Below are 56,663 nucleotides of genomic sequence, written 5' to 3' on the forward strand. Positions count from 1 at the left end.
CATCGGCCTGTCACTGCGCTACCGCGTCCCGGTGGTCACCGCATGGTCGACGCCGGGTGCGGCGATGCTGGTCGTCGGTGCCGGTGGCGCGTCTCTGTCTGAAGCTACCGGTGCGTTCCTGCTGGCGGCGGTGCTGGGCATGCTCGTTGGCTTCTCCGGGGTGTTCGCCCGGTTGATGAAGCGCGTGCCCATGGCCTTGGCCGCGGGCATGCTGGCCGGTGTGCTGCTGCGCTTCGGCCTGGAGGTATTCGTGGCAATGAACACCCAGCGCTTACTGGCGTTGGCCATGTTCGCTACCTGGCTGCTGGGCCGCCGCCTGTTCCCTCGTTATGCGGTGATCGCCACCCTGCTGGTCGGCATCGCCATCGCCGCCAGCCAGGGTCTGCTGCATGCACAACAGGTGCACCTGCAGCTGGCCGTACCGCAATGGGTCACTCCTTCGCTGTCGTGGACGGCGATGGTCGGTATCGCCCTGCCCCTGTTCGTGGTCACCATGGCCTCGCAGAACATCCCCGGTGTGGCGGTGATGCGCGCCTCCGGCTACGACGCGCCGGTGTCGCCGGTGATCGGCTGGATCGGCGTGGTCAACACGCTGCTGGCACCCTTCGGCGCCTATGCACTGAACCTGGCGGCCATCACTGCGGCGATCTGCATGGGCCGTGATGCCCACGAGGATCCGGCACGGCGCTACACGGCGGCGATGGCGGCCGGCGCCTTCTATATCGTCATCGGCCTGTTCGGGGCCACCGTAGCGGCCCTGTTCGCTGCCTTCCCCAAGGAACTGGTGGCCTGCGTGGCCGGTATCGCCCTGTTCGGCACCATCGGCAACAGCCTGGCCAGTGCATTGGCGGTGGAGCGCGACCGCGAGGCCGCGCTGGTCACCTTCCTGGTGACCGCCTCGGGGATGACACTGGCCGGTATCGGTTCTGCGTTCTGGGGCCTGGTCGCCGGGACGCTCTGCCTGTGGGTGCTGCGGCCGCGGCAGGCCAGCTGAAGGAATCAGCCGGCCAACACGGCCCCGACGATGCCCAGGGTGACGGACACGGCGATGGCGATCACAGCACCAATCACGCTGGTATCGCCACGTGCTGCCAGCGTGCTGCGCACCGCAGCCTCGTTGTCCGTACTGAGCGACTGGGCGCGTGCGATCTCCCGCTGGCAATGCTGCAGGTACCAGCTGTTGGCAAAGACACCCACGGTAACGCTCAGGCCCAGGTTGATCACCAGCGACAGGGCATCCGGCACTTCGATGAAGGCCTCGATCGCGCTGGATGCCACCAGCACGCCGACCCAGATGGCGGCCATGCGGTACATCTTCCGGTACATCATCCAGATCACGCCAAACAGGAACCCCGGCCAGTGCCAGGTGCCCGCCGCGTTCGCGGTGCCTTGGTCCAGGCGCCAACGCTTGCGATAGATCGGGAAGTTGCCGCCGACAATGGCTGCATACAGACCCAACTGGCCGGTCAGTCCGGCGCCCAGTGGAATGACATCGGGCGTTGCCGCTGCGGTCGGTGCGCGGTATGGGTCATGGCTGGACGCTGCGGCGACGGCGGTCTCACTGGCAGGCGGTGCTGCCGGGCCGTCGGCGACGCCGTCGGCACCCGACGCTGGCGCTGCAGTCGACTGCAGCGACTGCAGCGGCTGCCAGCCAGCCATGCCCTCGCACCAGAGCAGGGTGTGGCCGGTGATGACGCCGTCCTGCTGCAGCCTCTGCAGGCCAGCCAGGTCCACTGGGCCTTCACTCTTGCCGTGGCGGGCGTAGTACCACTGTGCTTCCTGCATTGAAGATCTTCCTGTGTGGGTGTTGCGCGGTTTACAGGGATGCGCTGGACAGCGTCTGCACCAGCGTGTGGCGATCGCCGGGGGCGATGGTGATCACATCCGGCCCGGCGTTGGCGGCTTCCAGGCAGACGTAGTCGCGCCAACCGTCACCGACATCGGCCATCTTCGCGGCAGCGTCGGCGCCAGGGTTCCATGCCACCAGCGAGCGGCTGCCTTCGGTGCGGATGTCGATGCGGCGCTTGAGCACCGGGTCGCGCAGCACATAGTGCCCGCCGGCCTGGGTGTAGATGCGGTCGCTGCGGCCCGGATCACGCGGATCACGCAGCGACCAGGGGCCCTGCTGGCGGCGTGACTGGGCGTAGTTCTCGAACTTGTCGAGGTAGTCCAGGCCATCGACGCCGTCGACGTCGACCTTGCTGGCGTCACCAACACGGAAGTAGTTATGCAGCGCCTGGGTGATGGCGGCCGGGGCCTTGCCGGTGTTCTCGGTAACCAGCTGCTGGCGCAGTTCACGGCCGATACGGACGGTCATGGTCAGGCGCAGGCCGAGGTTGTCCAACGCGGGTGGGGCCAGGGTCAGTTCGACGCTGCCATCGTCGAGACGGCGCGCCTGCTGCAGTTCCCAGGGCAAGGTGCGCACGAAGCCATGGGCCGGCACGTCATCGCCCTGCCCCTGGCGGCCGAAGTACGGCCAGCACACCGGGCTGCCACCGCGGATGGGCGTAGGCAGTGCCGCGCGCTTGGGCGAGAGCCACATCACATCGGGTTGGCCCTTGGGCACGAACGAGAGCAGTTGGCCGCCGAACACACTGATGGCGGCGGTAGCCTGCGGGGTTTCCACCAGCCAGGCATCGAGTCCCTGGAACTGGCCGCTGCTGACGCCCTTTATCTGTTGCACGCTGGATCGACTCCGGATGGCCGGCGACTGCACGGCACTGTAGTTGGTGGGAAGGCTGAAGCGGGTGGGTGTGGCCGGAACCTTCGCCTGCGGTCCGCTCTGCAGCGCGCGCAGGATGCGCTGGCCGGCGCGACCATCGGCGTCGGCCCAACCGAGCCGGCGCTGCTCGACCTGGATGGCGCGACGGCTGGCGGTACCGATCATGCCATCGGCGGCGCCGATGTCGTGGCCGCGCGCCAGCAGCAGGGTCTGCAGCTGGCGGCGCTCGTCGCGGCCAAGACCGGGATCATCGGTGGGCCAGGCCGTCACCAGTCCATTACCCCCGCGCAGGCGATCGGCCAGGGTGGCGATGGCCAAGGCATAGCTCTCGGCCGCGTTGTAGCTGTAGATCGCGTCGTAGTTGCGGAACACCAGCAGCGCCGGGCCCTTGTTGCCGGCCGGCAGCAGCAGCGCGGCGCGTGCATCGGCGGGCAGGCCGGCCGGCGCCAGCGCGCTGCCGTCCAGGCCGGTCACGCCCAATGCGCGCCAGTCGGCCAGTGCGCGGCGCTGGGTGCGGCCGGCCTGGCTGGCGTTGAAGCCGGTGGGGACGCGGACTTCCATGCCCCAGGGTTCGCCGGTTCGCCAGCCGGCACGCTTCAGATAGTTGGCGGTGGAAGCCAATGCATCGGGAATGCTGCCGACCAGATCGCGGCGGCCATCGCCATCACCATCAACGGCAATGCGTGCGTAGGTGCTGGGCATGAACTGGGTGTGGCCGAAGGCGCCGGCCCAGGAACCGGTCAGACCCTGCGCCTGCAGGTCACCCTTGTCGATGAGCTTGACCAGCGCCAGCAGTTCGCCGCGGAAGAAAGGTTGCCGTCGGCCGGCACAGGACAGCGTGGCCAGCGACTGCAGCAGCGGACGCTTGCCGAACACACGGCCGTAGTCGCTCTCCACACCCCATACGGCGACGATGGTGACTGGATCGACGCCGTACTGCGCCGATACGCGCTGAAGTAGATCGCGGTGCTGCTGCAGCATGGCGCGGCCGTCGTCCACGCGCTGGCGATCGACCAGCGCGGCCAGGTAGTCCCAGATCGGTGTGGTGAACTCCGGCTGCGCGTCGAGCAGCGGCAGCACGGTGGGATCGGGCTGCAGTCCGGCGGTGATGGCCGTGAAACGGTCAGCGGCAATGCCCTGGGTGGCGGCAGTCGTCTGCAGGCCCGCCATGCAGCGGGCGAACGCGGGATCAGCGGTTGCCGCGGCTGTCGGCGGGGCCGCCGCTGGCACGGCAAGCGCGGCGGCGAGGCCGAGCGTGGTCAGAATGGGCATGGCGTACTCCGTGTTGCCGGTGCTGGAGCCATGGTAACGCGGAGGGGCGGCCAGGTTGGTCGTTGCTGCCGGCCAGCGGCCGGCACTACCGGTGGCTACGGTGCGGGGCGCAGCAGGCGCAGGCCGTACGCAGGATGGTCAGCGTTCCAGTGCGCCACCACCTCCAGCCCTGCCTGCTGCAGCAGATGGCCGAAGCTGGCGTCGGTGTACTTGTGGCTGTACTCCACGCGGATCGGTTCGCCCGCGCTGAAGTGGAAGGTGCGGCCGTCGAGATGGACGTCCTGCTCGCGCTGGCTGACCAGGTCGGTTTCGATGCGCAGGCGCGCAGTGCTGTAACGGGCCTGGTGACGGAAGCCGTCGAGATCGAAATCGCTGCCGACCTCGCGGTTGAGGCGCGCCAGCAGGTTCAGGGTGAAGGCGGCGGTGATGCCGTCGGCATCGTTGTAGGCGGCCTCGATCAGTGCCGGGTCCTTGTGCAGGTCGATACCGACCAGCGCCAGGCCGTCCTTGCCCATCGTCTGCCGCATTGCGCGCAGCAGCGCGATCGCGTCCTCATCAGCGAAGTTGCCCAGCGTGGAGCCCGGGAAGAACAGCAGCCGGCGCGCGGCAGGCCGGTCCGGCACGGGAACCTGCACCGGCCGGGTGAAGTCGGCACACACCGGCAGCATTTCCACCTCCGGCAGCGCCGGGGCCAGGTGGTCGATGCTGGACAACAGCGCCGCGCGCGAGATCTCGATGGGGGTATAGGCCACCGGATCCTGCAGAGCGGCCAGCAGGCGGGCGGTCTTGCGGCCGCTGCCACTACCCAGTTCCACCACATGTACGCGCGGCCCCACCGCCTGCGCGATCTGCGGCAGTACCCGATCCAGCAGGGCCAGCTCGGTGCGTGTGGGGTAGTACTCGCGGGTGTGGGTGATCTGCTCGAACAAGCGCGAGCCGCGCGCGTCGTAGAAGTACTTGGAAGGCAACTGGCGTGAGGCGTGCGACAACCCCGCCACGGCGTCGGCAAGGATCTGCTGGCGGCCGGGGGTGAGGTCGGTCAGCGCCTGCAGCGCATCCTGGACGGTACTCATGAAAGATCCCTTGCCAGGCGCAGGCCTGAGAACTGCCACCGCGCGGGTGGCATGAAGAAGTTGCGGTAGCTGGCGCGTACATGGCCGCGCGGGGTGGCACAGCTGCCACCGCGCAGTACCCACTGGCCACACATGAATTTGCCGTTGTACTCGCCGAGGTTGCCGGCGAAGGGACGGAAACCGGGGTAAGCGCCATAGGCGCTGCTGGTCCATTCCCACACGTCGCCGAACAGCTGGCGCAGTCCGTCGCCCTGCCCTGCCATCGGGTGCAGATGATCGTCATCGGCGAAGTGGCCTGCGACCGGCTGCGTGGCGGCGGCTGCTTCCCATTCGAATTCGGTGGGCAGGCGGGCGCCGGCCCAGCGTGCGCAGGCATCGGCTTCGTAGTAGCTGAGATGACAGACCGGTGCGTGCGGATCGAGCTCGCGCCAGCCACCCAGGGTGAACTCGCGCAGCAGGTCGTCATCCCAGTACAGCGGATGCTGCCACTGCTCAGCCTCGCGCAGTGCCCAGCCTTCGCTCAGCCACCAGCGCGGATCACGGTAGCCGCCCGCGTCGATGAAGGCGCGGTACTCGGCGTTGCTGAGGGGGCGTTCAGCGATGGCATGCGCAGGAAGCAGCACGCGATGCACGGGCGATTCATTGTCATAGGCGAAGGCCGCGCGCTGCGGCCAAGCGGACGCACCGATGCTGACGATGCGTTCGCCCTGTTCGACCCAGCCCTGCGCGCTGCCGGCGCTGACGGCGACGGGCAGGTCATCGCGATACGGTGGCTGCAGCGGATTGCACCAGAAGGCGTGCTTGATGTCGGTGAGCAGCAGCTCCTGGTGCTGCTGTTCGTGGTGCAGCCCCAGCTGCAGGTGCTGCAGGGCATCGCTGCCGAGATCGCCGTCGCGCAGTTGTGCCAGCACCTGCGCATCCACGTGTCGGCGGTAGGCGTGCACCTGCTGCAGCGAGGGTCGCGACAGCAGACCGCGCTGTGGCCGTGCGTGGGCGGGGCCGAGACTCTTGTAGTAACTGTTGAACAGATAGTCCCAGGCCGGATCCCAGGGTGTGTAGCCGGGCCGGCTGGCGAGCACGAAGCGTTCGAAGAACCAAGTGGTGTGGGCCAGGTGCCACTTGGCCGGGCTGGCATCGGCCATGCTCTGCAGCAGGGCGTCTTCGGGGCTGAGCGGTGCGGCCAGCTGCACGCTGCGCCCCCGCACGTGGGTGAAGTGGCGGGCGAGGTCATGCTGCGGGGCAGCGACGGCGGCGGGTACGCTGTCCATGCGACCAGCTTCGGCCGCGGCCGGTGAGCGCGATGTCATGGCCCGGTGCCATGCTGTTCACATCGGCGCCCGCGCATTCAATAAGGGCACCGTTCAAGAAGGGCACCGTTGCGCCGCTAACGGCAGTGCTGCGGCCGCGTCGTGACCGCGCTGGAATTCCGTGTGGCCCATCATCCGCTCCGACAGCCTGTGCACTACCTGTTCGTGCTGCCCGCCGTGCTGGTCGCGCTGGTGCTGTGGGCGAGCCTGGAAAACGATGATGTCGGCCGCGCCGGGCAGCGCATCCTGCCCTGGCTGCTGGCCTGCCTGGGTGCAGGGCTTGCGCTGCTGTACAACCAGGTGCGCACGTTGTGCCTGTTGCTGCTGGTGGCGCTGGCCTTCGCAGTGCTGCACCAGGACCTGGGGCACTACCTGCGCGATGGCCGGGTAACGGCGCTGACGCCACTGCGCTTCCACGCGATCTCGACCTGGCTGCCGTTGTTGTTCGCCGCCCATGCGCTGTGGCCCGAGCGCGGGCGCCGCCGCCAGGACCTGCTGCTGAGGGCCACGATCAGCGGTGTTGCCGTGGCGATCTTCATCCTGCTTGCTGCACAGCAGCCGCAGGGCATGCACGACCTGCTGTCGAACCGGCACTTCCCATGGCTACCGAGCGACTGGAACGCGCTGGCGCAGCTGCCCGCCGTGTTGTTCCTGCTGGCCACCGCTGCGCTGGGATGGCAGGCATGGCGCCAGCCACGGCCGCTGCATACGGCCATGCTGCTGGCCCTGCTGTGCCTGTGGTGGATGCTGCCGCGGATCTTCCTGCAGCCGGTACTGCTGCCGGCGCTGAGCGTGGCGGCGCTGCTGCTGATGTTGGCGGCGACCCTGCAGGAGTCCTTCCACATGGCCTTCGGCGACGAGCTGACCGGCCTGCCCGGCCGCCGAGCATTCAACGAAACCCTCAAGCGCGCCACCGGCACCTACAGCATTGCGATGATCGACGTCGATCATTTCAAGAAGTTCAACGACACCCACGGTCACGACACCGGCGATGACGTGCTGAAACTGGTGGCGTCACGGTTGTCGCGGGTGGGCGACGGCGGCCGCGCGTTCCGATATGGCGGCGAGGAATTCGCGGTGGTTTTCCTCGATCGCCCGGCATCGGCCTGCGTGGATGCGGTGGAGGCGCTGCGGCAGGGCATCGAGCAGAGCCGGATGCAGCTGCGCGACCGCAGCACCCGCAGCCGTGACGATACGCTCGGCCAGCAGCAGCGTGGGCGCGGCGGTGGCGGTGCGGTGGTGCAGGTGACCGTCAGCATCGGCCTGGCCGACAGCCGGGTCGATCCGCGCCCTGCCGGGGTGGTCAAAGCGGCCGACCAGGCGCTGTATGCGGCCAAGGAGGAAGGCCGCAACCGCGTGTGTGCGCATGGCGGCCAGCGCGTGCTGGCCGTGCGCGGCAGCCACGCTCAGACGGCGTCGAGGTAGTACCAGCGACCCTCGACCCGCAGGAAGCGGCTGTGCTCGGTCATTTTCACTGCGCTGCCGCCGCCGACGCGGTAGCGGGCGGTGAAGCGGACCTCGGCGCTGTCGGTGCCGGTCACCTGGTGATCCTGCACGGTCAGGCCCAGCCACTGGGTGCGCTGGCCGGGGGCATCATCGAGCGTCAGTTCTGCGGGACGGGTATGCGGATGCCAGGTGGCACGCAGGTAGTCCGGCAGATGGCGCACATAGGCGCTGTAACGCGAGCGCATCAGACGCTCGGCATCGGGCGCGGCGTCGCCGGCATGGAAGCGACCGCAGCAGGCGGCGTAGTCGGCGGCCAGGCCACAGGGACAGGGATCGGGGGCGGTTCGGCTCATGCGGGTATTGTCGCGTGGGCGAGGGCAATGTGACAGGCGTATGCTGTCGCGCCCTCACTTCGATCGAGCGCCGTGCTGGAACTGATTCCTCCTGAGTTGTGGTGGCTGGTGGTGATCGCCTTCGTTGCCGGCCTGGTCGATGCGGCCGTGGGTGGCGGCGGACTGGTGCAGTTGCCGGGCCTGTTCACGGTGCTGCCGCAGCAGACGCCGGCGATGCTGTTCGGCACCAACAAGTTCAGCTCGATGTTCGGCACCGGCGCGGCGGCATGGCGCTATGCGCGCAACGTGCGCTTCCCGTGGAAGCCGGTGCTGTTCGCCGCCGGTACGGCCTTCGTGTTCTCTTTCCTTGGCGCTACGGCGGTCAGCCTGCTGCCCAAGGACGCGGTGCGGCCACTGGTGCTGGTGCTGCTGGTGGCGATGCTGGCCTACACGCTGTGGAAGAAGGACTTCGGCGCGCTGCACCGGCCGCAGGAGATCGGCCGCCGCGAGCTGGTGATCGCGCTGGCGATCGGTGCGGCGATCGGTTTCTACGATGGCTTCTTCGGGCCCGGCACCGGCAGCTTCCTGATCTTCCTGTTCGTGCGCTTCTTCGGGCTGGACTTCCTGCGTGCGTCGGCAGCCTCGAAGGTGGTGAACCTGGCGACGAACGTGGCGGCGATCTCGTTCTTCGTGCCGACCGGCAACATCCTGTGGCTGTTCGCGCTGCCGATGGCAGCGGCCAACATCATCGGTTCGGTGGTGGGCACGCGGTTGGCGCTGAAGGGCGGCACGCCGTTCATCCGCAAGCTGTTCGTGGGCTTGGTGGTGGTGCTGATCGCGCGGATGGCGTGGGATACGTTCCGTAGTTCGTGAATGAGCGTCGCGACCTGGTAGGTGCCAACCTGGGTTGGCACGCGGTTTCCGGTCGCGGAGAGCAGCCGAGCATGGCTTGGCTCTACAGGTTCACATGATGATTCCGGCCGCAAGCGCCGCCGGGCATGGCCCGGCGCTACCACAGGCCGAGACGGTCAGGCCTCGGCTTCTTCCGGTTCGTCGGCCTGCTGGCGGCTGCGCTCCGGCAGCTTCAGGCGCTTGCCTTCTTCGTCGTACTCGATGAGCAGCACGCCGGAATCGTGGCGGCCGCTGATCTCGACGAAGCAGGCGCCACCGATGAACGGCTCCAGCGTCATCACCGATTTCAGCGGGGTGGCGACCACCATCTGGAAACCGAAGTTGTCGAAGATGTTCATCGCCAGCGCGGTGAACTCGTTGTCGGCCTTGTCGAAGGCTTCGTCGAGCACGACCGCGGCATAGCTGGGCAACTGGCTGTCGGCACCGCCGAGCTGGTAGCGCAACGCCGCCGCCAGGCAGGTGGTGGCCAGCTTCTGCCGCTGGCCACCGGACTTGCCGGCGCCACTGCGGTAGATCTCGACCTGCTGGCGCGTTTCCACGTCCAGCTCCACGCCGATGAACTCCACGTGCAGGCGCACGTCCAGCACAATCTCACGCCAACGCTTGTCCTCGCCTTCCTGCGAGCCCAGCCGGTTGACCAGCTGGCGCAGGACGGTGAACTGCGTTTCGGCGACGTCGCGCTGCTCGGTCTGCTGCTGCGACAGCACCTCGCGCAGCTGTTGGTGGAACTCCTGCACTTCCGGCAGGCGCCGGTCGTTCAGCTCGATGGTCAGCAGGGTGCCACGGTTGAAGGGCACCTGCTCCAGGCTGGCGTTGACTTCGTCCAGGCGCTGGCCGATCGACTTGCGGGCCTCGGCACTGTGCCGCTGCAGCGCCAGCAGGTTGTTCTTGCTCTGGTTCTGCAGCAGGTCGAAGAAGCGTTCTTCGTGCTGCGGCAGGCCATCGCGTTCAAGGCGCTCGAGGCGAGCGAGGAAATCCTCGGCCGAGGCCACCGACACGGTGAAGTCGCCCGATTCTTCCGGCCACTGCTGGATGAAGCGACGGAAGCAGCCCAGCAGCAGGTTCTCGACGCGGTTGACGTCCTGCTGCGAAGACGACAGCTGTTCGTTCAGCGCGTTGCTGACCTGGCGCATGTGCGCCTCCAGCGTTTCCAGGCTGAGCGGGCCCTGCTCCTGCAGGCGCTCGGCCAGGCCGGCTTCCTGGTCTTCGGCCAGTGCCGGCAATACCAGTGCACGGCTCTGCTGGCGGGCCCGGTCCAGGCGGTCGCGTTCGCGCACCAGCTGGCCGCGCTCGACGCGGGTGTCTTCGTAAGTGCGGCGGGCCTGCTCGATATCGGCGCGGGTGGCGTCGATCTGCTGGGCGATCCTGGCCAGGTCGGCATTGCCTTCGCGCAGGGCGTGCAGGCTGGCCTCGATGTCGGCCAGGCGCTGTTGCGGCGCGGCGACGTCGATTTCGTTCCAACTGATGCCGACCAGCTGGTGGCAGGCCAGGCGACGTTCGTTGTCGCGGTCACGCTGGCTGCGCAGGCGCGCGATGTCGGTATCGCAGCTGGCGATACGGGCGGCCAGTTCCTGCGCCTCCTTCTCGAAAACAGCGAGCTTGTCGCGGTTGCTGAAGCCCAGCAGCCAGCGGCGGCGATCGTTCACCGCACTGCGGTCATCCTTCTCGAAGCGGTCGCCCGGATGCTTGACCTGGCCTTCGCGGGTGATGCCGCGGTCGACGTTGCGCAGCTGCTTGGCGTCCACGCATTCGTAGTCGAAGCGCTTGCCCAGCTCGCGGCGCAGCCAGCCTTCGAACACGTGGTCGCGCAGTTCCAGCTTGTGCAGCAGCGACTTGGCGGACGGTTCGCGGGCGAACGCCTCATCATTGCGACGCACGCGGTAGTAGGTGAAACGCATGCCCAGGTGGGTACGGTTCACCCACTCGGCCACCTCGTTGTAATGCTTGTCATCGACCAGCAGCGACTGCGCGAAGCCACCGAGCACGCGCTCGATCGCGCCCTGCCAGCTCTGCTCTTCCGAGCGGACTTGGATCAGTTCGCCGACGAACGGCAGGGCCGCTTCGGAGATACCCGTTTCTTCGGCCAGGCGCGCACGCAGCTTCTGCATCGGTGCAGGAATGCTGGAGGGCGTGCGCTGCATCGCCTCCAGTTCGCCACGCACTTCGGAGAAGCGGCGCTCGTCGTCGCGCTTGCCGCCCAGCCGTTCGCTGATGGCATCGTCCAGAGCGCTCGACGCGCGCTGACGGTCTTCCAGTTCGGACTGCGCCTGCTCAAGCAGCTCGGCGAAGCCATGTGCATCCTCGGGCAGCGCGGCCTGCAGCTTCTGTGCGGCGTCACGCGCCTGTGCCTGCTTGGCCAGGCGGCGATCACGTTCGGCTTCGGCGCGGCCCTGCTCGCGTTCCAGCTCCTCGATGCGCTCACCACCCTGCTGGCGGCGCTGCAGTTCCAGCTCGGCCAGGCGTTCGGTGTGGTTGTCCAGCGCCGCACGACGCTGCGCCTCTTCACCCAGCAGGCCGCGATCACGCGTGTCCATCTCGCGCAGGCGCGCTTCGATCAGCAACTGGCGGCGGCTTTCGCGGAAGCTGTCGATACCGAGCTTGAGCGCTTCGTCGTCGCCGCGACGGCGGCTCATCGCCTGCAGGTCGCCGTAATGTTCGCGCGCCGGCTGCAGGGTTTCGACCTGGCGCCGCGCGGTGACCACGGCCTGGTGCGCGCCATCGAGTTCGGCGAAATCGCTGACCAGTCGTTCGGCGGCGTCGAAGGTCTTCGGCGTGTCGAGCATGAAGTCGCGCAGGAAGACGTTCAGGTCACCCAGGTTCTTCGCCGACTGCGTCTTGTGCAGCAAGCGCAGCGCCATCTCGTTGTCGATGCCGAGCAGGTGGCGGAAGCGTTCGGCGTAGCCGGAGAACGTATCGAAGTGATGGACGTCGGCCAGCTTCTGCTTGAGCTTGCGCAGGTCCAGGTCGAAACCGCCCAGATCCTTGGCGATGTCGAACGGACGCTCGGCGATCATGTAGTGCTTGCGCACGTCACCGGCGGAGGTGCTGCTGCCGGCAATCCACAGCAGGCGTACCAGGCTGACCACGCGGCCATCACCGGCGCGGTACTCCAGCACCAGCGCGGTCCAGGTGGCGCCCTTGCGCAGGTACTGGGTGGCGATTTCGCCGGTGCCACTGTCCTGCTGGTCGGCCCACGCGCCGCGCACGTAGGACACCAGGTTGCGGTCGCGGCCGCTGCGTTCGGCTTCTCGCGCAGCGGCGTTGAAGTCGACGATGGCCGGTGGCGTCAGCAGTGCGGACATGGCATCGAGCAGGGTCGACTTGCCCGAGCCGGAGCGGCCGACGAACAGGAAGCCGCGCTCGGCGATCGGCACTTCGGTCAGGCCGTTGAAGGTGCCCCAGTTGTGCACCTGCAGGCGGCGCATGCGGAACTGCTGCAGGCGCGGGTCCGGCAGGCCGTCGTTGAACAGGGCGGGAGTGTGCTTGGAAATGGCCATGCGGTGCTCGGGTCTCTCAGGCTTCAGCGGCCGGGGTTTCGCGCAGCTGGCGGTAAACCGCCGACAGCTGGGATACGTCTTCGGCGGAGAACAGCAGCTTCAACGCCGGCGAGACTTCGTGGCGGTCTTCCTGGCCGCCGAGGCGGGTCAGGATGTGGTTGTCCTTCATCTTCTGCACCGCCGAGGCGACGCGGCGGTTGAAGCCGGCGCGATCGGTGGACAGGTTCTTCTCGTAGATGGCCAGCGCTTCGGCCATTTCGGCGTCGGCGACCACGGCGCGGTTGCCGCGTGCATCGGCTTCGCCCAGCTGCTGGCGCAGGTACAGCAGCAGCACCGAATCGATGAAGGTCAACGGCGAGGTGCGCAGCAGTACCGGTGCATCGACGTCCTCGGTGTCGGCCTGGCGGGTGAACGCCACGCCACTGTCACGGTCGAGCACCAGTTCCAGGAACAGGTCCGACAGCGCCGAACGGATGCCGGCTTCGCTGCGGATCAGTGCCGGCCACAGCTTGGCGTGGCGCAGCTGGTCGATGCTGGGGCCGATCAGCAGCTGGCACAGCGCGCGGCGCGCATCCAGCGGCAGGCGGCCGGTATCGCCCATGTAGTAGACGTCGTTGCCGCGCCGCGGCTGGGCCACGGTCGCCACCGGCTCGGCCTGGTAAGCGTCTTCGGCCAGGTCGGCATGCGGTGCGTCGATGGGGTCTTCATGCCAGCTCATGGCGTCTCTCCTGGGTAAACCAAACCAGCGGTATGCGGGCGCGACGGATCTGGCCGTCGCCACCACGCCATTCGGCAAGCTCCTGCTCGCCGGCGATCACGCTGCCAAAGCGCGTGCCCAGCGAGAGGTAACCGATGACACTGCCCAGCCCCTGCGGCGCTTCGCGTTGCGACAGGGCCTGGGCGATGCTGAGTTTCGGCTGCGCATCGAGCAGGTCGTGCAGGTCGCGGCGCAGGGTACGGAAATCGATTTCCGACGACGCCACCAGGTCGCCCACGCTTTCCAGGCTGATGCTGGCCGCATCGTTGTACTCGACGTTGCCATCGACTTGGGCGCTGCGCGGGTCATGCAGCTTCCACTGCGACCACGAGCGCAGGCGGCTGGTGGTCAGCTGCAGGTCGCGCCCGATGGCGCGCTGCGCCGGGAAGTCATCGCGCAACGCCAGTGCTTCGGACTGCGCCTGCTTCAACAGCTGGTTGAGGCGGCGCTGCTCCAGGTAACCACGGCTCTGCACGAAACCGCGCAGGCTGCGCGCGAAGTTCTGCAGCACGTCGTGCACCTGGCCACCACGCTCGAGCATGGTGCTGGTGAAGCCACGCAGGAAGTTGCGCTCGTTGCGGTCCAGCCGACGGGCGAAGCCGCGGGCCAGCAGGGTCTCCAGCGCGGCATCAAGCTGGGCGCTCTGTTCGGCGTCGTTGAGCAGGCGCCAGAAGGCCTGGAAACTACGGCCCGCGTCGCTCTCGCCGATCACGTCCACGCCCTCGAAGAGCTTGGACAGCACGTCGCCGCGCTCGCCCTCGTCATCGATGATGCGTTCGCGGAAATCACGATTGAGCTGTTCGAAGTCGTCGCGCACGCGGCGGAAGTCTTCGGTCAGTTCGTCGGCCAGGCCGATGATCTGCCGCGTACGTTCCAGCGCACGCTTGCCGTCCAGGGCCGTCACACGACCAGCGCCGACACGGGCGATCTCGGCATCGATGCGGTCGCGCTCGTCGCGCAGTGCGGACAGGCGTGCGTCCGGATCGGCCTCGGTCTGCGCGGCCAGCTGCGACAGCTGTTCGATCACCAGTGCCAGACGGCTCTCGGTGGCGGCCACGCGGGCCTGCTCCATGCTGTCGGCGAAGCGGATCGCCTGCAGCGCCTGGGTCGAGAGCTCGTACTGCTCCTGGTCGGCGCCTTCGGGCAGCCGGCGTTCCAGCCAGCCCTGTGCCAACCAATGGGCGACGTAGGCCTGCGCGGTCCGCGGCAGCTCGCGCGACAGCTCGTCACCGTTGAGTTGGTCCAGCGCGCGCTGCAGGCGCTCGTTGAGGACCGATGCAGGCAACGTGCGATCGCCGTCCATCAGCAGGCCCTGCAGCAGGCCGATGATTTCCGGTGCGTGGTCGGCGGCGAGCAGCTTCCATTGCGGCTGTTCGCGCAGGTGGCGGTAACGGGTGATGCGTTCGCGGTGCTTCATGCAGCGAGATCGGTCGGATGGGCGCGGCGGCCAGCGCGCGCGCGCAGGCGCGGCGCAGGCACGGCGAAAGCGGCGGCCACGCGCGGCCGCCACCGGGAGGCGACGGCGCTCAGCGCTTGCCGCCCACTTCGATGAAGCGCAGGAACTCGGCGCGGGTGCGGGCATCCTCGCGGAAGCTGCCCAGCATCTTCGAGGTGACCATGCTGACGCCACGCTTGTGGATGCCGCGGGTGGTCATGCACTCATGGGCGCCTTCGACGACGACGCCGACACCGACCGGCTGCAGCACATCCTGGATGCACTGGGCGATCTGCGCGGTCATCTTTTCCTGCACCTGGAAGCGGCGGGCGTAGGCTTCGACCACGCGGGCCAGCTTGCTGATGCCCACCACCTTGCCGGCCGGCAGGTAGCCGACGTGCACGCGGCCGATGATCGGCGCCATGTGGTGCTCGCAGTGGCTTTCGTATTCGATGTCGCGCAGGACGATCAGTTCGTCGTAGCCGGCCACTTCCTCGAAGGTGCGTTCCATGTAGGCGCGCGGGTCGTCGCGGTAGCCGCTGAACCAGTCGCCATAGGCTTCAGCCACGCGGCGCGGGGTATCCAGCAGGCCTTCGCGGGTGGGGTCCTCACCGGCCCAGCGCAGCAGGGTGCGCACGGCATCCTCGGCCTGGATCTGGGTCACATCGCCCTGCGGGGCGGCCTTTTCGTTGTTCTTGCTCATTGCATACAGCGCCCGAACGGGGGGCGAGCATCGTACCCGACCGGGGGGGGGGTCGTCCTCTGGGGACGGTTCATCGGGGGTCGTGTTGGCGCGTCGTTGCTATCGGTTGGGAGGTTGAGAGGGGACTGCGCAGGACACGCCGTAAACCCGTCCTTGGGGGCTCGATGGCGCCATCCATGGCGCCAACGGTCCTGCGCAGCCCCCTCTCAACCTCCCTGACAGTTTCCTGCGGGCGCGGCCGGACCGCCCGAAAGCAGGGACAAGAGCTGGGGTTCATGGCTTCGGAAGCGGCGCGCCGCTGCCCTGGTGGGTGCGGACCGTTGGTCCGCACTGCTACTGCCCTTGCCTTTAAAGAGCCAACCCTCCGCGCTCGCGGGGTGATGGGTGGGTGGTGGAGGGCCGGGCGGGGCAGGACCGTGAGGCGCATGGATGCGCCGATCGAGCTTACAGGGACGTACTTGCAGCGTGTCCTGCCCCGCCCGGCCCTCCGCCGCCCGAGCCGACACCCAGCAAGCGCAACGCTTTCCTCACTACACCCCACCCATTCAGCAAAACCTATTGATAGGAATGAAATTAGTAGTATCCTATCTATTACTTATGGACCGACCCCTCGACGAGCGCACCGTGCTGCAGATGCAGCTCAGCTCCGGCCTGCTGTACGCAGGGCGGCAGTGGCAGCGCCTGGCCGACAGCCGGTTGGGCAGCTACGGCATCTCCACCGCCTGCACCATGCCCCTGCTGATGATCGGCCGCTCCGGCGGTGGCATCCGCCAGGTCGCGCTGGCCCAGCAGCTGGGCATGGAAGGTCCGTCGCTGGTGCGCCTGCTGGACAAGCTCTGCGCCAGTGGGCTGGTCCGCCGCGAATGCGATGCCAGCGACCGCCGCGCCAACCTGTTGTGGCTGACCGAGGAAGGCCAGGCGCTGGTGCGCGAACTGGAAGATCAGTTGATCGGCCTGCGCCAGGACGTGTTCGGCGAACTGTCCATGGATGAACTGCATGCCGTACTGAAGGCATGGCGCCTGCTGGCCGAGGCTGCCGACCGCATCACGTAAGCCCGCTGTCCGTGAACACCGCCGCTGCCGTGCATGCGCCAGCGGCTTTTGCCCGTTGCCGTTGTTTCGTTGTACCTCCCCCCTCCCCCTCCTCGCCCCCGCCCTTTCCGATGCCCGGTGAATTCAGTCTCCACGGAGTGTTCGTCCCGACCCTGCTCGGGTTGATGGTGTTGGCCTATCTGGTCAACAGCGGCCTGCACGCGCTGCTGCAGCGTGCCGGCGCCTATCGCCACGTATGGCACCCGGCGCTGTTCAACCTGGCCTTGTACGGGATCGTGCTGGGCCTGCTGTTCCACCTCCTGCGTTGGATGCAATCGTGAACAAGATCGTGAAGAAAACCCTGCCGGTGCTGCTCACCTGTGCAGCCGTGATCGTCGCCCTGCTGGTGCTGCGCCAGCTGTGGGTCTACTACATGGATGAGCCGTGGACCCGCGATGCGCACGTTGGCGCCGACGTGGTGCAGGTGGCGCCGGATGTGTCCGGCCTGGTCGAAACGGTGCAGGTGGCCGACAACCAGGCAGTGAAGAAGGGCGACCTGCTGTTCGTGATCGACCGCGCGCGCTACCGCATCGCGCTGGAGCAGAGCCGCGCCAGCCTGGCCGAGCGCCAAGCGTCGGTCGCGCAACTGCGCCGCGAGATCGGCCGCGACCGCAGCCTGCAGGATCTGGTGGCCGCCGAGGACGCCGAAGTGCGCCGGGCCAAGCTGCAGGCGGCTCAGGCCGCACTGGCCACCGCACAGGCCGCGGTGGACCTGGCCGAACTCAACCTGGCCCGCACCGAAGTGCGCGCGCCGGCCAATGGCCGGGTCAACGACCGCACCATGCGCGTGGGCGACTACGTGGTGGCAGGCAAGCCGGTGCTGGCGCTGCTGGATACCGGTTCGTTCCGCATCGATGGCTACTTCGAGGAAACCCGCCTGCGCGGCGTAGCCCCGGGCCAGCGCGTGGACATCCGCCTGATGGGCGAGGACACCCCTCTGCACGGCCATGTCGAAAGCATCGCCGCCGGCATCGAGGATCGCTACCGCAGCAACGGCAGCAGCCTGCTGCCGAACGTGACCCCGGCCTTCGACTGGGTGCGGCTGGCGCAGCGCATTCCGGTGCGTATCGCCATCGACGAAGTGCCTGCCGGGGTGGAACTGATCGCCGGGCGCACCGCCACGGTGACGGTGGACACCGGCCGCCACGTGCAGAACAAGAAGGCCGGCGCTGCGCCGACACAGGCGGGCCTGTGAACGCCGCCCTGCCCCGCCTCGGCCTGATCATCGCCCTGGCCAGCCTGGCCGCGTGCAGGACCGTCGGCCCGGATTACGCCCTGCCGGAAGGCTCGGCGTTCAAGCGCCCGCAGGCAAATGCAGCCTTCATCGACACCGATAACCCGCAGGTGGCCGCCAACCAGGCGCTGCCGGCACGCTGGTGGTCGCTGTACAACGACCCGGTGCTGGATGGGCTGATCACCCAGGCTCTGCGCGACAACGTCGAACTGAAGGCGGCCGACGCGCACCTGCGCCGCGCTGCGGCGGTGTACGAACAGGCGATGGACGCCGGTGGCTTCGAGTACGAGGCCGAGGCCGGGGTCAGCCGCGCACAGTTGTCGGCCGAGTCGTTCCTGCAGGAGCACGAGCTGCCGGTGATCAACCTGGCCGACGGCAAGTTCGCGGTCAGCTACCAGTTCGACCTGTTCGGCAAGCTCAAGCGCGGTGCCGAAGCGGCGCGCGCCGATGAACAGTCGGTAGCCGCCGCACGTGACCTGGCCCAGGTGAGCGTGGTGGCCGAGGTGGCCGACAGCTATCTGGAGATCTGCCACGCCAACCATGAGCTGCATGTGGCCGAGCACTCGCTGCAGCTGCAGCAGCGCAGCCGCTCGGTCACCCAGCGGTTGATCAGCGCAGGCCGCGGCACGCCGCCGGAGCTGGCCCGCGCCAATGCGCAGGTGGCCCTGTTGGAAGCCGCGCTGCCGCCGTTGCGCGCGCAGCGTTCGGCCGCGGCCTATTCGCTGGCCGCCCTGCTGGGCCAGACCCCCGGCCAGCTGCCGGCCGGGGTGATCGACTGCGCGCACGCACCGACCCTGGCCCAGCCGCTGCCGGTCGGTGATGGCCGCGCCCTGCTGCAGCGCCGTCCCGACATCCGCCAGGCCGAACGCAAGCTGGCCTCGGCCACCGCGCGGATTGGTGTCGCCACTGCCGAGCTGTACCCGGACATCCGCCTGGGCGCCTCGGTCGGCGCCGCCGGCCTGCTGGAAGACTTCGGCCAGCCGATGACCCAGCAGTGGTCGTTCGGCCCGCTGATCTCGTGGACGCTACCGTCCTCGGGCACGCATGCACGCATCCACGCCGCCGAGGCTGGCGCCGATGCCGCGTTGGCCGAGTTCGACCATGCCGTGCTGCAGGCGCTGCGCGAAACGCAGACCGCGCTGGACCGCTATGCGCAGGATCTGCGTCGCCTGCAGTCGTTGAAGGTGGCGCAGGAGCAGGCCGCGCTGGCCGCAGAGCAGAACCGCCGGCTGTACCAGGGCGGCCGCACGCCGTACCTGTCCAGCCTGGATGCCGACCGCAGCCTGGCCAGCAGCGATGCCACCCTGGCCGCGGCCGAGGCACAGGTCTCGCGCGACCAGATCCACCTGTTCCTGGTACTGGGCGGTGGCTGGCAGGACAGTGCCGCTGCCACGGCTGCGCCGACGGCGGCGAGGTAAGCGATGAACGGGCTGACCGACCGCCAGGCCTGGCTGTTCTCGATCAAGACCTACCTCGCGGCGATCGTCGCGCTGTACGTCGCCATGGCCGGCAACCTGTCGCGCCCGTACTGGGCGATGGGCACGGTGTACATCGTCAGCCAGCCGCTGCTGGGTCCAACCCGGGCCAAGGGCGTGTACCGCATCCTCGGCACCCTGGCCGCCGGCCTGGCCACCCTGCTGATGCTGCCCGCGCTGGTGGAAACGCCCCTGGTGCTGAGCGCGGCGATGTCGATCTGGCTGGCCGGCTGCCTGTTCCTGGCCCTGCTCAACCGCGGCCCGCGCGGCTATGCGTTCCTGCTGGCCGGCTACACCACCGCGTTCATCGGCTTCCCCGCGGTGACCTCGCCGGAGACCATCTTCGACACCGTGGTGGCGCGCAGCGAGGAGATCATCCTCGGTACGGTGGTGGCGGTGCTGTTTGCTTCGTTGCTGTTCCCGGCCTCGGTGCGGCCGATGCTGGGTGCGCGCATCGGCAAATGGATGGAGGACGCGGCGCAGTGGTGCCGGCAGATCCTCGAGCGCGGCCGTGCGCATGCCCCACGCAACCGGTTGGCCGCCGACCTAGTGCAGTTCGAGGCACTGATCGAGTTCCTGCGCCGCGATGACCCGCGCCACGCCGGTGCGGCGGTGTCGATGGAACGCCTGCGCGAACGGATGCTGTTGCTGCTGCCGGTGCTGTCATCGATCGCCGACCGCCTGAGTGCGCTGCGCAGCGACGGACAGACCCTGCCCGAGGGCCTGCCGACGCTGGTCGATGACATCCACGACTGGATCGATACGCCGTCCAGTGCCAGCGACTACGCACGCCTGCGCGCACGCATCAGTGCACTGAAGCCACAGGTGGACCGCGATCTGCAGCACCTGCAGCTGGCCAGCCTGCTGCTGCGCCTGGAAGAGCTGGTGGACCTGTGGCAGGACTGCCGCACCCTGCAGCACGCGATCGACCAGGGCACCGCGCCACTGGACCGCGCGCACTACCGCATCCGCACCGAACGCACCGCCACCGACAAGCACGTCGACTACGGCATGGCGCTGTTTTCCGCGCTCAGTGCCGGCGTGGCGCTGATGAGCTACTGCGTGCTGTGGATCGGCTTGGGCTGGGAGGGCGGTGGCAACGGCGCGATGATGGCCGCGGTGACCGCCGCGTTCTTCGCTGCCCAGGATGACCCGGCGCCGAGCATGGTCTCGTTCCTGGTGTGGGCAATGGTGGCGTCACTGGTGGCCGGCGTGTACCTGTTCGGCGTGTTCCCCGCCGTGCATGACTTCGGCCTGCTGGCGCTGGTGCTGGCGGTGGTGTTCCTGCCGTTGGGCCTGCTGCTGCACCACCCGAAGAGCGCGCTGTTCGCGCTGCCGCTGACGGTCAACCTGGCCGCGCTGCTGAGCCTGCAGAACACCTACAGTGCCAACGTGCAGACCTTCGCCAACTCGTCGATCGCGATGTTCATCGGCATCGGGTTTGCCGTGGTGATGACGCGGTTGTTCCGCTCGGTCGGTGCCGAATGGACCGCACGCCGGCTGGTACGGCAGGGCTGGATCACGTTGGCTGAAGCGGCCGAGGGCCGCGGCCAGCAGGATCGCCAGCGCTTCGCCGCACGCATGCTGGATCTGCTCGGCCTGCTGGCACCGCGCCTGGCAGCGACCCCGGAAGGCAGCGACATCGCCTCGGTGGACATGCTCAACGAAGCCCGCATCGGCCTGAACATCCTGCAATTGCGCCGCGCGCGGCTGGAGCTGCCCGAGCGCAGCCGCGAGGCGGTCGAGCACATCCTCGAAGAGATCGCCGCGCATTACCGCCGGCAGATCGCCGCGCGCAGGCCGATCGCCGCTGCCGAGGCGCTGCGCGAACGGCTGGACACGTCCTTGGGGCGGGTCGGCAGCGTGGCGGCGTGCAAGGCCCGCGATGAGGCGCTGATGGGCCTGGTCGGCCTGCGGTTTGCACTGTTCCCGGAGGCGAAGGCGTTGGCGCTGGGGTTGGCGGACGCCGCAGCGCCGTCCGTCTGATGCGATCCGCCGGGCATGGCCCGGCGCTACCCTGTCCGCCTGATACGAATCGCCGGGCATGCCCCGGCGCACCCCTTATCCTCCGGTAGCGCCGGGCCCTGCCCGGCGGCGTTTCACCCCGACAACCGGACGCGCCCAAGAGTTACGACATGATGGTGTTCGAGGCCAGCGTCGCCCCGCGTGAGGCGGCGGCGTTCATCGCCTGGTTCGAGAAGCAGACGCAGTGGAACGAACGCCACGAGTACGACGACCCGGCGGTCAGCAGCCCGGCGTTGCAGGCCTGGTTTGCGGAGATGGCGGTGCTCTTTCCGCCGCTGAACGGCCCGCTGAGCAACGACGATGATGATCGCGCCGAAGTGACCGAGTACAGCATCGGCCGCGATGTGATCTATGGCGCGTTCGCGTATTCGGTGGCCGAGCGCGCGCATGGGTTGGTGCAGGATCTGGCCGAGAAGCACGGCGTGGGGTTCTTCGATGTGAGTGCTGACGAAGCGGCGATCGTGTATCCGGATGGGCTGGTATTGATCGCGTAGATCCACGCCATGCGTGGATGAACTCCAAAACAATAGAAGTGCGCTTTTGTAGAGTCGAGCCACGCTCGGCTCCGTGACCTATAAGCCGAGCGTGGCTCGGCTCTACAGCAAGCGCATCGCACCCGATTCAGAACAACTGGCCCTGCACCGTGGGTTGTTCGATACGCGTTGGTTCGTCGGTCACTTCTTCCGCCCCCAGCCGCCACGCCAGTCCACCGAGGCGGCTGGCATGCCGCTTCAACGCGGCCTCCAGTACCTCGGCACTGCCGGCTACCTGCAGGCGCTGGCGGGCGCGGGTGAGGCCGGTGTAGACCAGTTCGCGCGACAGTACGCGGCTGTCCTGGCGTGGCAGCTGCAACCACACTTCATCGAACTCCGAGCCCTGCGCCTTGTGCACGGTCATGGCGAAGGCGCTCTCGTGTGCAGGCAATGCTGCCGGGTGGAAGGCGCGGGGCTGGTCGGCGGTCTCGCCGGGGAACCAGGCCACCATCGCGCCGCTGCCATCGCGCAGGCAGATGCCGATATCGCCGTTGAACAGGCGATGGCGGTAGCTGTTCTCGGTGATCAGCAGCAGCCGGCCCTGGAAGTAGCCCGGGGTGTTGCCGGCCAGCAGCTGTTCGATGCGGCTGTTGAGGCCGCGCGCGCCCTGCGGGCCTTCGCGCAGTGCGGTCAGCACGCGCAGGCGGCCGGCCTGCTGCAGTGCCTGCGCCGGATCCACGGCATCGGCCAGCGCGCGCCAATGATCGAGCAGATGCTCGCGCTGGCCGCGCAACGGATCGGCCTCGCCTTCATGGAAGCGGACGCCGGCCAGCTCACCACTGCGCAGCAGGCGCACGGCGGTGCCACTGTCGCCGCCGCGCACGGCCTGCGCCAGCGGCGCCAGATCCAGCGCATCACTCTGCCGGTAGCCACGCTGCAACTGCACGCGACGACCCGCGAACGCGCGCGGTGCTGCCTGCGGCTGCAGCGTGGCCGCTGCCAGCAGGCCATGCAGCGCCTGCGCGTCGTCGGCGAGGGTGCCGATGCCATCGCCGCTGGCGCGCAGGATCGCGCTGAGCACATCGCCGGCTTCCACCGACGGCAACTGGTCGGGATCGCCGAGCAGGATCAGGCGGGTGCCGCTGGCGATCGCGTCGACCAGCTTGGCCATCAACGGCAGGTCGATCATCGAGGCTTCGTCGACCACCACCACGTCCACCGGCAACGGGTTGTCGGCGTGATGGCGGAAGCGCGGTGAATCGGGAATCACCCCGAGCAGGCGATGCAGGGTGGTGCCGGTGCTGGGCAGCGCGGTGCACAGCGCCGGGTCCAGCCCCTGTTGCTGCAGCCGCTGTACGGCCAGGCGCAGGCTTTCGGCCATGCGCTCGGCAGCGCGGCCGGTAGGTGCAGCCAGCGCCACCTTCGGCACGGGCAGGCCCTGGTGCAGCGCCTGTGCGGCCAACAGCAGCAGCAGGCGGGCGATGGTGGTGGTCTTGCCGGTACCGGGGCCACCGGTGACCAGCGCCAATGGGTGGCGCAGGGTCACGCCGGCGGCGCGTGCCTGCTGGTCTTCGCCGGTGGCGGCCTGCGGGAACAGGCGCGCGAACAACGGCGCCACGGCAGCCATGTCCGGTGCGGGAAGCGGATGGCGGCCGATGCGCTGCAGGCCGACGGCCAGCTGCCGCTCGTACTCGCGGTAACGGCGCAGGTACAGCAGGCCGTTTTCCAGCACCAGCGGTGCTTCCTTTGCGGCGGCGCTGGCGTCCTGCGGCGTCGCCACCCAGGGCGAGGCCTGCAGTTGTGCCAGCCACTGCGCAGGCTCAGGCCATGCTGGTACGCCGTCGATCAGGCGCTGTGGCTGGCGCGGGTCGAAACCCGCGTGCCCCTGCGCCACGGCCAGCGAGGCCAGTGCGGCCGCCAGTGCCACGTCGTCCGGCGTGTCCTCGCGCAGGCGCTTGAGGCTGGTGGCCAGGGCGTGGTCCAGGGTGCGCAGCTGGCCACTGCGATGCAGATCACGCAGCAGGTTCATGCGGTTTCTCCGCGCGCGCGCGCTGCCATATCGGCCTGGGCCGCTTCACCGCCGGCAAACAAGGCATCCAGCGCATCCACCAGTTCCGGTGCGAAGCGCTGCACGTGCACACCGTGGCCGGCAACGTCCAGACCCCGGCAGAACAGGTAACGGATACCCCCCATGTCACGCGCGTAGTCGTACGCCGCGCCCAGGCGGAAACGCAGCCAGCGATGCAGGGCCACGGTGTAGATCAGCGCCTGCAGGTCGTACTCGCTGTGGCGCATGGCGATCTCCAGCAGGTCCGGGCTGTAACCCGGCAACCGGTTGGATTTGTAGTCCAGCACATACCAACGGCCATCACGCACGTAGGTCAGATCGATCTTGCCGGTCATCAGGCCTTCCAGCCTTCTGCGCAGCCCGAAGCCACGCCGCGCGCTGGCGATGCCGTGCTCGTGCAGCAGCTGCAGCAGCACCGGCACCGCGGTCGGCTCGATGGCGAAGTGGAACTCGATCTCGGCGCGGCGCTCATGCTCGGGCACGCTGCACAGCGCACCACCTTCGGGCAGCGGCACGGTGAGGGTGTGGCCCACCAGCGGCACCAGCACCGCCACGCCATCGTCCAGATCCTCGTCGGCATAGCCTTCGTCGTGCAGCGAGCGGCGCAGTACCTCGGCCTGTCCTTCCGGTGCCGGTTGCTCAGGCTGCCAGCCGCTCCACAGTGCGAAGTCGACGTTCTCCAGCGCATCGTGCAGGACGTTGCCGAAACGGCTGCCCATGAAGCGTGGATCCGGCGGCGCCATGTCTTCCGCAGCGGCTTCCGGCAGTGCCGGTTCCAGCGGCAGCTCGGCACCGGCGGGTTCGTCGGCGGCCGGTGCCGGCAGTTCGGTGGCCGCCGCTTCGATATCGTCGCTGTTGCCCGCGTCGGCATGCGCCAGCTGGGTGAAGCTGTAAACCCACCAGTCATGGGGCACACGCCGGGTCAACGCACGCACTGCGGGCAGCTCACCTTCGGTTTCGGCCAGCAGCTGCGGCAGACGGCCCGGCAGCGCGCTGTCATCCAGCTCCACGTCCGCATGCACACGCAGCGCCTGCAGATCGCCCAGCAACGGGGACAGGCGGGTTTTCGCATGGCCAGCCAGATCGCCGGTGGCGATCCATAGAGCATGCTCGGCGCGGGTCAATCCCACATACAACAGGCGCGCGTCTTCTGCACGCTGTTCACGCTCACGCTGGCTGCTGGCCGCTTCCCAGGCTTCATCCCTGTCCAGCTTCCAATGCAGCTGGCGCTCGCCCTGCAGGTGCACGGTGCAGTGGGTAGCGGTGTTAGGCGCGCCGCCATCGATCCCCACAAACGGCAGGAACACCAGCGGGTATTCCAGGCCTTTGCTCTTGTGCAGGGTGATGATCTGCACCCGCCGCGCGTCGGACTCCAAGCGCAGCAGCTGCTGCTCATCGTCCTGGTCGGCGTTGGCCATCTGCCCCTGCAGCCAGTCCAGCAGGCCGTGCATGCCCAGTGCCTGCGCCGAGGCTTCCTGCAGCAGTTCGCCCAGCTGCAGGTAATTGGTCAGGCGCCGCTCGCCATCGATCAGCGCCAGCAGGCGTTCGCCCTGCGCGGCGCAGACATCGGCAACCACCGCGAACGGTCCGCCACGCTGCCAGCGCTCGCGCCAGTGCAGCAGCTGCGCCTGGAACCCGCGCTGCAGGTCGCCCTCGCGCTCCATGCTGGCAATCGCACTTGCGCGTTGGCCCAGCAGCACGGTTGCCAACGCGGTACGCAGGCGCCCTTCGTCGGCCGGTTGCAGCAAGGCCAGCAGCAGCGCACGCAGGTCACGGGCCTCACTGGTGGCGAACAGGCTCTGCTTGCCGGCCGCTACTGCGGGAATGCCGACCGCAGCCAGCGCGCGCTGCACCAGCGTGGCTTCGCGATGCGAGCGCACCAGCACGGCGATATCGCCAGGCTGCAGCGGACGCCCGCGCAGCAGCGCGGTGCCGGCACGCGCTTCCAGCAGGATCTGGTGGATCGCGGCCACGCAGGCCTCGGTCGCCGCGTCGCGCGAGGCATCGGCGCTGAAGGCCTTTTCACCCTCGCTGCGCAGCAGGCGCAGGGTGAGCGCAGGTGCGGCCCGGCCATCACGCAGGTAATCCTCATCGGCTCGCACGCCACCCGGGCGCACCGGCTCGAACTGGATGTCGCGTTCGAGGAAGGCGTCTTCGCCCGCGTTGTCGTACAGCGCCTGCAGCGCGCGGAGCACGGCCGGGCGCGAGCGGAAGTTCTGGTCCAGCGCCGGCGCCTGCTCGGCCACCTGCTTGGCTTTCAGATAGGTATGGATGTCGCCGCCGCGGAAGCCATAAATGGCCTGCTTGGGGTCACCGATCAGGAACAGCGCCGGCTGCAGCCCCAATTCGTCCACCTCCGGCGAGGCGCCGAACACGGTATGGAAGATGCCCCACTGGCGGTCGTCGGTATCCTGGAATTCATCGACCAGGGCGATGCGGTACTGCGCACGCAGCTGCTTCACCAGGGTCAGCCGCTGCGGTCCTTCCAGCGCGCGAGCCACACCGTCGATCAGATCGTCGTAGGTCTGCACGCGGCGCAGGCGCTTCAGGGCCGACAGGCGCTGGGTGGCATCCTCGCGCAGTGCATGCAGGAAGTTCAGCGCACTCGCCCGCAACCACTGTTCGCGCTGGGCCAGCAGTGCCACGTAGCGCTGCAGCGGTGCCTGCAGCGGCGAGGACGGCGTGCGCTCGGCGAACTTCTTGTTGGTCTTGGCCACCAGCGCATCGGGCAGCAGTGCCGGCAGGCGGTCGCTGGACAGCAGTTCGGCGGCGTCGCCGCGCTCGGCCCAACCCAGCAGCTGGCGACCCAGCGGGTGCAGCCAGCCCAGCTTGTAGGAGACGCCGTTGATCCACTTGTTGTCGACCGCTTCGCACAGGTCCAGGAAGAAGCGCTCACCGTGCTCGCGCACGGCAGCAGCCAGTTCCACCGCGACCGCTTCCAGGGCCGGGCGCGGGTCGTCCACGGCCAGCGGTTGCGGCCGCGGATGCAGCGGTGGCGATGACAGCAGCGCGCGCAGGTCAGCCGCCAGCGCATCCGGGGTGGACCACAGCCAGGTCAGCGGTTCCAGCGTGGCCGGGTCGTTGGCATGCACGCGCCAGAGATCGGCGGCCAGTTCTTCCAGCAGCTCACGATCGCTGGCCAGCAGCTCCGGCGGGTCGAAGGTATGCCCGCTCTCCAGCGCATGTTCGCGCAGCACGCGGGTGCAGAAGCCGTGGATGGTGAAGATCGCCGCCAGATCGATTTCATCGGCAGCCACCTGCAGGCGCCGCTTCAACGCCTTGGCGCTTTCGGTGCCGTCCTGCAGATGGCGTTGCAGCACCTGCCGGGTCAGCACCGCGTCGGGCGTTTCATCATCGCCGGGCGGCAGATCGACCAGGCGTGCGGCCAGGGCCAGGCGCTCGCGGATGCGCTTGCGCAGCTCCTGGGTCGCCGCATCGGTGAACGTCACCGCCAGGATCTGGCCGATACGCAGGCCCTGCTCGACCACCAGACGGGTGAACAGTGTCGCCAGGGTGAAGGTCTTGCCGGTGCCAGCACTGGCTTCGATCAGTCGCGTGCCGTGCAGCGGCAACGCCAGGTAAGGGTCGGGCAAACGTGTGTCGATGGAAGGGTCCTCGGCAACGCGGCTCATGCGTGGCCTGCCTGTGGATCAGTGCCGAAGCTGCGGCCTTCGCGCACGGCGCTGAAGACCACCTGGCTGTTGCGCAGCAGGTCGGCATAACTGGCGTCGTCGGCGAACGGGTCGGCGCCACGCAGCAGCAGCTGCCACGCATCACTGTTGGCTTCACCCCAGCTGCGGTCGCTGCCATGCCATTGCTTCCAGCCTTCGCTGCGCTGCTTTTCCACCGGCGCGTTGAACAGCACCCAGCCGGTGTAGGGCGCGAAGCGAAGCGGCTCGCGCAGGCCGCGCTGGCGCAGCTGCAGCAGCGCGCGCAATGCCGCGCGGGCTGCAGGCACGGTCAGCGCAGGCAAGACATGCGGACCGGGGCCGGCATCACCACCGTCGTGGAACTGCACCAGCGGCAAGGCATCGCCGGCGGCGTTGGCCAACAGCCAGTCGAGCCCCTGGCGGATCACCGCGTTGCCGTTCAGGGCGCCGGCGCGCAGTCGCACCAGGCCCTCCGGATGGCGATCGCCGACCCGGCCATGCAGGCGCACACCGTCGATCTCCACTTCATAGCGGCGGCTCTCCAGCGACGTGCCCTGCAACCAGCCGAGCATGGCCGTGGCGTACGGGCGGGTCTTGAGTTGCTCCACTTCGAACTGGCGCTCGCCGAGGATGCCCGACGGCAGCAGTCCGCGTGCGCGCAACCGCGGGTACAGCGGCTCGCTGTCGCCGGCCAGGGTGGCCTGCACCACGGCCAACTGCACGCTGCGCTTCTCCGGCCCGCGCGAAGACAGCACCAGCGGCTCCAGGTCGTCGACGTCCTCAACGTCGTCAGCCAGGCGCAGGCCCAGCGACTGCGCGAGGAACTGGCCGGCCGGATCGCACAGGAAACGACGCAGGCTGTCCAGCGAGACCTCTTCTTCCACCGCGTCGTCCGCCGGTGGCGGCAGTGTGGTGTCGAACCACGGCAGCAGGCCGCCACGCTCCCCACCCAGTCGCCCGGCGGCCGGATGCCACTGCCGGCGGTAGCTGAAGCGGCGCGGGTCGCCATCGCCGAAGGCCGCCGGCGAGAACGGCTGCAGCGCGTGGCGCACGGTGAAGTCGCGCGTGGCGGTCGGCGGATCCAGGTGATAGGCCGCGGCGGCGTCGATCAGTTCACTGACCAGCACCGAGGGTTCGCGCACGCTGCCATCGCGCGGGTCGGCGCCAAGATAGCTGAGGTAGAACACATCCTGGGCGGCAGCGAACAGCTGCAGGAACAGGAAACGATCGTCTTCGCGGGTGGAGCGGTCGCCCGGGCGGCGGCGCGGCGTGTCCAGTTCAGCGGTGAGCTGGTTGAGGCCGGCGGCGGGATCACGACGCGGGAAATCACCATCGTTGAGGCCGAGCACGCAGATCACCCGGAACGGCAGCAGGCGCATCGGCACCATGCGGCCGAAGCTGATGCCACCGGTCAGCAGCGGCGCCCGCGTATCGGCCTCGGCCAGGGCACCGGCGAAGTGTGCACGCACCACTTCCGGCGGCACGCCGTCGGCGAACCCGGCCTTGTACGCATCCTCGGCGAACTGGTTGAGCAGCTTGCGCAGGCGCTCCAGCGCACGCTGGCTGTTGGGTGAGCTGGGCGGCGTCGGCAGCAGCGCATCGAGCAGCGACAACAGGCGCTGCCGCCACTGTGCGGGGGTCAACAGCTCACCGAGCCGGCGCTGGTAGACGGCCAGCACGCGCAGCAGGCGCAGCAGCCGGTCCAGCGCATCCAGCGCCCCGCCTTCCAGCTCGATCCACGGCGCCACCCCGGCCAGGTCCACCTCGCTGCCGGTGGCGTGGCCCAGCAGCAGGCGATCCAGCGCGAACTGCCAGGTGTAGGCGTCATCGCTGGGGGCCTGCAGCTGGTCGCGATGGTTGGCATCCAGGCCCCAGCGTGCGCCCGCCTGCTGCAGCCAGCCATGCAGGCGATCGAAGTCAACCGCTTCCAGGCCGGCGGCCTCGGCCAACGGGGCACTGGCCAGCAGGTCCAGCACCTCGTTCAGGCCGAAGCGCGAAATCGGCAGGCCGAGCAGGTGCACGAACACATCGGCCAGCGGCTCGCCGGCCAGCGGACTGCTGTCGGCCAGCGCGTAGGGAATGTGCTCGTCGTCGCCACCCCGTCCGCCGAACACCGCTTCCAGATAGGGCACATACGGATCGATGTCCGGCGCCAGCACGGCGATCTCACGCGCCTGCAACGGCGGGTCGAAGCGCGGGTCCTGCAGCAGGCTGCGCAGCTGGTCGTGCAGCACCTGCAGCTCGCGCAGGCGGGTGTGGCAGGCATGCACCTGCAGGCTCGGGTCGTCGCTGCGCAGGCCGTCGCGTGGTTCGCCCGACGGCAAGGCGCGACGGTGGAACAGGTCGCGCTGCAGGCGGTGCAGCAGGCTGTCGGACAGCCCGCCCTGGTCCATGGTCGGCCGCGAATCTTCCTCGGGGTCGGAATAGGCGGCGATCTCACCGGCCGGATGCACCACTTCGTAGCTGCCCAGCACCGCCATGAAATCGCGGCCGGCCGCACCCCACGCTTCCAGCAGGCGGTTCTCGCCGGCGGCCTCGCCAAACGGGTCCGGCGCGCCGCTGCGCAGGCGCTCTGCCAGGGTCTGCAGGTCGCCCCAGTAGGACTGCACCGGCGTGGGCAGGTAGAAATGCAGTTCGCCCACCCGCGACTGGGTGGCCATGACGCGCAGTACGTCGGGCGAGATGTTGAGGGTGGCAAACGCCGACATCCGCGCTGGCAGGCCCTTCGGCAGCGGCTGGCCGGCGCCCTCGAAGCGGTCCAGGTAGGCCTGGATGCGGCGCGCGCGGTAACCATGGCCGGTGGCGATGCTGCGCCACAGGATGGCCTGCGGATCGGCCGCATCGGCGCCGGCCTCCCAGCGCAGCAGCCAGTCGCGGCGCCAGGCCTGGTACTTCTCGAACACCGACGCCAGTTCGCCGGCCAGGGCCCAGGGTTTGAGCGCATCGCCACCGGCAAGATAGGACTGCAGCGCACGCATGGGCGGCTGCGCCAGCAGGTCCGGGTCGCGCAGGGCCTGGTACAGGCGCCAATGCAGGGCGGCCGCGTCCAGATCGTCGGCTTCGCCCTCGACATTGGCGTTCAATGCCCGGGCAACGAACTCACCGGGGGTGAGGAATTCCAGGTTGGCGGCCACGCCATACTCGGCGGCCAGGGTTGCCTGCAGCCAGCGCCGCATCGCCACCTGCGGGATCAGCACCACCTCCGGCGCCAGCAGCGGCTGTCCCGCCACCGGCACACGCACGTTGCGCGCCAGCAGCGCAGCCAGCACGTCCAGCGAATTGGAATGGTAGAGGCGGAAATCGCTGCCCGGGTCACTCATCGTGCACAGTGTGCAGCACACCCGGCCGTATTCAATGCCGGGGTACGGCGATCGCGACGGATTGTTCCGGTCGTTTCAGGAATTGTCCCGGTCTGGCGGAGGTCCGGCCGTGCAACAATACTGGACCGTCCAGTCTGCTTATGTTCAGCAGCCTGACCCGATGCTTCAATGTCGAAAAAACGTTAAGGGTGCCCATGTCGGCTTCCACTCCCAGTCTGGTGCAGTTATCCAACGTCCGCATCGACCGGAGCGGGCGCACGATTCTGCGCGACGTTTCGCTGCAGGTGCCCAAAGGCAGCATCACCGCCGTGCTGGGTCCGTCCGGCAGCGGCAAGTCGACCCTGCTGGCGGCGCTGACCGGCGAACTGCGTCCGGTCACGGGTGACATCACCCTGTTCGGCAAGCCGATCCCGCAGCGCACCGCTGAACTGCTGGAGATGCGCAAGAGCGTTGGCGTACTGCTGCAGGGCAATGGCCTGCTGACCGACCTGACCGTGGCCGAAAACGTTGCCCTGCCGTTGCGCACCCATACCCGCCTGCCGGCACCGGTACTGCGCCGGCTGGTGCAGATGAAGCTGCATTCGGTAGGCCTGCTGGCGGCCGCCGATGCCTGGCCGCGTGAACTGTCCGGCGGCATGGCCCGCCGCGTGGCCCTGGCCCGCGCATTGGCCCTGGACCCGCCGCTGATGATCTACGACGAGCCGCTGACCGGGCTGGACCCGATCGCTTCGGGGGTGATCATGAGCCTGATCCAGCGCCTCAACCACAGCCTGGGCCTGACCAGCATCATCGTCAGCCACCACGTGCACGAGACCCTGCCGATCTGCGACCAGGTGATCGCGATCGCCAACGGCGGCATCGTGTTCCAGGGCACGCCGGAGGCGCTGCAGTCCAGCCAGGACCCGCTGCTGCGGCAGTTCCTGCACGGCCAGCCCGACGGTCCCATCCCGTTTGATGCCGCACCGCGCGCGAGGGTTGCCTGATGCCGTTCGTGCAAGCCACCCGCTCGCTGGGCCGTGCCGGCCTGTTCTCGCTGACCGTGCTGCGCGGTTCGCTGCCGACCCGTGATTTCCTGGCCGAGCTGACCCGCGAGATCTACAAGATCGGTGCGCGTTCGCTGCCGATCATCGCCGTCGGCGGCGCCTTCGTCGGCCTGGTGCTGACCCTGCAGGGCTACCGCACGCTGACCACCTTCGGTGCGGCCGACGCGCTGTCGACCCTGCTCGGCCTGTCGCTGTACCGCGAACTGGCACCGGTGCTGACCGCGCTGCTGTTCATCGGCCGTGCCGGCAGCTCGATCGCCGCCGAACTGGGCCTGATGCGCGCCACCGACCAGATCAAGGCGCTGGAACTGATGGCGATCGACCCGGTGGCCAAAGCCGTGGCGCCGCGCTTCTGGGCGGCGGTACTGACCGTGCCGCTGCTGACCGGCATCTTCTGTTCGCTGGCGATCAGCGCCAGCTATTTCGAGGCCGTGCATGTACTGGGCCTGGACAACGGCGTGTTCTGGTCGGCGCTGCGTGGCAGCGTGGACTTCTGGGACGATTTCGGCGTGGCGATGCTGAAGTCGGCGATCTTCGGTGGCACCGCCGCACTGGTTGCCGCCTATGTCGGTTTCCACGCCGAACCGACCATCGAAGGCACCTCGGTGGCCACCACCCGTGCGGTGGTGAACGCCTCGCTGCTGGTGCTGATGTTCAACTTCGTGCTGTCGGCAATGTTGTTCACCTAACCCCTCCACCGGCGGTGCGCATCGGCGCGCGGCCACCACGACTGATCAGGTAATCCACATGGCCATCCGCGGTCCCAGACTCGAATTCTCCGTCGGCGCTTTCCTGCTGCTGGCCCTGGCCTCGCTGATGGTGCTGGCCGTCGCCTCGACCAACCAGCGCTGGAGCTGGGGTGGCGAAGGCTATGAACTCAAGGCCCGCTTCTCCCAGGTCGGCCAGCTGCGCAAGCAGGCGCCGGTGAAGATCGGTGGCGTCACCGTCGGCCAGGTCGCGGCGATCGACCTGGACCCGGTGAAGTTCGAATCGATCGTGACCCTGCGCATGGACAGCAAGGTCAAGGATCTGCCGGCCGATACCTCGGCGGGCATCTTCACCAGTGGTTTGCTCGGCGAGAGCTATATCGGTCTGCAACCCGGCGGCGATCCCGACGTGCTGAAGCCCGGCGAAGAGATCGTCTTCACCCAGCCGGCCGTGGACCTGATCCAGCTGGTCGGCAAGTACATGTTCAGTGGCGGCGCCGGTGGCGGCGCTGCTCCGAAGCCCAACGATGGCGCGCAGGCGCCTGCAACGGAACCGCAACCATGAAGATGAAACTGATCCCGGCCCTGCTCGCCTCGTCGCTGCTGCTGGCCACCCCGTTCCTGGCCCAGGCGCAGGCCGCCGCCCCCGCTGCTGCCGCCCCCCAGGGCCAGGCCGGCAAGGTGGTGATCGACGCCAGCACCCGCATCCTCACTACCCTGCAGCAGCGCCGTGCCGAATTCAGCGGCAACCCGGCCAGCCTGCGCAGCTACATCGACAGCGAGCTCAACCGCACCTTCGACCGCGACTATGCCGCGCGCCTGGTGCTGGGCACGCACGCCCGGGGCGCCGCCGACGCGGACATCAAGCTGTTCGCCAATGCGATGGCCGACAACCTGATGCAGCGCTATGGCTCGACCCTGCTCAACATCCAGGGCAAGCCGAGCTTCCGCCTGAAGGGCGAAAACCCGCTGCCGGGCAACCGCGGCGTGCGCGTGAGCACCGAGCTGGTGCGTGCCGGCAGCGAGCCGACGCCGGTCGAGTACTGGATGCGCAATGAAGGCGGCCAGTGGAAGATCTTCGACGTCAACATCGAAGGCATCTCCTACGTGCAGACCTTCCGCAACCAGTTCGATGCCCCGCTGCGCCAGAAGGGCATCAAGCAGGTGGCCAACGATCTGCGCAGCGGCAGCATGCAGGCCGGGCCGGCCGGCAATGGCAAATAAGGCGCTGGCGCTGCTGGAAGGTGACACCCTGCGCCTGCGCGGGGTGCTCGACCGTGCAGCGGTGATCGCACTGTGGCCGCAACTGCAGGCCCTGCCGGCGCAGCTGTCGCGGCTGGAACTGGCAGAGGTCGAGCGCGTGGACAGCGCCGGCCTGGCGTTGCTGGCCGAGCTGGCCGCGCGCGCGCGCCAGGGCGGTCATCCGCTGACGATCTCCGGCGCCCCCGCCGGCTACAACGAACTGAGCGCGGCCTACCGGCTGTCGCCCGACCTGGACTTCAACGCTACTTCTGCTGCGAGCTGACATGAACGTCGTGCGCGTTTTCCCCCTGATCCTCCTGGCCGCCGCGCTCAGCGCCTGTGCCGGCAAGCCGGCACGCAGCGATGCGCCGGTGGCCGACACCGTGGTGCCGGCGACGAGTACCGCCCCCGTCGACAATGCGGCTGGTGCCGATGCACCTGCTGCGAGCGTGGTTGCCGACGCCCCCGTACCTGCAGCGGCCACGCCGGCACCGGCGGTCGCTTCGCAGGGTGCAAGCGGCAATGATGCCGCTGCCACCGCTCCGGGCGGCGATGACGACTTCGACGCGTTGTACGGCGCCAACGGCAGCACCACCAGCACCACTGCGTACGACCCGTGGGAACCGTTCAACCGCAAGGTGCACGGGTTCAACAATGCGGTCGACCGCGGTATCGCCCGTCCGCTGGCAACCGCCTATACCCACGTGGTGCCGCGCTTTGCCCGTACCGGCGTAAGCAACTTCTTCAGCAACCTGCGTGCACCGCTGACCATCACCAACCAGCTGCTGCAGGGCCGCCCGGCCGATGCCTGGGACAGCCTGGGCCGGTTCCTGATGAACAGCACGCTGGGCGTTGGTGGCCTGTTCGATCCGGCCAGCAAGGCGATGGTGCCGCGTCGCAACGAGGACTTCGGGCAGACCCTGGGTGCCTGGGGCTGGCGTCGTTCGCGCTACGTGGAGCTGCCGTTCTTCGGCCCGCGCACCGTGCGTGATGTGTTCGGCCTGGCCGGTGACATCCCGCTGTCGCCGATCCGCCGCATCGAAAGCGACAAGTACCGCATCGGCCTGCAGGGCCTGCAGCTGGTCGACACCCGCGCGCAGCTGCTGGCGATCGACGACCTGCGCGATACCGCGGTGGACGAATACGCATTGGTCCGCGATGCCTGGATGCAGCGCCGCAACTACCAGATCGAGAACGACCTGCGCGGCAAGCGCGAGCGTGGCAGCGACGATGCGAACTCGCCGATCCCGGTCGATGCGATGCCGATGCCGCAGTGGACCAACTGATCCACGTTGGCCCCGCATGAACGAAAAACCCCGCCTCGGCGGGGTTTTTTTGGGCGCTGTGGGTCGGGTCGGAGCTCTTTCCCGTGGAAAGGGATCCGACCCTGGCCGATCAGGCTGCCAGTGCCGCCTCGACCGCTTCGCGCAGGCGCGCATCATCGGCGGCCACGTCCGGGGCGAAGCGGGCGATGACCTTGCCATCGCGGCCGACCAGGAACTTCTCGAAGTTCCACAGCACCGCCGGTGCCGGGTGGATCGGAATCTCCTTGCTGGCCAGGCGCTCGCGCAGCGGACCTTCGCCGATCGCCTGCGGCTGCGCGGCAGTCAGCTGCTGGTACAGCGGGTGGGTGTCTTCACCGGCCACGCTGATCTTGGCGAACATCGGGAAACTCACGTCGTAGGTCAGCTGGCAGAACTGCTGGATCTCCGCCTCGCTGCCCGGTTCCTGGCCGAGGAAGTTGTTGGCCGGGAAGCCCAGCACTTCCAGGCCCTGCGCGTGCTTTTCCGCGTACAGCGCCTGCAGGCCCTCGTACTGCGGGGTCAGGCCGCACTTGGACGCCACGTTGACCAGCAGCAGTACCTTGCCCTGGTAGTCGGCAAGCGAGGACGGCTGGCCGTCGATGGTGGTGAGGGAAACATCCTGGATCGAGGTGCTCACGCGGGGCTCCGGCTGCAGCGGGGAAAGGCCCACCAGCATACCGCCGCACGCGCTGTTGTAGAGCCGAGAGCCGAGCCCATGCTCGGCTGATGCCACGGTAGCCGAGCATGGGCTCGGCTCTACAGGACATCCTCAATCAACGCAGATGGTGCCTTGTGCCTTGCCACCGTCGATGCGCTGGCGGCAACCGAAGGTATCGAGGTGCTCACGCGGGGGCTCCGGCTGCAGCGGGGAAAGGCCCACCAGCATACCGCCGCACGCGCTGTTGTAGAGCCGAGCCCAGGCTCGGCTGATGCCACGGTAGCCGAGCTTGGGCTCGGCTCTACAGGACATCCTCAATCAACGCAGATGGTGCCTTGTGCCTTGCCACCGTCGATGCGCTGGCGGCAACCGAAGTTCTGGCTGACATCACGCTGGCAGGTGCCGGTCGCCACCGCGCCGGCAGCGACCTCGCCCGTCGCCAGGCACTGGCCGCTGCAGTCGCCCTTGCTGCTGCAGGTCTTGCCCGCATCGGCATAGGGAATCACGCACTGCACACGCTGCAGGCGGCCCAACGGCTGCAGCGTACCGCCCGCCGCACGGCAGTCCACATCGCGTGCTTCTTGCAGGGCTGCAGTGGCTTCAGGACTGTCGGTCGCCGTAGCTGCCGCGCCGGCATCTTCACTGGCCGGTGGAGTGCTGCTGCAGGCGGCAAGCAGCGCGCTCAGCGCAAGGCTGGCAAGGAATCGGAGGCGCATGGCAGTACCTGATCGGTGTGGACGTCGCCAGCATACGCATCCGACGATGCAGATGGCGTGTCAGCCGGCGTCAGGCGTCCTCACCCTCGCCTTCTGCCGCCTCTTCGTCGCTGGGTGCTTCGCTCAGATCGCCCAGCAGGCCCTGCGCCTGTTCGGTCGCCAGTGATTCCACACCACGCAGTCGGCGTTCGATGGTGCGGGTCTTGCGGCTGGCCTCGCCGATGCTGCGGCCCACGGTGGTGATCTGCTTCTCGGCCTTCTCGAGGATGCCGGCGAACTTGCCGAACTCGCTCTTCACTGCGCCCAGCAGCCCCCACACTTCGCTCGATCGCTGCTCGATCGCCAGGGTACGGAAGCCCATCTGCAGGCTGTTGAGCAACGCGGTGACGGTGGTTGGGCCAGCCACCACCACGCGGTGCTCGCGCTGCAGCAGGTCGACCAGGCCCGGGCGCCGGATCACCTCGGCATACAGCCCTTCGGTGGGCACGAACATCACCGCGAAATCGGTGGTGTGCGGCGGCACGATGTACTTTTCGCTGATCGACTTGGCCTGCACGCGGATCGCGCGTTCCAGCTGGATGCCCTGCAGGCGCACGCCCTCGGCATCACCCTGTTCCTGCGCATCGAGCAGGCGCTCATAGTCTTCGCGCGGGAACTTGGAATCGATCGGCAGCCAGACCGGCGTGTCGTCGTCGCGACGGCCCGGCAGGCGCACGGCGATGTCGACCATCTCGTTGCCATCCGGACGCACCTTGACCCCGCGCGCGTACTGTTCCTGGGTGAGGGTCTGCTCGAGGATGTTCTCCAGCTGCACTTCCCCCCAGCTGCCGCGGTTCTTGACGTTGGTAAGTACCCGCTTCAGGTCGCCCACGCCGGTCGCCAGCTGCTGCATTTCACCCAGCCCGCGCTGCACCTGTTCCAGGCGTTCGGACACCAGCTTGAACGAATTGCCCAGCCGCGTTTCCAGCGTGGACTGCAGCTTTTCGTCCACGGTGTGGCGCATCTGTTCGAGCTTCTGCGCGTTGTCGGCCTGCAGCGCGCGCAGCTGTTCTTCCAGGGTGGTGCGCATTTCCGAGATGCGCTGTTCGTTGCGCTGGGTCAGCTCCTGCAGGCGCAGGCCCAGGCTCTCGGTCAGGCGCTGCTGCGACTGCGCGCCTTCTTCGCGGCCCTTGCGGGCATCCTCCACCAGGGCCTGCCGCAGCGCACCGAACTGGGTATCGGTACGCGCGGTCAGTTCCTGCAGCTGCTTTCCGAACGCATGGATGCGCGCCTCCTGCTGCTGGCCGAACACATCCAGCTGCACGCGCAGTTCCTGCAGGCGTTCGCCCAGCGAGACGGCACTGCGTTGCTGACTGTCGGCCGCCTCGGCGCGGGCCTTGCGCGCATCTTCGCCCAGCGCTTCACGCAGCAGATCCAGGCGCTGATCGGTGCGGGTGGACAGATCGGTCAGCGCGCGCGCGAACCCATCGAGCTGCTCGCGCAGCTCGCTGCGGCCGACGCGCGCTTCATCACGCACGGCCTGTTCCAGGCGGTCGTGGGGCGGGCGGCGCAGCAGCGCCACCAGTTGCAGGACGAGCACGACCAGCAACAGGCCGGCGACGAGGAGGAATTCGGTTTGCATGTGGCAAGTGTAGGCTGGCCCAGTCTCAAGTGCTGAAACACGCCCATGCTTGTTCTCTACGGAAAGCCCACCTCGATCAACGTGCGCAAAGTGCTGTGGCTGTGCGCCGAACTCGATCTCGCGTTCACGCATGACCCGGCACCCGCGCCGGACCTGCTGGCCACGCTCAACCCGAACCGGCAGGTGCCGGTGCTGCGCGACGGCGACTTCGTGCTGTGGGAGTCCAACAGCATCTGCCGCTACCTGGCCGCACGCCAGGGCCGCGATGACCTGCTACCCACCGTGGCGCAGGACCGCGCCAGGGTCGAGCAGTGGATGGACTGGCAGGCCACCGACCTCAACAGCGCCTGGCGCCACGTGTTCATGGCCCGCGTCCGCCAGCACCCCGATTTCGCGGACGACGCACGCGCGGAGGCCAGCCTGGCGCACTGGAACCAGCTGATGGGCACGCTGGACGCGCAACTGGCGACCAGCAACGCCTACGTGGCGGGCACCACCTTCACGCTCGCCGACATCGTCCTGGGCCTGTCGGCGCAGCGCTGGCGCAGCACCCCCGGCAACAAGCCGGTGCTGCCGCATGTGGACGCCTGGTTCGAGCGCCTGCGACAGCAGCCGGGTTTCACCGCCTACGTGGACAACGGAGTGGCCTGAGGAGAGGTTCTCGCCGCTGTTGGCAGGTGTCGACCTTGGTCGACACGTCGGAAGGTACGTGTGTAGAGCCGAGCCTATGCTCGGCAGAACGGCATGCGCCAACAGCAGCCGAGCGTGGGCTCGGCTCTACATGAAGGGCGTGGCCTTACCAGCCTTCCAGCACGATCTTGCCCTTCGCCCGATGGCTTTCCAGCAGCGCGTGCGCACGGCGCAGGTTGGCCGCGTCGATGCGCCCGAAGTGCTCACCCAGCGTGGTCTGCAGCACACCGGCATCGACCAGTTCGGCGACCCGGTTCAGCAGGTCATGCTGGCGCTGCATGTCCGCCGTGCGGTACAGCGGCCGGGTGAACATCGATTCCCAGTGCAGCGACAGCGCCTTGCGCTTCAGCGCCATCACATCGATCTGGCCCGGGTCATCGATCAGTCCCAGCTGCCCCTGCGGCGCCAGCAGCTCGACGATCTGTGCGTAGTGCTGGTCGGTGTGGGTCAGGCTGGCCACGTGGTCCACCTCGGTGATGCCCAGCCGGGCCAGGCCCTCGGCCAGCGGCCGGGTGTGGTCGATCACATGGTGCGCGCCCATCGCCTGCACCCAGTCCTGGGTCTCCGGGCGCGAGGCGGTACCGATCACCGTCAGCTTGGTCAGCCGACGCGCCAACTGCACCAGGATCGAACCGACGCCGCCCGCTGCACCGATCACCAGCAGGGTCTGACCGTCGCCACCACCTTCGGCGATGCGCAGGCGGTCGAACAGCAGTTCCCATGCGGTGATCGCGGTCAGCGGCAGCGCCGCCGCAGCGGCATCGTCCAGGCTGGCCGGCTTGCGGCCAACGCTACGCTCGTCCACCAGCTGGTATTCGGCGTTGCTGCCCGGGCGATCGATCACACCGGCGTAGTACACCGCATCGCCGGGCCGGAACAGGGTCACTTCGCTGCCGACCGCATCGACGACACCAACCGCATCCCACCCCAGCACGCGCGGGCCGTCGGTGGCAGCGCCGCGTCGCACCTTGGTGTCGACCGGGTTCACCGCCACCGCTCGCACCGCCACCCGCAGGTCGCGTGGGCCCGGCTGCGGTAGCGGTAGGTCGAGGTCGATCAGGGCCTGCGGGTCGTTGATCGGCAGGCCGGCATGGGTGTAGGCAATGGCGCGCATGGGGGAGATCCAGTGAGGAGAGGCCACAGCGTGCGCCGTGCGCAGGGGGGCAGAAAGGCGCAGAATCGGTCAACACTTTCACTGCAGCAATGAAAATGGTCCGTTTCGACGATCTGCAGCTGTTCGTCCGCACCGCTGCGCTGGGCAGCTTCTCGCACGCCGCGCGCGAGGCCGACCTGCTGCCGGGCCAGGTGGCCGCGGCGGTGGCACGGCTGGAACGCGAACTGGACCTGCGCCTGTTCGTGCGTACCACCCGCAGCCTGCGGTTGACCGCCGAAGGCGCGCTGTACCTGCCGTACGCGCAGGACGTTCTGACCACCCTGCGCGAAGGCCAGGCGCGGGTGCAGGGCGAGGATGCGGAGCTGCACGGCACCCTGCAGTTGTCGGCGCCCTCGGACTTCGGCCGCAACCTGCTGCTGCCGTGGCTGACTGCGTTCCGTGCCGCGCATCCACGGCTGCGCCTGCACCTGCGCCTGTCCGACGAAGTGGCCGACGTGTTCCGCGACCCGGTCGACGTGGCCATCCGCATCGGGCACTTCGACGACGCCAGCTATGTCGCCCTGCCGTTGCTGGAGGGCAACCGGCGCGTGCTGGCCGCATCCCCCGAGTACCTGCGGCGGCGTGGTGTGCCCTCGCGGCTGGAGGATCTGCGCGAACACGATTGCCTTGTCTACCAGCTCGGCGGGCGCGCCTACGATCGCTGGTCGTTCGAGCTTGAGGGGCGCCGCGTGGTGATCCCGGTGCGCGGGCCACTGGTCTGCGACGACGCCGACGTGGTGCGGCGCTGGGCGGTCGCCGGCGAAGGCATCACCTACAAATCCTGGCTGGATGTGCGCGACGATGTGCTGGGTGGACGCCTGCAGGTGTTGCTGGATGGCATCGGCAGCCACATCCCCCTGCAGCTGGTGTGCCCGCACCGCAAGCAGTTCTCACCGGCCGTGCGGCACCTGCACGCGCAGCTGCGCCAGTACCTGCAACCGCTGCTGTCCGCGATGCCCGGCCATGGCGACGTGCCCCTGTCGCCTGCAACGTCACTGGCCGACAATGGCGCTCCCCCGTTGTAAGAGAATCGCGCCATGCCGTGGATGGGCATCCAGGACCTGTGGACATTTCTGGTCGCCGTGCTGGTGTTTCTGGCCCTGCCCGGGCCGGGCACCTTCACCCTGCTGACCGCCACCGGTCGTGGCGGTGTGCGCGGCGGCTACACGGCGCTGGCCGGCCTGCTGGTCGGCGACCAGATCCTGATGTGGCTGGCGCTGGCCGGCGTGGCCGCGCTGCTGAAGGCCAATCCGACGGTGTTCCATGCCGTGCAGTATCTCGGCGCGGCGTACCTGGTGTGGGTCGGCATCAGCCTGCTGCGCACGCCCAAGGGTGACGGTGCCGAAGTTGGCCCGGTGCGCATGCAGCCGGGACGCTACTTCCACCAGGCGATCCTGGTCAGCCTGCTCAATCCGAAGGCGATCCTGTTCTACATGGCCTTCCTGCCACTGTTCATCGACCCGAAGGCCCACCAGGGCATTGCCACGTTCGCCGCGCTGGCCGGGATCATCTTCGTGGTCAGCATCGCCTACTGCTCGCTGCTGATCTGGGTCGGCAACCTGGCCCGCCGTCGGTTGATCCAGCACCCGCGGGTCAGCGATGCGCTACGGCGTGTGGCCGGCCTGTTCCTGGTCGGCTTCGGCATCCGCCTGGGCCTGAACGGCTGAGAGCCCGTCGGCGCGGAGGGCCGCGCGCAGGTGGTCGATGAACACCCGCAGCTTGGGCGCCATATGCTCGCGCGCCGGGTAGTACAGATGAAAGCCGGGGAACGGCGGCTGCCAGTCCTCCAGCACGCTGCGCAGGCGGCCGGCGGCCAGGTCGTCGGCGACCAGCGAAGCAAAGCCCTGCGCCATGCCGAGCCCAGCCAGCACCGCCGCATAGGCCAGTTCGGCATCGTTGAACACCAGCCGCCCCGCGACGGCTACGTCCAGGTCACGCCCCTCACGGCTGAATTCCCAGGGCATGAGCCGGCCATTGGCGCGGCGATGGACGATGCAGTCGTGGCCCTGCAGCTCCTGCGGGCTCAGCGGCACCCCGTGGCGCGCAAAGTAGCCCGGCGTGGCCACCACCACCTGGCGCTCGGGTGGCCCGATCGGCACCGCGATCATGCCCTGCGCCAACGATTCACCCAGGCGGATGCCGGCGTCGAACCCCTCGGCGACCAGATCGGTCAGCGCCGGCTCCACGCACAATTCCACCTCTACCTGCGGATACCGGGCCAGAAAGGACGGCAGCGCCGGCAGAACCCGGCGTTCGGCAACGATGCGTGGCAGGGTGATGCGCAGCCGACCGGCCGGCACCGTCCGCGCGCTGTCCAGGTCGTCGAAGGCCGATTCGATCTGTGCCAACCCGCCACGCACGCGCTGCAGGAAGCGTGCGCCGTGCTCGGTCAGACCCACCCGGCGCGTGGTCCGTTGCAACAGGCGCACGCCCATCCGCGCCTCCAGCGCACGCACGCTCTGTGACAGCGCCGAGGTCGAGACGCCCAGGGCATCGGCGGCGCGGGTAAAGCTGGCGTGGTCGGCCACGTGGACAAAGGCAACCACCGCAGACAGCGGTGCGGAGGGATCCATTGTGAAGCCTTCCTTCATTGTCAGTTCGACTGCATCCAGTTTATCCACAAGATCATCGGACGGATGCTTGGCCTCCCGGCGGAACACCCGCCTCCTCCGATGGAATGCCACATGTCACTTGATCACTACCGCCTGCTCGGCCGCTCCGGCCTGCGTGTCAGCCCGATGGCGCTGGGCACGATGACCTTCGGTGCCGACTGGGGTTGGGGCGCGGACGAAACCGAGGCCCGCCGCATCTTCGATGCCTACGTCGAACGTGGCGGCAACTTCGTCGATACCGCAAACAACTACACCAATGGCAGCGCAGAGACCCTGCTCGGGCGGTTCGCCCAAGGCCGCCGCGAACGGCTGGTGATCGCCAGCAAGTACACCCTGGCGACCGTGCCGGGCGATCCGAACAACGCCGGCAACCATCGCAAGAGCATGATGCGCTCGGTGGAGGACAGCCTGCGCCGGCTCGGCACCGACTACCTGGATCTGCTGTACCTGCACGCCTGGGACGACACCACCGGGGTGGACGAGGTGATGCGCGGTTTCGACGACCTCGTGCGCAGCGGCAAGGTGCTGTACGCCGGCATCTCGGACACGCCAGCCTGGCAGATCGCGCGCATGCAGACCCTGGCCGATCTACGCGGCTGGTCGCCACTGGTGGCGCTGCAGATCGAATACAGCCTGATCCAGCGCAGCGTCGAACACGAACTGCTGCCGATGGCCGATGCGCTCGGGTTGGGCGTGGTGGCGTGGTCGCCGCTGGGCAGCGGCGTGCTGACCGGCAAATACAGCGCGGCGGACCTGGCCGCAGCCGAGACCGCCGAGGCCGCGCCGGGTGGTTCCAGACGCAATGTCGCGCTCATCAATGGCGCGTTGACGCCGCGTTCGTTGAACATCGCCGGGGAAGTCGCTGCGATCGCGGCAGAGCTGTCGTACTCGGCTGCGCAGGTCGCTCTGGCCTGGTTGCTGCAACGACCTGCGGCCGGGGCCATGCCGATCGTCGGTGCACGCACCCTGGACCAGTTGGAACACAACCTGGCGGCGCTGGATCTGGCGTTGCCGGCTGAGGCGTTGGCACGGCTGGATGCGATCAGCGCGGTCGCGCCGGCCTTTCCGCACGACTTCCTGCAGATGCCGCTGCCGCGCATGCTGATGAGCGGTGGTACGCGTCTGCAGCCACGCGCACCGGGCAGGTAATACCCGGGCGCGCTATGCTGGCGCCCCATGCTGGAAGGAGGCGCCATGGCCGCAACACCAACGCTCGCGGTCGCTGCAGCCCTGGTGTTGCTGCTTGCCAGTGCACCGGCCACGGCCGCACCGGATCACCGCTGCCTCACCGGCGGTGCCAACGGCACGATCCACCTGGAATGGCGCTGGCTGGACGATGGCCGCGCCGATGTGCGCTACGCCGGGCACCGCGAGCGCCTGCCGCTGCACCGGGTTTCCGAAGAGACCACGGTGCTGGACGAAGACCGCCCCTACCAGTTCGATACCGTCTGGGAAGAGCGCGTGGAGGGCCGTATCAACGGTCACTACACGCTGAGCACGCAGGGCGCACGGATCTACAGCTTCAGCTACGTGCGGGCCCGAGACGGTCGCCGCACGGATTTCGAAGAAGACTTCAACGCCTTCCAGGACGACGGCTGTCACTGGTAGCCGCCTGGACTGAGGCCGTTTGTGCCGATTCCGGCAGCGTGCCCACAGTCCAGCGCGCGCTGTGCCGGCCATGACCCCCGTCAGTGGCAATGCTGCGCTGCGTTCGGTCACACTCGGGGACTTGTCGTTCTCAGTCACCCCTTCCGAGGCCTGCATGTCCCTGCTCCGGCGCAAGTCCCTAGATTCCGTCACCGTCCATGAAGCCGGCCGGCGCCTGGTCCCGACCCTCAGCTGGCCGCACCTGATCGCGCTGGGCATCGGTGCCATCGTCGGCACCGGCATCTATACCCTGATCGGCGTCGGTGCCGACCGCGCCGGCCCCGCCGTGCTGATCTCCTTCGCCATCGCCGGCGCGGTGTGTGCCTGCGCGGCATTGGCCTACGCCGAACTGTCCACGATGATGCCGGCCGCCGGCAGCGCCTACACCTACAGCTACAGTGCCCTGGGCGAAGTCTTTGCCTGGGTGGTGGGCTGGAGCCTGATCCTGGAGTACTCGCTGGTGGTGAGTACCGTGGCGGTCGGCTGGTCGGGCTATTTCGTCGGCTTCCTGGAATGGGTGCATACCCAGTTCGGCTGGGACCTGCGCCTGCCGGCCATGCTCGCGGCGGGCCCGCACGTCGACGGCGGCATGATCAACCTGCCCGCCATCGTCATCACCTGGCTGGTGGCACTGATGCTGATGGCCGGTACCAAGGAGAGCGCCACCCTCAACGCGATCCTGGTCGTGTTCAAGCTGATCGCGCTGGCCATCTTCGTGGCGGTGGCCCTGCCGGCGTTCGACGCCAACAACCTGCAGCCGTTCATGCCCTACGGGTTCGCCAAGACGCTGGGACCGGATGGCGTCGAACGCGGCGTGATGGCCGCGGCGGCGATCATCTTCTTCGCGTTCTACGGCTTCGATGCGATCTCCACCGCCGCCGAAGAAACCAAGAACCCGGCGCGCGACCTGTCCATCGGCATCATCGGCTCGATGGTCGGCTGCACCATCGTGTACGTGCTGGTGGCGCTGGCCGCGATCGGTGCGATGAGCTACACCGTGTTCGGCCAGAGTGCCGAGCCGCTGGCACTGATCATGCGCCAGCTGGGCCAGCCGACCGCCGCGATGCTGATCGGCGTGATCGCGATCATCGCCCTGCCGACCGTGCTGCTCGCGTTCCTGTATGGCCAGAGCCGCATCTTCTTCGTGATGAGCCGCGATGGCCTGCTGCCGCGTGGCCTGTCCAAGGTCAACGCGCGTACCGGCACGCCGGTGGCGACCACGCTGTTCACCGCCGTGGTGGTGTCGGCGCTGGCCGGTGTGGCGCGGCTGGACGAGATCGCCGCGCTGGCCAATGCCGGCACCCTGGCCGCGTTCACCGCCGTTGGCATCTGCCTGGTGGTGCTGCGCGTGCGTGAGCCGAACCGCGAGCGCACCTTCCGCACGCCGTTTGCCTTCATCGTCGGCCCGCTGGCGGCACTGGGCTGCATCTACCTGTTCGTCAGCCTGCCGCACACCACCCAGCTGTACTTCCTGGCATGGAACGTGGTCGGCCTGGTGCTGTACTTCGCCTACAGCCGTCGCAACGCGCTGATCGGCCGGTAAAGGTAGCGCCGGGCCATGCCCGGCGGTCTTTGGGGATTGCCGGCCAGCGGCCGGCCCTACCGCAGGGCGGCTAGCCGCCCTGCTTTGCCGCGTAGTCCTGTGCCTGGCGCATCACCCGCAGCAGGTTGCCGCCCCAGATGGCGGCGATCTGCTGCTCGGTGTAGCCCTTGCGCAACAGCCACGCGGTGATCTTCGGCAACTGGCTGACATCGGGCAGGTCGCTCAGGCCACCGCCGCCATCCCAGTCCAGGCCGATGCCGACGTGCTCGGGGCCAACGACCTTCAGGATGTGCTCGAAGTGGGCGAAGAAGTCGTCCAGGCTGGCATGGCGCACCGGATGTTCGTGGTCCAGTGCCTGCTCGGCCTTCTGCAGGGCAACGCCCTGTTCGATGGTCATGCCTTCCCAGCCACCCAGCTGCTTGCTCAGGGCCTCTTCGGCCTGCTTGCGCTCGGGCGACTTGGCGGTGTCGATCAGGTAGCCGCCATACGCGTTCACCTGGATCACGCCGCCGGCCTTGGCCAGCCTGCGCAGGCGCGCGTCATCGAGGTTGCGTGGGTGGTCGTAGATCGCCTTGGCCGAGCTGTGCGACAACACGAACGGCACCGGCATCATCGCCAGCAGATCGTCGAACACGGCATCGGAGGCGTGCGACTGGTCGATGACGATGCCCAGCTTCACCGCCTGCCGTACCAGGTCCTTGCCGGCCGGGCTCAGGCCTTTCCACTCAGCGCCCTTGGGGTCGGTGGCCGAATCGGCGAACTCGTTGTTGGCGAAGTGCACGGTGCTGAGCAGGCGCAGCCCGGCACGGTGATAGAACGAGAGCAGGCTCGGGTCGGCCACCAGCGGGCTGGCGTTCTCCATGCTGATGTAGACCACGCGCTTGCCGGCGGCCTTGATGCGCGCCGCGTCATCGGCACTCAGCGCCAGCGCGAAGCGCTCGGGGTTGGCGGCCAGCATTTCGCGGATCTCGAGCAGACGCTGCAGGCCGTGATCGCGCTCGGCCAGATGCGCAGCGGCAGTGCGATCGCCCTGGTCGGTGTAGATCGCAAAGAAGCCGCCATCCAGCGCGCCTTCGACCATGCGCGGGTAATCCACCTGCGAGAGCGCATTGCGGTCGTGCCGCTGCTCGATGTCGAAGCCGTCGCGGCCGAAGTTGGCCGGCGTATCCAGATGGCTGTCCAGGGTCAGCAGGCGCTGCTGCAGTGCCTTGGCCCGGGCCAGTTCCTGCGCGCTGAAGTCGATGGCATGGGCGGACAGCGGCGCACTCAGCGCCAGCGCGAGCAGCAGGGAGAGACGACGCAACGACGGCATGGGCATCCACCGGCAATGGGAAGGACACGACCATAGCGCCGGGACGGCCAACGCGGGTAGTGCCGCATTGGCCAGCCGGCTCCATTACACTCGCCCGCAGCCGATAAGGGCAGCGTGCAGCACCGCGTGCTGCGTCGACCATGGAATGGAAACACCGATGTCGAAGTCCCAGCCTCCGGCGCTGCCCGTGCAGGGCGAAGCGCCTGTTCCCGCCAGCGTGGTCACCGTCGAGCAGCTCAAGCGTGATGTGCTGCCACCGTTGTTTGCCGGGCGCACCGACATCGGCCGTTATGGCCCGGCCGACCTGGCCAGCGCCAGTGCCGAGCCGGCCTGGCAGGATGGCAGCGCCAACGCGCTGGCGCAGGCGCTTGCTGAGCTGGTCAGCCGGCTGTCCGAACACGATCCCAATGCCCTGCTGCAGCGCGCGGGGTGGTGGCAGCGGTTCACCGGTGCCGATATCGAAGAACGCCTGCGCCGGCGCATCGCCATGGGCAGCAACGGCGATGTACTGGCCAGGATCGAGCGCGAGGCCATCGCCGTGCGCGCCAGCGTCGATCGACTGGATGCGCAGCTGCTCGAGCATGACGTGCAGGGTGTGCGGCTGCAGGTGTACATCGATGCCGGCGTGCAGTTCCTGCAGGAACTGCCAGCGACCGTCGACAGCACCGATGATGCGCCGGTGCTCGACCGCCCGGTTGAGCGGCTGCAGCGCCGGGTGGCCAACCTGACCGCCCTGCTGGCCAGCCATTCGATGAGCCGGATGCAGGTGCAGCTGGCACGCAGCAATGCCATCGACCTGCTGGACCGCTACAGCGAGACGGTGCAGATCCTGCTGCCGATCTGGCGCCAGACCCTCCAGGCGCTGCACAACAGCGACAACGCCAGCCCGCAGATGATCGCCAGTGCTGCGCAGGCGCAGGACCAGCTGAAGCAGGCGCTGCAGCAGTTGCTGCGCACGTCGGGGGTGCCGGCATGAGCGCGCCGGTACGCGATCCGCTGCAGATCCCACCGGACCTGCAGGCGCGGGCGGAAGCCGTTCCGGGCCTGCGCGCGTTCTACCGGCGGGCCTCGCTGCTGCGGGTCTTCGGCCTGGCCTGCATTCCGCTGGCGGCCACAGCGCTGGCCTACATGGCGCTGGCCTTCACCGGCACCGAACTCGGTCCGCCTTCGTGGGCGCACGTGCCGGCCGGCTATGGGGGGAAGGACACAGGAAAGCAGCTGCTCATCCTGCTGGTCATGACGCCCTTGCTGCTGGTGTGGATGTACTTCGGTGTGCGCGACCTGCTCGGCCGCCATCGCGTTCGCCGCTTCGCCTGGTCGTTCGCGCTGGGTTCGATGCTGCTGTGCGGTGCATGGGGAAGCATGGGCATCACCGCACCCGCCATGGGCCAGGGCGATCGGCTCGACCATCGGCAGCTGGACGCGCTCATCGCCAGTCCGGACTTCAGCAGCTTCAGCCCGCAGTGGCAGGCCTATCTGCGTGCACAGCAGGAGCTGCCCTACGGCGTGGCCTCGCCGGCCGTGGTTGCCACCGCACGCGCGCTGGCCAATGGCGAGGACATCGGCGTTCCGGTATCGCCGGCAATGCAGTCCCGCTTCGAGAAGGCAGCCGGTCTGCCCCGCTCCGAACGGTCACAGCGATGGCATGACCAGCGTCTGCTCAGCTGGCTTCTGTTCGACGTCGGCTGGGTGCTGGCGCTGCTTGCGGTACCGGCGCTGCTGGCGCTGGGTACGGTGGCGATCGTGCTCGGTGGACACCTGCGCCGCAGGTCCGAGGTGATCAACGGGTTGCTGCAGCAGCTGCAGCCGGTTCCTGCGCCGCCGCGCGCGCAGCCCTGAGGCTGGCGCGCGGACAGTCTTCCGCACTGTGTGCGGGCGCCGGGCATCGCCCGGCTCCAACTACCGCAGGTCAGTCCACCACGCGGCAGAACACGGCCTTCAGGTAACGCGATTCCTGCACGTGGGCCATGAACGGATGGTCCGGTCCAGCGCCGGCCACCTTCAGGATCTGGATGGTGCGGCCGGAGAAGTACGCTGCACGACGCAGCATGTCGAGGAACTGGTCCTCGGCCACCAGGCCGGTGCAGGAGAACGTGGCGAACAGGCCACCGGGCTTGACCACGCCCAGCGCCAGCTTGTTCATGTCCAGGTACTTCTTCAGCGCGGTGATCACCTGCTCGCGGTCGCGGGTCATCTTCGCCGGGTCAAGGATCACCACGTCGTACTTCTCGCCGCGGTTGGCCGCGTCACGCAGCCACGGGAAGATGTCGGACTGGACGAACTTCGGGCGCACGTTGTTCAGGCGCGAATTGCCCTTGGCGATCTGGATGACGTCTTCATCGATGTCGATGCCGACCACTTCCGATGCACCGCGCGCGGCCGCATACACCGCGAAACCGCCGGTGTTGCAGCATAGGTCGAGCACGCTCTTGCCTTCCACCTGCTGGCTCAGCCACTCACGGTTCTCGCGCTGGTCGGCGAAGAAACCGGTCTTGTGCGCACCGGCCGGGTCGGCGCGGAACTTGATGCCGTACTCGGTGATCACCGACGCTTCGGTGGTGGTGTTGCCATGGAAGTCGAAGCTTTCCTGCTTCTGCACGTGTTCGTCGGCGAAGCTGTGGAAACGGCAGCCCGGGAACTGTTCGCGCAGCGCGTCGTAGATCCACTCGCGGTGGCGGAACATGCCAGCGGCGAAGAACTCCACTACCACCAGGTCGTTGTAACGGTCCACCACCAGGCCGGACAGGCCGTCGCCTTCGCTGTGCACCACGCGCCAGGCGTCGGACACCGCATCTAGCTTCAGCACCTCACGACGCAGCGACACCGCCTGGGCGATCTTGCGCGAGAACCAGCCCGCGTCCACCGGGATCTGCGGGTCGGTTTCGAGGATGCGTACGGCAATACGCGAATGCCCGTTGTAGAAGCCACGGCCGATGAACTCGCCATCCACGCCGACGACGTCGACGAGGGAGCCGGGCTTGGGCCGGACGGTCGGCTTCTCGACCAGTTTCTGGAAGATCCACGGGTGGCTGGAACGCCACGCGTTCTTGAGGCGGACAACGGGAAGGGGGGTATTCATCCACCTATTGTAAACCGGGCGCCGGGGTCAGATCCCCACAGGGGCTCTGACCCCCGGGCCGGTGTGCCAACCAAGGTTGGCACCTACCAGAGCTGGCCCCGCCCCAGTGCATTTGACGCCGGCCCGGCCAGGCCGCAGAATCGGCGGCAGAAGGGGAGTAGCTCCCAGACGTTGTCGCCGTCAATTCGAGCCCGCAGGCTCCGGTGCAACGGCAGTTCCGGCCCATCGGAACTGCGAGCGAGACCTTCGCCGTACCGGCGAAGCTCTGTCCCTGGATCCCCTCCCGATCCTCCGTTGCAGATCCTCGCCGTCCGGCTTGAGGCATTTTTCATTTCCCAACGGACAAACCCATGCAGACGATCGGTAATTTGTGGTTGTGGGGCGGCTTCGCAGCGGTGGTGGTCATCGCCCTGCTGGTCGACCTCGTATTGATGCGCCATGGTGGCCCGCACAAGGTCACCTTCAAGGAGGCCCTGTGGTGGTCCATCGGCTGGGTCGCGCTGGCGCTGGCCTTCAACGGCGGCCTCTGGTTCTACCTGAACGAAACCGCCGGCCAGGTCGTGGCCAACAAGGTCGGCCTGGAGTTTCTGACCGGCTACCTGGTCGAGAAGGCACTGGCGGTGGACAACATCTTTGTCTTCCTGATGATCATGAGCTACTTCGCGGTGCCGGAGGAACAGCGCCAGAAGGTGCTTATCATCGGCATCCTGGGTGCGATCGTGCTGCGTACGATCATGATCTTCGCCGGCAGCGTGCTGATCACCCAGTTCCATTGGCTGCTCTACGTGTTCGGCGCCTTCCTGCTCTTCACCGGCTGGAAGATGTGGTTCGCCGCGGGCCAGGAGCCTGACCTGGAAGCCAATCCGGCCCTGCGCTGGATGCGCAAGCACCTGCGCTTGCTGCCGGATTACGAAGGCAACGCGATGAGCGTCAAGCGCGACGGCGTGCGCTGGTTCACCCCGCTGTTCGCGGTGCTGATCCTGATTGCAGTCACCGACGTGATCTTCGCGGTGGACAGCATCCCGGCGATCTTCGCGATCACCACCGACCCGTTCATCGTGCTGACCTCCAACGTGTTCGCGGTGCTCGGCCTGCGTGCGATGTTCTTCCTGCTGGCCGGCATGGCTGACCGCTTCCACCTGCTGCCTTACGGCCTGGCCCTGGTGCTGGCCTTCATCGGCGTCAAGATGATGATCATCGACCTGTTCAAGATCCCGACCCCGATCTCGCTGGGCGTGGTCGCGGTGATCATCGCCGCCACGGTGGTGCTGAGCCTGAAGAACCCGCCGAAGGAAGGCAGCGCCTGATCCAGGCGTCTTGAAGGGTGCGGCTGGTGGATTGTCCCGCCGGCCGCACCCACTCTCCCGCAGCGGTGGCCTTGGTTTCGCGCCGGCCACCGCCATTGCTGAGGGTATGAACACGAACGCGCCCCTGCCCGCCGGCGACGCGCCGGCCGATCGCAACGACCGCACGCGCATCCTGCGCGCCTTCAACGCCAGCCTGGCCGCCGTGCTGGTGCTGGTGGCCGTGTTCGCCCTGCAGGACCATTTCGACTGGCGACCCTGGGCCGTGGCACCGCTGGAAGCCAAGGGCCTGCTCGGCCTGATCGGCGGGCCGCTGCTGCATGCCTCGGTCGAACACATCGCCGCCAACAGCGCTGCGATCCTGATCCTCGGCACCCTCGCCGGCAGCGTTTATCCGAAGGCCACGCTACGTGCCCTGCCCCTGCTGTGGGTCGGTTCGGGCATCGGTGCGTGGATGCTGGGCAACCCCGGCAGCTTCCATCTCGGCGCCAGTGGCGTCACCCACGGCCTGATGTTCCTGCTGGCCAGCCTCGGCCTGCTGCGCCGCGACCGCGCGGCCATCGCCACTGGGCTGATCGGCATGCTGTTCTACGGCGGCATGCTGATGACCGTGCTGCCGCACGCCGACGGCGTGTCCTGGCAGTCGCACATGGGCGGTGCCTTCGCCGGCATCATCGCTGCGCTGCTGTTCCGCAACGCCGACCCGTTGCCGCCGCGCCCGCGTTACAGCTGGGAAGACGAGGAAGAAGAGGTCGAGCCGCTGGCCGACGACGAACTCGAGCCGCCGTCGCCGCAGCGCGTGCCGGTGCTGTGGCAGCCGCGCGAAGGGCAGGACTATGTGGTCGTCCCGTTCCGCCGGCCCGAAGACCCGCGCGGTTGAGCTGTGACGGGGTCGGATCCCCGAAGGGGCTCTGACCCCGATCACCGATGACCCGGTGGCCGCCGACCTTGGTCGGCGCTCCTGCCTCCGGCGTTCATGCCCCCGCAGCGACCGCGTGCCAACCAACGTGTGCCAACCAGGGTTGGCATCTACCATCGGCGCATCAATCCGCCGCGTTTCCCGCCGCGCCCATTCCGTCCACCGCCTGCCGGCCCAGCGCCGGGTCATCGGTGAAGAACGCATCGATGCCGGTCGCCAGGTAGGCGCGCATCTCGGCGATCGACCCTTCCGCATTGCGCGCATTGTCCGCGCCCTTGCGCAGGTTGCTGGCCTGGAAATGGTTCTCCGGGCGGAAGGTGTACGGGATCACCATCAGGCCCACCGCGTGCGCATCGCGCACCAGCGACGTCGGCGTACCCAACGCACCGTTGGCATCCAGCGGGATGATCGAGCGCAGCTCCGGGCCGATGCCATCGGCATAGGTCGCGATGTCCTTCAGACCTGCTGGCGTCATCATCTGCGCATAGGTCAGCGCACCGCCGGCCTTGGCGATGTCGGCCGGCTGGGTATCGCCCTTCCACAGCAGCTGCAGCAGGCGGATGTTGCTGCCACGCGGGATCTTGCCGCGCAGGTAACGCAGGTTGGCGGTCTCGAACGACTGGATGGTGACCGGGCCGACGTTGGTATAGGCGTTGCCACGCAGCGCAGCCAGCACCTTGTCTTCCATCGGCAGGCCGATCGACTGGAAATAAGTCGGGTGCTTGATCTCCGGCACCAGGCCGATGCCACGGTTGGCACGACCGGCCTGCTGGACCAGGAACGCCAGGATCTCGTCCAGGCTGGCGATGCGGAACTGGCCGTCATAGGCGGTGCTGCGGAACTCCGGCAGGCGCTCGCGGGCGTACAGGGTCTTCAGCTCGGCCAGGGTGAAGTCTTCGGTGAACCAGCCTTCGACCGTCTGCCCGTCGATGACCTTGCGGGTCTTGCGCTTGGCGAATTCCTTGTGCTCGGCCACATCGGTGGTACCACCGATCTCGTTCTCGTGGCGGGCCACCATCACCCCGTCCCTGGTCATCACCAGGTCCGGTTCGATGTAATCGGCACCGTCGGCGATGGCCTGCGCATACGCCGCCAAGGTGTGCTCGGGCAGCAGCGCGCTTGCGCCGCGATGACCGTAGACCGACACCTTGGGCGCGGCCGGAGGGGAGGATTCAGCACTCATGGCCACCGATGGTGCCACGGCCAGCGACAACAGCAACGCACGACCCCACGACTTCACTGCGACTTCCCCAAAGCGGTTTGTGATGGGCGTCAGTATGCGGCGGGAATGTGACAGGTTGGGGGAGCTGGGGTCGGATCCCCGAAGGGGCTCCGACCCCACTCTGACAGATACGGATCTCCAAGATCCGGTAGTCGCCGACCTTGGTCGGCGCTCTGCTATTGGGGTTCCATGGCCCCGGATGCCCGGTGCCAACCAAGGTTGGCATCTACCACAGCATGAGCCGTGCGATTGATCGATGTCGGGGGTCAGAGCCCCTTCGGGGATCTGACCCGGCACTACTTGCCAATGCAGAAGCTGGAGAAAATCCTTCCCAGCAGATCATCCGCACTCATCTGCCCGGTGATCTCGCCCAGTGCATCGTGCGCCAGCCGCAGTTCCTCGGCGGCCAGCTCCAGGTGCTCGTGCACCAGCTCTGCATCGGCACGCTGCGCATGTTCCTGTGCGCGCTCGATGGCGTCCACGTGGCGCGTACGCGCGGAGAACTCACCGTCCACCTGCTCGCCCGCACCGGCCGAGGCGATCGAACGCAGACGCGCATGCAGGTCGTCCAGTCCCGCGCCGGTAGCGGCCGAGACGAACACACGATCCGGATCGTCCTGCTCGGGCGTTCCCAACAGCAGATCTGACTTGTTGTGGATGTAGACCTTGTGCGGCACGCCGGCCACGGCATCGCCCAGCGCCGCTTCACCCGCCGCCGGGTCACGCGCGTCCAGCACGATCAGCGCCAGGTCGGTGCGCTCGATTTCCACATGCGCGCGACGCATGCCTTCGCGTTCGATGGCATCGCCCCCCTCGCGCAGGCCGGCGGTATCGACAAGGGTCAGCTCCAGGCCATCCAGGCGGATGGTCTCGCGCAGCGTGTCGCGGGTGGTGCCGGCGATGTCGGTGACGATGGCACGCTCGCTGCCGGCAAGCGCGTTCAACAACGAACTTTTGCCGGCATTCGGTGGGCCGATCAGCACGGCATGCAGGCCATCGCGCAGGCGACGGCCGCGTTCGGCATCGCGGCGCAGCAAGGCCAGGTCACTACGCGCCTGCTCCAGCCCGCGCCGCACCTGTGCACCGCCGAGCGTGTCCAGCGGCTCATCGGCGAAATCGATGGCCGCTTCCACGTGGATACGCAGCAGCACCAGTTGTTCGACCACTGCATCGATACGACGCGAGAACACACCATCCAGCGAACGGCGTGCAGCACGTGCGGCGCGGTTGTCACCGGCGGCGATCAGATCGGCGATGGCTTCGGCCTGGGCCAGGTCGAGCTTGCCGTTGAGGAAGGCGCGTTCGCTGAACTCACCTGGCCGCGCCTGGCGCGCGCCCAGCGCGATGCAACGTGCAACCAGTTGCTGCAGCAGCACCGGGCTGCCATGCCCCTGCAGTTCCACCACTTCTTCGCCGGTGAAGCTGTTGGGTGCCGGGAACCACAGCACGATGCCGTCGTCGATCACCTCGCCGTCAGCATCGCGCAGGCGCGCGTAGTGCGCATGGCGTGGGCGCAGCGTCGGTGCGCCGAGTGCGTTGGCAATCGCTGCGGCGCGCGGGCCTGACAGGCGCAGCAGGCCGACGCCGCCCGCACCCGGTGCGCTGGCAATGGCCACGATGGTCTCGGTGCGGGTCATCTCGTTCATCGCTCAGAGCTTCTCCAGCTGCGCGCGCGCCTGCGCCGCACCACTGCCCTGCGGCTGCAGCGCCAGATAGGTGGTGTAGGCCTGCTTCGCCTTGGCCTTGTCGCCCGCGTGGAAGTACGCATCGCCCAGGTTGAGATGGGCCACCGCGCGCGACGGATCGATCTTCAAGGTGTTCTCCAGCCAGCGCGCCGCTTCGGCGTAGCGTTGCTGGCGGTAGTAGACGAAGCCGAGGTTGTTGGCCGCCTGGGCGAAGTCCGGGCGCAGCTTCAGCGCCTCGGTGAACTGGAGGGCGGCTTCGTCGTACTGCTTCTCGCGGTACAGCTGCAGGCCACGGTCATTGGCCTGCTGCGCGCGCTGGCGGTCGGAGGCCGGGCTGGCGGTCGGCACCACCAGCTTGGCCTTGCCGCCCTGCAGGTCGGCCACGGTCACCGGCGCCTGGGCGCCCTTGGCATCCTGCGCGGCATCAACCTTGTTGTTCAGGGCGATCGCATCGGGCGTCAGCTGCCGGGTATCGGCGTTGAGGTATTCCTGGCTGTCCGGCACCTGGAACACGAACTCGCCGCCCTGCGAACCGGGCAGGCTGCCGAACGCCGGCGTCTGCTGCGAGACCGCCGACACCGCCGGTGCCACATAGGCGGCCAGCTCGGTACCGGTGATCAGGCCATCTCCATTGAGATCGCCCTTGCCGGCCAATGCCTGCAGCAGCACCCAGGTAAACACCGAGTGCCCGTTCGGGCCGGCATCGGCAACCTGCTGGTCGGCGCCGCCGGCGGTCAGCATCTGTCGCGCGCTGCGGCGTGCGTTCTCGCGCAGGAACGACGACGACGACGGGCCGCCGCGGGTCAGGCCGAGGCCGCTGTAGCAGGCATCCATCACGAACATCACATGCTTGGCCTGCATGCTCTCGGCGATATTCTGGATGTCGGTCATCGCGATGGCATCGGTGGCGAATTCCTTCGGGTCCGAATCGACCGGGATGATGTAGCCCAGGTCACGACCAGAGGCGAGCTGGCGCGTCGCGCCATGGCCGGCGAAGAACACGAACACGCGATCATTCCTGCCGGTGCGGTCATCGGACAACCGGTCGTGGAAGGCGGCCAGGATGTTGTTGCGGGTGGCCTGTTCGTTCTTCAGCACGATCACCTGCGAGGACGGGAAGCCGAACTGCCCGGTCAGCGTATCGGCCACCGCCTGCGCGTCGTGGCTGGCGTACTCCAGCTTCGGCCACTTGGCATAGTTGTCGATGCCGACCACGATCGCCCACGATTTTTCGTAACCGGTGGTGACGGTGGCATCGCGGTCGCTGCCCTTGCGCGGTCGAGCGACGCTGAAGTCGCGGCCATTCCAGCCGGCGAACTGGTAGCCGTCGGCGATCAGCCGATCCAGGATCTGCGGCAGTGCCTTCACCGCACGGTCGTGGATATCGTGGAACAGGATGATGCCGCGCTGTTC

Annotated in this window: 47 protein-coding genes (2 of these 47 cut by a window edge); 25 read left to right on the plus strand and 22 right to left on the minus strand. The window is 68.1% G+C overall.

All coding sequences use genetic code 11. The features are described 5' to 3' along the window. Window positions 1-994, plus strand: the 3' portion of a protein-coding gene (locus AC13GI_RS11000; RefSeq protein WP_205406413.1) for a benzoate/H(+) symporter BenE family transporter. The gene continues 194 nt to the left of window position 1, outside the view; the window shows 994 of its 1,188 coding nt (coding positions 195-1,188); its start codon lies off the left edge, out of view; the stop codon is at window positions 992-994. Window positions 995-999: 5 nt separating this feature from the next. Here AC13GI_RS11000 and AC13GI_RS11005 read toward each other — a convergent pair whose 3' ends face one another. From AC13GI_RS11005 to egtB, 4 genes are all read right to left on the minus strand, one after another. Continuing rightward, window positions 1,000-1,785, minus strand: a complete 786-nt coding sequence (locus AC13GI_RS11005) for a DUF2628 domain-containing protein (protein WP_380658289.1) — start codon at window positions 1,783-1,785, stop codon at window positions 1,000-1,002. Between the two features lie 31 nt (window positions 1,786-1,816). Then, entirely contained in the window at window positions 1,817-3,994 is a 2,178-nt protein-coding gene (locus AC13GI_RS11010; RefSeq protein ID WP_482996285.1) for a lytic murein transglycosylase, read from the minus strand. 95 nt (window positions 3,995-4,089) lie between these two features. After that, entirely contained in the window at window positions 4,090-5,067 is a 978-nt protein-coding gene (gene egtD / locus AC13GI_RS11015) for an L-histidine N(alpha)-methyltransferase (protein WP_482996286.1), read from the minus strand. Then, complete coding sequence (egtB, locus tag AC13GI_RS11020; protein WP_482996287.1) at window positions 5,064-6,335, minus strand: ergothioneine biosynthesis protein EgtB; 1,272 nt, start codon at window positions 6,333-6,335, stop codon at window positions 5,064-5,066. Before egtB ends, egtD begins: the two co-directional genes overlap by 4 nt. Window positions 6,336-6,497: 162 nt before the next feature. Here egtB and AC13GI_RS11025 point away from each other — a divergent pair, with 162 nt between their 5' ends. Beyond that, complete coding sequence (locus AC13GI_RS11025; RefSeq protein WP_380658292.1) at window positions 6,498-7,799, plus strand: GGDEF domain-containing protein; 1,302 nt, start codon at window positions 6,498-6,500, stop codon at window positions 7,797-7,799. Here AC13GI_RS11025 and AC13GI_RS11030 read toward each other — a convergent pair. Then, window positions 7,781-8,173, minus strand: coding sequence for a YchJ family metal-binding protein (locus AC13GI_RS11030; RefSeq protein ID WP_482996288.1), 393 nt, complete (start codon window positions 8,171-8,173; stop codon window positions 7,781-7,783). The two genes, AC13GI_RS11025 and AC13GI_RS11030, sit on opposite strands and share 19 nt — an antisense overlap. A 72-nt stretch (window positions 8,174-8,245) precedes the next feature. On the opposite strand from AC13GI_RS11030, the gene AC13GI_RS11035 reads away from it, so the two are divergent. After that, entirely contained in the window at window positions 8,246-9,025 is a 780-nt protein-coding gene (locus tag AC13GI_RS11035; protein WP_428706802.1) for a sulfite exporter TauE/SafE family protein, read from the plus strand. A gap of 155 nt (window positions 9,026-9,180) precedes the next feature. Here AC13GI_RS11035 and AC13GI_RS11040 read toward each other — a convergent pair whose 3' ends face one another. The 4 genes from AC13GI_RS11040 to folE form a co-directional block, all read right to left on the minus strand. Further along, window positions 9,181-12,561, minus strand: a complete 3,381-nt coding sequence (locus AC13GI_RS11040) for an ATP-binding protein (RefSeq protein ID WP_482996289.1) — start codon at window positions 12,559-12,561, stop codon at window positions 9,181-9,183. A 16-nt stretch (window positions 12,562-12,577) separates the two neighbouring features. Continuing rightward, window positions 12,578-13,279: a DUF4194 domain-containing protein gene (locus AC13GI_RS11045; RefSeq protein ID WP_025875661.1), complete on the minus strand. Its 702-nt coding sequence runs from the start codon at window positions 13,277-13,279 to the stop codon at window positions 12,578-12,580. Further along, complete coding sequence (locus tag AC13GI_RS11050; RefSeq protein WP_099821647.1) at window positions 13,266-14,735, minus strand: DUF3375 domain-containing protein; 1,470 nt, start codon at window positions 14,733-14,735, stop codon at window positions 13,266-13,268. The genes AC13GI_RS11045 and AC13GI_RS11050 overlap by 14 nt, the downstream gene beginning before the upstream one ends. A gap of 109 nt (window positions 14,736-14,844) precedes the next feature. Then, window positions 14,845-15,456, minus strand: a complete 612-nt coding sequence (folE, locus tag AC13GI_RS11055) for a GTP cyclohydrolase I FolE (RefSeq protein WP_380658279.1) — start codon at window positions 15,454-15,456, stop codon at window positions 14,845-14,847. A 597-nt stretch (window positions 15,457-16,053) separates the two neighbouring features. Here folE and AC13GI_RS11060 point away from each other — a divergent pair. The 6 genes from AC13GI_RS11060 to AC13GI_RS11085 all read left to right on the plus strand — a co-directional run bounded on the left by AC13GI_RS11060 (window position 16,054) and on the right by AC13GI_RS11085 (window position 21,776). Next, window positions 16,054-16,509 carry a MarR family winged helix-turn-helix transcriptional regulator gene (locus tag AC13GI_RS11060; RefSeq protein ID WP_025875653.1) on the plus strand — a complete coding sequence of 152 codons (456 nt, stop codon included), beginning with the start codon at window positions 16,054-16,056 and terminating at the stop codon, window positions 16,507-16,509. A 110-nt stretch (window positions 16,510-16,619) separates the two neighbouring features. Continuing rightward, complete coding sequence (locus AC13GI_RS11065; RefSeq protein ID WP_025875651.1) at window positions 16,620-16,829, plus strand: DUF1656 domain-containing protein; 210 nt, start codon at window positions 16,620-16,622, stop codon at window positions 16,827-16,829. Further along, window positions 16,826-17,743: an efflux RND transporter periplasmic adaptor subunit gene (locus tag AC13GI_RS11070; protein WP_482996290.1), complete on the plus strand. Its 918-nt coding sequence runs from the start codon at window positions 16,826-16,828 to the stop codon at window positions 17,741-17,743. The genes AC13GI_RS11065 and AC13GI_RS11070 overlap by 4 nt, the downstream gene beginning before the upstream one ends. After that, the gene (locus AC13GI_RS11075) at window positions 17,740-19,200 is read left to right on the plus strand and encodes an efflux transporter outer membrane subunit (RefSeq protein WP_380657534.1); all 1,461 of its coding nucleotides are present in this window, start codon (window positions 17,740-17,742) and stop codon (window positions 19,198-19,200) included. The genes AC13GI_RS11070 and AC13GI_RS11075 overlap by 4 nt, the downstream gene beginning before the upstream one ends. A gap of 3 nt (window positions 19,201-19,203) precedes the next feature. Next, window positions 19,204-21,243: an FUSC family protein gene (locus AC13GI_RS11080; RefSeq protein WP_482996291.1), complete on the plus strand. Its 2,040-nt coding sequence runs from the start codon at window positions 19,204-19,206 to the stop codon at window positions 21,241-21,243. A 149-nt stretch (window positions 21,244-21,392) separates the two neighbouring features. Next, window positions 21,393-21,776: a hypothetical protein gene (locus tag AC13GI_RS11085; protein WP_482996292.1), complete on the plus strand. Its 384-nt coding sequence runs from the start codon at window positions 21,393-21,395 to the stop codon at window positions 21,774-21,776. Between the two features lie 127 nt (window positions 21,777-21,903). On the opposite strand, the gene recD is transcribed toward AC13GI_RS11085, so the two are convergent. Genes recD through recC form a run of 3 tightly spaced genes read right to left on the minus strand, consistent with a single transcriptional unit; the run spans window position 21,904 to window position 30,793 of the window. Continuing rightward, entirely contained in the window at window positions 21,904-23,784 is a 1,881-nt protein-coding gene (gene recD, locus AC13GI_RS11090) for an exodeoxyribonuclease V subunit alpha (RefSeq protein WP_482996293.1), read from the minus strand. Continuing rightward, on the minus strand, window positions 23,781-27,455 hold the full coding sequence (gene recB, locus AC13GI_RS11095; protein ID WP_482996294.1) for an exodeoxyribonuclease V subunit beta: 3,675 nt from the start codon (window positions 27,453-27,455) through the stop codon (window positions 23,781-23,783). Before recB ends, recD begins: the two co-directional genes overlap by 4 nt. Next, window positions 27,452-30,793: an exodeoxyribonuclease V subunit gamma gene (gene recC, locus AC13GI_RS11100; RefSeq protein WP_380657670.1), complete on the minus strand. Its 3,342-nt coding sequence runs from the start codon at window positions 30,791-30,793 to the stop codon at window positions 27,452-27,454. The genes recB and recC overlap by 4 nt, the downstream gene beginning before the upstream one ends. 194 nt (window positions 30,794-30,987) lie before the next feature. Between recC and AC13GI_RS11105 the strand changes: the two genes are divergently transcribed. From AC13GI_RS11105 to AC13GI_RS11130, 6 genes are read left to right on the plus strand one after another with little or no spacing between them, the layout of a single operon-like run. After that, window positions 30,988-31,776, plus strand: coding sequence for an ABC transporter ATP-binding protein (locus tag AC13GI_RS11105; protein WP_099821638.1), 789 nt, complete (start codon window positions 30,988-30,990; stop codon window positions 31,774-31,776). Then, window positions 31,776-32,525 carry an MlaE family lipid ABC transporter permease subunit gene (locus AC13GI_RS11110; protein WP_006404088.1) on the plus strand — a complete coding sequence of 250 codons (750 nt, stop codon included), beginning with the start codon at window positions 31,776-31,778 and terminating at the stop codon, window positions 32,523-32,525. The genes AC13GI_RS11105 and AC13GI_RS11110 overlap by 1 nt, the downstream gene beginning before the upstream one ends. Before the next feature lie 58 nt (window positions 32,526-32,583). Next, window positions 32,584-33,108 carry an outer membrane lipid asymmetry maintenance protein MlaD gene (gene mlaD / locus AC13GI_RS11115; protein ID WP_006404090.1) on the plus strand — a complete coding sequence of 175 codons (525 nt, stop codon included), beginning with the start codon at window positions 32,584-32,586 and terminating at the stop codon, window positions 33,106-33,108. Further along, window positions 33,105-33,767, plus strand: a complete 663-nt coding sequence (locus tag AC13GI_RS11120; protein ID WP_482996295.1) for an MlaC/ttg2D family ABC transporter substrate-binding protein — start codon at window positions 33,105-33,107, stop codon at window positions 33,765-33,767. Before mlaD ends, AC13GI_RS11120 begins: the two co-directional genes overlap by 4 nt. Next, window positions 33,757-34,068, plus strand: a complete 312-nt coding sequence (locus tag AC13GI_RS11125) for an STAS domain-containing protein (protein ID WP_025875628.1) — start codon at window positions 33,757-33,759, stop codon at window positions 34,066-34,068. Before AC13GI_RS11120 ends, AC13GI_RS11125 begins: the two co-directional genes overlap by 11 nt. Before the next feature lies 1 nt (window position 34,069). Continuing rightward, window positions 34,070-35,071, plus strand: a complete 1,002-nt coding sequence (locus AC13GI_RS11130) for an MlaA family lipoprotein (RefSeq protein WP_482996296.1) — start codon at window positions 34,070-34,072, stop codon at window positions 35,069-35,071. A 109-nt stretch (window positions 35,072-35,180) separates the two neighbouring features. Here the strand turns inward: AC13GI_RS11130 and AC13GI_RS11135 are convergent, their stop codons facing one another. From AC13GI_RS11135 to AC13GI_RS11145, 3 genes are all read right to left on the minus strand, one after another. Next, the gene (locus tag AC13GI_RS11135; protein WP_099821635.1) at window positions 35,181-35,726 is read right to left on the minus strand and encodes a glutathione peroxidase; all 546 of its coding nucleotides are present in this window, start codon (window positions 35,724-35,726) and stop codon (window positions 35,181-35,183) included. A gap of 335 nt (window positions 35,727-36,061) precedes the next feature. After that, window positions 36,062-36,463 (minus strand): hypothetical protein, encoded by a 402-nt coding sequence (locus AC13GI_RS11140; protein WP_482996297.1) that lies wholly within the window; start codon window positions 36,461-36,463, stop codon window positions 36,062-36,064. A 70-nt stretch (window positions 36,464-36,533) separates the two neighbouring features. Continuing rightward, a complete protein-coding gene (locus AC13GI_RS11145) occupies window positions 36,534-38,084 on the minus strand; it encodes a DNA recombination protein RmuC (protein ID WP_099819403.1) in 1,551 nt (516 codons plus the stop codon). Window positions 38,085-38,129: 45 nt separating this feature from the next. Here AC13GI_RS11145 and AC13GI_RS11150 point away from each other — a divergent pair, with 45 nt between their 5' ends. Next, on the plus strand, window positions 38,130-38,735 hold the full coding sequence (locus AC13GI_RS11150) for a glutathione S-transferase family protein (protein WP_482996298.1): 606 nt from the start codon (window positions 38,130-38,132) through the stop codon (window positions 38,733-38,735). A gap of 145 nt (window positions 38,736-38,880) precedes the next feature. Here AC13GI_RS11150 and AC13GI_RS11155 read toward each other — a convergent pair whose 3' ends face one another. After that, a complete protein-coding gene (locus tag AC13GI_RS11155; RefSeq protein WP_482996299.1) occupies window positions 38,881-39,888 on the minus strand; it encodes a zinc-binding alcohol dehydrogenase family protein in 1,008 nt (335 codons plus the stop codon). 89 nt (window positions 39,889-39,977) lie between these two features. Here AC13GI_RS11155 and AC13GI_RS11160 point away from each other — a divergent pair, with 89 nt between their 5' ends. Both AC13GI_RS11160 and leuE read left to right on the plus strand, forming a co-directional pair. Further along, the gene (locus tag AC13GI_RS11160) at window positions 39,978-40,952 is read left to right on the plus strand and encodes a LysR family transcriptional regulator (protein WP_482996300.1); all 975 of its coding nucleotides are present in this window, start codon (window positions 39,978-39,980) and stop codon (window positions 40,950-40,952) included. 12 nt (window positions 40,953-40,964) lie between these two features. Further along, window positions 40,965-41,594 (plus strand): leucine efflux protein LeuE, encoded by a 630-nt coding sequence (gene leuE, locus AC13GI_RS11165; RefSeq protein WP_265952071.1) that lies wholly within the window; start codon window positions 40,965-40,967, stop codon window positions 41,592-41,594. Here leuE and AC13GI_RS11170 read toward each other — a convergent pair. After that, window positions 41,532-42,500 carry a LysR family transcriptional regulator gene (locus AC13GI_RS11170; RefSeq protein ID WP_265952070.1) on the minus strand — a complete coding sequence of 323 codons (969 nt, stop codon included), beginning with the start codon at window positions 42,498-42,500 and terminating at the stop codon, window positions 41,532-41,534. The two genes, leuE and AC13GI_RS11170, sit on opposite strands and share 63 nt — an antisense overlap. 111 nt (window positions 42,501-42,611) lie before the next feature. Here AC13GI_RS11170 and AC13GI_RS11175 point away from each other — a divergent pair, with 111 nt between their 5' ends. The 3 genes from AC13GI_RS11175 to AC13GI_RS11185 all read left to right on the plus strand — a co-directional run bounded on the left by AC13GI_RS11175 (window position 42,612) and on the right by AC13GI_RS11185 (window position 45,729). Next, complete coding sequence (locus AC13GI_RS11175) at window positions 42,612-43,688, plus strand: aldo/keto reductase (protein WP_482996301.1); 1,077 nt, start codon at window positions 42,612-42,614, stop codon at window positions 43,686-43,688. A gap of 45 nt (window positions 43,689-43,733) precedes the next feature. Further along, window positions 43,734-44,147, plus strand: coding sequence for a hypothetical protein (locus AC13GI_RS11180; protein ID WP_312705147.1), 414 nt, complete (start codon window positions 43,734-43,736; stop codon window positions 44,145-44,147). A 154-nt stretch (window positions 44,148-44,301) separates the two neighbouring features. Then, window positions 44,302-45,729, plus strand: coding sequence for an amino acid permease (locus AC13GI_RS11185; RefSeq protein ID WP_205404602.1), 1,428 nt, complete (start codon window positions 44,302-44,304; stop codon window positions 45,727-45,729). A gap of 70 nt (window positions 45,730-45,799) precedes the next feature. Here the strand turns inward: AC13GI_RS11185 and AC13GI_RS11190 are convergent, their stop codons facing one another. After that, a complete protein-coding gene (locus tag AC13GI_RS11190; RefSeq protein WP_099819412.1) occupies window positions 45,800-47,041 on the minus strand; it encodes a dipeptidase in 1,242 nt (413 codons plus the stop codon). Window positions 47,042-47,198: 157 nt separating this feature from the next. On the opposite strand from AC13GI_RS11190, the gene AC13GI_RS11195 reads away from it, so the two are divergent. Both AC13GI_RS11195 and AC13GI_RS11200 read left to right on the plus strand, forming a co-directional pair. Continuing rightward, window positions 47,199-48,017 (plus strand): protein klaA, encoded by an 819-nt coding sequence (locus tag AC13GI_RS11195; RefSeq protein WP_380656849.1) that lies wholly within the window; start codon window positions 47,199-47,201, stop codon window positions 48,015-48,017. Continuing rightward, the gene (locus AC13GI_RS11200) at window positions 48,014-48,880 is read left to right on the plus strand and encodes a hypothetical protein (protein ID WP_380656846.1); all 867 of its coding nucleotides are present in this window, start codon (window positions 48,014-48,016) and stop codon (window positions 48,878-48,880) included. Before AC13GI_RS11195 ends, AC13GI_RS11200 begins: the two co-directional genes overlap by 4 nt. Window positions 48,881-48,950: 70 nt before the next feature. On the opposite strand, the gene AC13GI_RS11205 is transcribed toward AC13GI_RS11200, so the two are convergent. Then, complete coding sequence (locus tag AC13GI_RS11205; RefSeq protein ID WP_089241927.1) at window positions 48,951-50,120, minus strand: class I SAM-dependent rRNA methyltransferase; 1,170 nt, start codon at window positions 50,118-50,120, stop codon at window positions 48,951-48,953. A gap of 350 nt (window positions 50,121-50,470) precedes the next feature. On the opposite strand from AC13GI_RS11205, the gene AC13GI_RS11210 reads away from it, so the two are divergent. Then, window positions 50,471-51,427: a TerC family protein gene (locus AC13GI_RS11210; RefSeq protein WP_482996302.1), complete on the plus strand. Its 957-nt coding sequence runs from the start codon at window positions 50,471-50,473 to the stop codon at window positions 51,425-51,427. Window positions 51,428-51,533: 106 nt separating this feature from the next. Continuing rightward, complete coding sequence (locus AC13GI_RS11215) at window positions 51,534-52,304, plus strand: rhomboid family intramembrane serine protease (protein ID WP_089241925.1); 771 nt, start codon at window positions 51,534-51,536, stop codon at window positions 52,302-52,304. Between the two features lie 163 nt (window positions 52,305-52,467). Here the strand turns inward: AC13GI_RS11215 and AC13GI_RS11220 are convergent, their stop codons facing one another. The 3 genes from AC13GI_RS11220 to AC13GI_RS11230 all read right to left on the minus strand — a co-directional run. Next, window positions 52,468-53,583, minus strand: coding sequence for a glycerophosphodiester phosphodiesterase (locus AC13GI_RS11220; protein ID WP_380656836.1), 1,116 nt, complete (start codon window positions 53,581-53,583; stop codon window positions 52,468-52,470). Window positions 53,584-53,861: 278 nt separating this feature from the next. Further along, on the minus strand, window positions 53,862-55,211 hold the full coding sequence (gene mnmE, locus AC13GI_RS11225; protein WP_482996303.1) for a tRNA uridine-5-carboxymethylaminomethyl(34) synthesis GTPase MnmE: 1,350 nt from the start codon (window positions 55,209-55,211) through the stop codon (window positions 53,862-53,864). 3 nt (window positions 55,212-55,214) lie between these two features. Continuing rightward, on the minus strand, window positions 55,215-56,663 hold the 3' portion of the coding sequence (locus AC13GI_RS11230; RefSeq protein WP_482996304.1) for a polysaccharide deacetylase family protein. Its footprint extends 1,221 nt past the window's final position; only the last 1,449 of its 2,670 coding nucleotides appear in the window; its start codon lies beyond the right edge, outside the window; its stop codon occupies window positions 55,215-55,217.

Source organism: Stenotrophomonas sp. 82F1, assembly GCF_056861525.1.

Excerpts from the sequence above, each read along its gene's own strand:
- AC13GI_RS11005 (WP_380658289.1), bottom strand. The coding sequence starts at position 1,785 with ATGCAGGAAGCACAGTGGTACTACGCCCGCCACGGCAAGAGTGAAGGC.
- AC13GI_RS11010 (WP_482996285.1), bottom strand. The coding sequence starts at position 3,994 with ATGCCCATTCTGACCACGCTCGGCCTCGCCGCCGCGCTTGCCGTGCCA.
- egtD (WP_482996286.1), bottom strand. The coding sequence starts at position 5,067 with ATGAGTACCGTCCAGGATGCGCTGCAGGCGCTGACCGACCTCACCCCC.
- egtB (WP_482996287.1), bottom strand. The coding sequence starts at position 6,335 with ATGGACAGCGTACCCGCCGCCGTCGCTGCCCCGCAGCATGACCTCGCC.
- AC13GI_RS11030 (WP_482996288.1), bottom strand. The coding sequence starts at position 8,173 with ATGAGCCGAACCGCCCCCGATCCCTGTCCCTGTGGCCTGGCCGCCGAC.
- AC13GI_RS11040 (WP_482996289.1), bottom strand. The coding sequence starts at position 12,561 with ATGGCCATTTCCAAGCACACTCCCGCCCTGTTCAACGACGGCCTGCCG.
- AC13GI_RS11045 (WP_025875661.1), bottom strand. The coding sequence starts at position 13,279 with ATGAGCTGGCATGAAGACCCCATCGACGCACCGCATGCCGACCTGGCC.
- AC13GI_RS11050 (WP_099821647.1), bottom strand. The coding sequence starts at position 14,735 with ATGAAGCACCGCGAACGCATCACCCGTTACCGCCACCTGCGCGAACAG.
- folE (WP_380658279.1), bottom strand. The coding sequence starts at position 15,456 with ATGAGCAAGAACAACGAAAAGGCCGCCCCGCAGGGCGATGTGACCCAG.
- AC13GI_RS11060 (WP_025875653.1), top strand. The coding sequence starts at position 16,054 with ATGGACCGACCCCTCGACGAGCGCACCGTGCTGCAGATGCAGCTCAGC.
- AC13GI_RS11065 (WP_025875651.1), top strand. The coding sequence starts at position 16,620 with ATGCCCGGTGAATTCAGTCTCCACGGAGTGTTCGTCCCGACCCTGCTC.
- AC13GI_RS11080 (WP_482996291.1), top strand. The coding sequence starts at position 19,204 with ATGAACGGGCTGACCGACCGCCAGGCCTGGCTGTTCTCGATCAAGACC.
- AC13GI_RS11085 (WP_482996292.1), top strand. The coding sequence starts at position 21,393 with ATGATGGTGTTCGAGGCCAGCGTCGCCCCGCGTGAGGCGGCGGCGTTC.
- recD (WP_482996293.1), bottom strand. The coding sequence starts at position 23,784 with ATGAACCTGCTGCGTGATCTGCATCGCAGTGGCCAGCTGCGCACCCTG.
- recB (WP_482996294.1), bottom strand. The coding sequence starts at position 27,455 with ATGAGCCGCGTTGCCGAGGACCCTTCCATCGACACACGTTTGCCCGAC.
- recC (WP_380657670.1), bottom strand. The coding sequence starts at position 30,793 with ATGAGTGACCCGGGCAGCGATTTCCGCCTCTACCATTCCAATTCGCTG.
- AC13GI_RS11105 (WP_099821638.1), top strand. The coding sequence starts at position 30,988 with ATGTCGGCTTCCACTCCCAGTCTGGTGCAGTTATCCAACGTCCGCATC.
- AC13GI_RS11110 (WP_006404088.1), top strand. The coding sequence starts at position 31,776 with ATGCCGTTCGTGCAAGCCACCCGCTCGCTGGGCCGTGCCGGCCTGTTC.
- mlaD (WP_006404090.1), top strand. The coding sequence starts at position 32,584 with ATGGCCATCCGCGGTCCCAGACTCGAATTCTCCGTCGGCGCTTTCCTG.
- AC13GI_RS11120 (WP_482996295.1), top strand. The coding sequence starts at position 33,105 with ATGAAGATGAAACTGATCCCGGCCCTGCTCGCCTCGTCGCTGCTGCTG.
- AC13GI_RS11125 (WP_025875628.1), top strand. The coding sequence starts at position 33,757 with ATGGCAAATAAGGCGCTGGCGCTGCTGGAAGGTGACACCCTGCGCCTG.
- AC13GI_RS11130 (WP_482996296.1), top strand. The coding sequence starts at position 34,070 with ATGAACGTCGTGCGCGTTTTCCCCCTGATCCTCCTGGCCGCCGCGCTC.
- AC13GI_RS11140 (WP_482996297.1), bottom strand. The coding sequence starts at position 36,463 with ATGCGCCTCCGATTCCTTGCCAGCCTTGCGCTGAGCGCGCTGCTTGCC.
- AC13GI_RS11145 (WP_099819403.1), bottom strand. The coding sequence starts at position 38,084 with ATGCAAACCGAATTCCTCCTCGTCGCCGGCCTGTTGCTGGTCGTGCTC.
- AC13GI_RS11150 (WP_482996298.1), top strand. The coding sequence starts at position 38,130 with ATGCTTGTTCTCTACGGAAAGCCCACCTCGATCAACGTGCGCAAAGTG.
- AC13GI_RS11155 (WP_482996299.1), bottom strand. The coding sequence starts at position 39,888 with ATGCGCGCCATTGCCTACACCCATGCCGGCCTGCCGATCAACGACCCG.
- AC13GI_RS11160 (WP_482996300.1), top strand. The coding sequence starts at position 39,978 with ATGAAAATGGTCCGTTTCGACGATCTGCAGCTGTTCGTCCGCACCGCT.
- leuE (WP_265952071.1), top strand. The coding sequence starts at position 40,965 with ATGCCGTGGATGGGCATCCAGGACCTGTGGACATTTCTGGTCGCCGTG.
- AC13GI_RS11170 (WP_265952070.1), bottom strand. The coding sequence starts at position 42,500 with ATGGATCCCTCCGCACCGCTGTCTGCGGTGGTTGCCTTTGTCCACGTG.
- AC13GI_RS11175 (WP_482996301.1), top strand. The coding sequence starts at position 42,612 with ATGTCACTTGATCACTACCGCCTGCTCGGCCGCTCCGGCCTGCGTGTC.
- AC13GI_RS11180 (WP_312705147.1), top strand. The coding sequence starts at position 43,734 with ATGGCCGCAACACCAACGCTCGCGGTCGCTGCAGCCCTGGTGTTGCTG.
- AC13GI_RS11185 (WP_205404602.1), top strand. The coding sequence starts at position 44,302 with ATGTCCCTGCTCCGGCGCAAGTCCCTAGATTCCGTCACCGTCCATGAA.
- AC13GI_RS11190 (WP_099819412.1), bottom strand. The coding sequence starts at position 47,041 with ATGCCGTCGTTGCGTCGTCTCTCCCTGCTGCTCGCGCTGGCGCTGAGT.
- AC13GI_RS11195 (WP_380656849.1), top strand. The coding sequence starts at position 47,199 with ATGTCGAAGTCCCAGCCTCCGGCGCTGCCCGTGCAGGGCGAAGCGCCT.
- AC13GI_RS11200 (WP_380656846.1), top strand. The coding sequence starts at position 48,014 with ATGAGCGCGCCGGTACGCGATCCGCTGCAGATCCCACCGGACCTGCAG.
- AC13GI_RS11205 (WP_089241927.1), bottom strand. The coding sequence starts at position 50,120 with ATGAATACCCCCCTTCCCGTTGTCCGCCTCAAGAACGCGTGGCGTTCC.
- AC13GI_RS11210 (WP_482996302.1), top strand. The coding sequence starts at position 50,471 with ATGCAGACGATCGGTAATTTGTGGTTGTGGGGCGGCTTCGCAGCGGTG.
- AC13GI_RS11215 (WP_089241925.1), top strand. The coding sequence starts at position 51,534 with ATGAACACGAACGCGCCCCTGCCCGCCGGCGACGCGCCGGCCGATCGC.
- mnmE (WP_482996303.1), bottom strand. The coding sequence starts at position 55,211 with ATGAACGAGATGACCCGCACCGAGACCATCGTGGCCATTGCCAGCGCA.